This window comes from Pseudomonas sp. OVF7, assembly GCF_030644265.1.
Lineage (GTDB): Bacteria > Pseudomonadota > Gammaproteobacteria > Pseudomonadales > Pseudomonadaceae > Aquipseudomonas > Aquipseudomonas gorinensis.
Genome location: NZ_CP128996.1, coordinates 4,120,570 through 4,177,939, shown reverse-complemented (window position 1 = coordinate 4,177,939; position 57,370 = coordinate 4,120,570). Strand labels below are relative to the sequence as shown.

Here is a 57,370-nt window from a genome sequence, read left to right as displayed (position 1 = left end):
AGCAGGCCCGACGATGCCGGCCGCGGTGGTGACCTTTGGCAGTATGCGAGACAGATGCACCGACCCCAGTTGCACGGCGTAGTACCCCGACAATGCCGATTGGCTGGACAACGCGTCCATCGACTGGGCCCGCGTGGTCCGCGGCAGCCGCTCCATGGCAAAACACGTGATTTGGCGCTCCAGCAAGCGTTGCACCAGGGCCGGGTTGTTCTGCGCATACACAAAACACAGGAGCAGCGAGCCCGGCTTCATTTTGCCGACCACCTCCTGCGAAGGTGCCTGCACGGCGAGGACCACATCGGCCTCATGCAGCCACTGCCCGTTGCCGGAGACGAACACCACGTCCGTATAAGCCGCGTCGGGCAGGAAGCTCGCGTCCCCTGCCCCCGTTTGCATATGCAGCTTGGCGCCCAATGCACATAACTTCGCACACAGGCTCGGTACCAGGGCCACCCGCCGTTCGTGCGGGTGGGTTTCTTTCATCACAGCCACATTGACGTACATCGCGCGCTCCATGGGGGGCGCCCGCCTGTTTGCGGGCGCCCGGGATAGGGACGGGATAAGGCTTCAGACCGGTGCCTGGGCCGACACGTAACGCACGAGTTTCTTATTGACGAACTGTTGGATGCCCATGTCGCCCAGTTCGCGGCCATAGCCCGAATCCTTGATACCGCCAAAGGGCAGTTCGGCATCGCTCCAACTGATGTTGTTGATAAACATCATGCCGGTCTCGATCCGGCTTGCCACCCGACGTCCCCGCTCCACATCACGGGTGAACACCGACCCGCCGAGGCCAAAGTCGGAATCGTTTGCCAGGGCGATCGCGGCTTCTTCGTCCTTGACGCGGAAAAACAGCGCCACGGGGCCGAAGAACTCGTCGCGGAATGCCGGATTGTCGGGGGCGATATCGGTAAGGATGGTCGGGGTCATGAATGAACCGGCGCGATCGATACGCCCGCCCCCCAGCAGCACCCGTGCCCCGTGGGCCGTCGCCGTGTGCACCTGGCCAAGTAACTGCAACAAGGCTGCTTCCGAAGACAGCGGGCCCAGGGTGGTGCTTTCCTCCATGGGGTCACCGGGTTTCAAGGCCGCAAGCCCGGCCTTGAAGCCTTCCAGGAAGGCATCGGCCATGGATTCGACGACAATGAAGCGTTTTGCCGCGCAGCAGGTCTGCCCGCAGTTATACATCCGCCCCCAGATCGCCCATTTGATCGCCAGGTCCAGGTCAGCGTCCTCAAGCACAATGAACGCATCGCTGCCCCCCAGCTCCATGGAGGACGGCTTCAGGTTCTGTCCCGCCCACGACGCCAGGCTGCGGCCAGCGGCGACACTCCCGGTCAATGCCACCCCACGCACACGCGGGTCGTCCACCACCTGCCTGGACTGCTCGTGGGATATCAGCAGGTTGGTATAGAGCCCCGCCGGTGCGCCGGCTTCGAGCAGGACCTGCTCAAAGGCAATCGCACATTGCGGCACACAACCGGCATGCTTGATCACCAGCACGTTACCGGCCATCAAGTGCGGGCCCGCCACGCGCGCCAACTGATAGAAGGGAAAGTTCCACGGTTCGACGCCGAAGACCACGCCGATGGGGCTGCTCTCCATATGCGCCTCGCCCGCACTCGGCTCCAGCGCCTGCGGCGCCAGGAAGCGCTCGGCGTTCTTGGCGTAGTACGCCATGATATCGGCGCTGAACTTGACTTCGCCGCGGGCCTCGTTGATTCGCTTGCCCATCTCCAATGTGATCTTACGGGCCAGGGTGTCGAAGCGCTGATGCATCAATTCAGCCGCTTTGGCGATGACCGAAGCACGCTGGGCATACGTCTTGGTTTTCCACGCCGCGTAGCACTGCGCCGCGACGGCCAGTTTGCGCTCCAGTTGCTCAGCCGTCAGCGTATCGAATTGTGCGAGCAACTCGCCGTTGTATGGATTGATCGTCGTGTAAGCCATAACGGTTGCCTTCCCCTCAAATTGAGTCATTCAACGCAGAGCGCACGGCCTGCATCCGCCCTGCCCATAAGCCAGGATTACGATGGTCGCTATGGGGGCAGGTGACTAGCGTCGGAATCTACCCATAAGCCTTTATCAAGGGCTGCTGGCGGGTGATTGCCGAGCACCTTAACGGTGCCGGGGGCGCACTTCGGTGGTGCGCAGACGAGCGAGTTGACGTCTCGCACAGGTTGGTGTCGCGCTTCGTCTTTACGCGCTGTCGATTGGCGCCAGGCAGAAGGCCCTGGTAGAGGTGGGAGCTCGGAAAATACTTACATAGATCAATTAAAGCGTCGGACAAACCGCATAGGATTGCGCGGCAGGCAACGCACCATCGGGTCTTGTCAGGAGGGTTAGTCATGCACGTCAACCAATCCATGTCGGAGGACGCCTTACCGCACACGGTATCTGGGAGTGCACCGCCTGCGGCTCAACAACCCTTGGCCCTCAAGACCACGCCCAGCGTCGAACGCCTGCGCGGTATCGACCAGACACTTCGCCAGACAGCACAGTTGGTCTCACTGATCACGGGGCAGCTCGAGGCGAATGAGCTGAATCCGGCGACACCTGCCCAAGGGCTGCTTGAACAATTGGATGCCACGGTGGAGCACTTGTTGAGCCGGTTCAACACCCCGCTCGACCTGCCCTCCTCCCTCACCGAGAGAGATCGGCACGATGCCGTGGACTTCCCCGTGCAAACCCTGTTCAAGGCACTGGCCCAAGACTGTTTACCGTTGGCCGTCGCCCGGCGCATCAAACTGCGGATCGTGCCGTGCTCGGCATGGGTCAGGAGCCTTCCCGAGGGCCTCAGGCAAGTACTGAGCAGCCTGATGTACAACCTCATGCACGCGAACCGCAACAGTCGCCTGACGCTGGGCGCCCGGCGCCATCTGCAATGGCTGAGCCTGGAACTGTGGTGTTCGGGCTGTGAAAGCCGCGAGGCCGCCTTGCGCATCGTGTCGATGCCTGTGCATGCGCCCTTCCTGCCGGATGCCTATGGCCGCGCGGGCGCGCTTTCAACCTATGAGTTGAGCGCAATGCTGGGGGCGCAGTTGCAGGTCCGGTACTCGCCCGGAAAAGCCACGCTCATTTCCATCAGCGTGCCGTCAGCGCGGTCGTCGGTACGCCCAAAAACCGCGATCAAACCGCCGATCACGGCGTCCCATCGCCTGTTGCTGGTTGTCGAGCCACAGGCCCTGCTCCGCGAGATGCTGTGCTGCGGCTTAGGTTCGTTGGGCTATCAAACGGCTGCGGTCAGTGATGGTGCCGCCGCGTTGGCGTGGCTGGCACGCTCAGGTCTCCAGCCCGACCTGGTCTTGACCGAACATGCGCTGGCCCCCGCCATGGACGGTGTGCAGTTGGTGCAGCGACTGCGCGATCAATTCAACCGAACCACGCCGGCTATCGTACTGACCGCCGACACCCAGCGGCAGGTTGCCCACGCGGTCCTCGCCGCCGATTGCATGCTGCTGCGCAAACCCGTGAGCTTGAATACGCTGCGCGCAACCCTTGGTACCGCACTGAGCGCGGCAGCCACAGGCCATGCGCCAGGTGCCCTGCCGGCGTCTTCGGGCGCGGTGATCTACGTCGTGGACGAGGACGAGGCGTTGCGCAACAACTTGCGCAGGGTATTGGAGGCCCAAGGTTACCCCGTGCGTGACGCTGCTGGCGCCGAGCAGTTTTTCGAGCGCTATCCCGGCGATCAGCGGGGCTGCCTGGTGATTGAAGCACGCCCCTCCGGCATCAGCGGGCTGGAGGTGGTTGGGCGTCTGAGGGCACGGGGGGACGAGTTGCCCATCATCATGATCAGTGGCAACAGCCGCGTCGCGGATGTCGTGGATGCGATGAAGGCCGGCGTGTGCGACTTCATCGAAAAGCCGTTCCGTTACCAGCAGCTATTGACCAGCCTGACAAACGCCTTGGCCAACCAAGCGGATACCCAGGGCTTCAAGGCGCTTCGCCAGGCCGCCATTGACCATATCAGTCACCTGACTCCCCGCCAGCGCCAAATCATGGAGATGGTCCTGGACGGCCACCCCAGCAAGAACATTGCGTTCGAGCTGGGTATCAGCCAAAGGACGGTTGAGAAGCATCGCGCGTCGATCATGAGCCGGACCGAAGCCAAATCGATTCCCGAACTGGCTCGCATCGCCCTCGCGGCCGGTGAAAAAGCCCTTTCAGCCGCGGGTCATGGTAAGGGGCTCACCCCGTGAGCATGATTTTCAGGCCCTGACAAATTCCCCTGTGGCGAGCGGGCTTACTGTGGTAATGGGATGGACGCCCCCTTCCTAACGGCATCTATGTGCCAAAGTTAAAGTGTTACCCACACTTAACGGAAGGGAGCGTCCTCATGAAGCTTACGACTGTTTCGGTTGACTTGGCAAAAGCCCTGTTTCAACTTCACGCGATCGACGAACAAGGAAAAACGGCGCTAAGGAAGCAGCTTAAACGTGAACAAGTTGTACCGTTTTTTGCCACGTTAGAGCCGTGCCTGGTGGGCATGGAGGCATGTGGCGGAGCCCACTACTGGGCAAGAAAACTGCAGGCACTTGGTCATACGGTCAAGTTAATGGCACCGAAATTTGTGAAGCCCTATGTGAAGTCGAACAAAAGCGATGTAGCTGACGCAGAAGCAATCTGTGAAGCCGTTACTCGGCCCAACATGCGCTTTGTGCCGATCAAGACGGTAGAGCAACAAGCTATTCTGGCCGTGCATCGCGCACGGCAGGGATTCGTAAAGGCCAGAACGGCACAAGCTAATTCGATTCGTGGACTTCTTGGAGAGTTTGGCGTGGTCTTGCCGCAGGGCATTCGGCATATTACCGAGCGTTTGCCGGGCATTTTGGAAGATCGTGACAACGCTCTTCCTCGATCTTTGCGCCAACTGATGCAGCGTTTGAGTGAGCATTTCAAAGAGCTGGATCGACAGGTCGTCGAGTTGGAACGGGAGATTCAACAATGGCATCGCAGCAATGAAGACAGTTGCCGCCTGGCAGAAATACCAGGAGTCGGCCCGCTCACTGCAACCGCGCTAGTGGCGTCAGTGGGTGATGCGAAGAATTTCACTAATGGTCGGCAAATGGCAGCATGGCTGGGGTTGGTGCCACGACAACATTCCAGCGGAGGAAAGCCCACGTTGTTGGGGATCAGTAAACGGGGCGATGGTTATTTACGCACTTTGCTGGTTCACGGCGCTCGGTCGGTGGTTCGAGTGGTGGAGAGTAAAACAGATCCTTCGGCGGATTGGCTGAAGGGGTTATTGGCTCGTCGGCACACCAACGTTGCAGTTGTTGCTCAGGCTAATAAAACTGTCCGGATAGCCTGGGCACTATTGGCCCATGGCAGCAAGTTCCGAGCCGACTACACCCCTGATGTAACAGGGGCGTAGCCGGCTCGGTGGAATCAAAAAGTGGTGCGTTAGAGGGAGTATTTCCAAGGTTGCTCAGGCGATCATGACGTGATGGCAAGACAGGTAGGACCGGGATCGGGTAACTCTGCTCCGCTCACAGCGCTTCGAGCGCGTTGTGGTGATAAGAGCCCGATCAGCGAATTCCATCAGGGACAGAGGCATAGCCTCACTTAAAGTCCGGATGTATGGCTGCAACCTTATCCCGTCTGTGTTTTCACGAATTGAGCGCTTGGCATACTGGGGGCGTCCATGTATGAGCGGGCTTGTTGTGGCGAGCGGGCTTGCCCCGCGTTGGGCTGCGCAGCAGCCCCAAAGCCAGGCACTGCGGTGCGTCAGTTAAAAACCCATCGCCGGTAATGGGGCCGCTTCGCGCCCCAACGCGGGGCAAGCCCGCTCGCCACAGACAAGCCCGCTCGCCACGGAGGGAGATCCGCTGCCCCGTGAGTCAAGCCGCGCCACCTGGGCCATTCGTTTGTTGGGCGATGGGCGCGACCACCAGGTTGTCGACAACCTTCTGCACCCCGGCCGTGCTCGAGGCCGTCAAACGCGCCATGTCGCGTTCGGGAAGCGACCCGACAACACCCGAAAGCGTGACGTCCCCGCCGTCCACGCGCACATCGATACCGTGGGCGTCGATAATCGCTCTGCGGCGAAACGCTGATTCGATATCGGTCTTGATGGTTTGCGCAGAGGCATGGGTCTTGACCACGATATCGTTGCTGATCCCCTTGATCCCCGGCAGATAGCGCACTGCATATCCTGCCGCCTGGCGCTGATGCTCCGAATCGACTTCACCGCTGAGCACCAGCCAGCCATCCGTCACACTGATGTTGACGCGGTGTTCCGCCAGCGAGGTGTTCCCTTGCAACGCTGAAGCGACCGCGGCGACCAGATCGCTGTCGGTACGCACATGGCTGGAAGGCAGAACCACGTCGATGCGGTTGATCAGGTCCACGACGCCAGCCACATGCGCCACAGCCTGTTCGGCGTGCCAGCGCTCGGCATGACTGGTGACATTGCCAGAGAGCGTGACGATACCATCGGACACCTGGACCAGAATCTGATCGGCTTTCAGCGCCAGGTCCCAGTTCAGTTCGTCGATCACCTGCTGCCTCAGCTTTTCATCGCTATTCATAAAAAAGCTCCGGAATGTTTGCAAACGTCTCAAGCCGCCCAAGCGTAGCGCGTTGCCACCCGCCCGAGCAGGTCGGAAAGTACCTATTCCAAGCACTACCCCGACGCCGCACGTACGTGCGCTAAGCGCTCAATTGCCGCTCCACGGCGGGCAGTTCCACACAGTCCCGATACTCAGGTACCGACACCGACCAGCCCAGCTCCTGGCTGATGCGCCGGCGCAGCACATCCGAGGCGTTGGGTTCACCGTGGACGACATAGGTATGTTTCGGCGCGCGCTTGAAGCCGCGCAGCCATTGCATGATTTCATCGGCATCGGCGTGGGCAGAGAGGGTTTGCATGGGCACGACCTCTGCGCGGATCGGCACGTCCTGGCCATGGATACGAACCGACGGCGCGCCGGCGACAATCTGTGCGCCGCGTGTGCCACCGGCCTGGAAACCGGGAACCAACAGGGTGTTGAGCGGGTTGGGCGCCAGCGCCTTGAGGTGGTGCAGCACACGCCCACCGGTGGCCATGCCACTGGCGGCAATGATGATCGCCGGGGTGCGTTGCTGGTCCAGGTCAATCGACTGTTGCACGGAACACACGAAGTGCGTGCCATCGCACATGCCCTGGCACTCTTCCAGCGACAACCGATGCTCCGACCGAAAGCGCTGGTACAAACGCGTGACGTCCGTTGCCATCGGGCTATTGAGGTAGATCGGCAGGTCCGGGATCGCATGCCGTTGTTTCAAGCGATACAAGTGATACATCAGCAGTTGCGCGCGCCCGACGGCAAACGACGGTACCAGGGTGATACCGTGGCGCAGCGCGGTGCGGGTGATCACTTGCGCCAATTGTTCCTCGGGCGGCTCCACGGGGTGTTGACGATCGCCATAGGTCGATTCCACCAGCAGATAGTCGGTTTGCTCGATGGTTTGCGGGGCGAACATCAAGGGATCGTTCGGGCGCCCCAGGTCACCGGAACACACCAGCGTGACGCCATCGGCAACGATTTCGATCGTCGCCGCACCAAGAATATGCCCGGCATCACGCAGCAGGATGCTCAAGCCTGGGGCAATCGCGACGCGGTGCTGCAGTTCGATCGGCCGCAGCAGTTTCAATGCCCGCTCGGCGTCCTGTTCGGTGTAGAGCGGCAAGGCCGGAGTGTGCTTGGAGAACCCGTGGCGGTTGGCGAACTCGGCCTCTTCTTCCTGCAAGCGGCCACTGTCGCGCAGCAGGATTTTGGCCAGTTCACAGGTGGCGGGCGTGGCGTATACGGGACCGCGATAGCCATTGCGTACCAGCAGCGGCAGGTAGCCGCTGTGGTCCAGGTGGGCATGTGTCAGCACGATAGCGTGCAGGTCGCGCGCCGGCAGCTGGAACGCATCCCAGTTGTGCAGGCGCAGTTGCTTGTAGCCCTGGAACAGGCCGCAATCGACCAGGATGTGCAGGTCTCGATGCTCCAGCAGGTATTTGCTGCCGGTGACCGTGCCAGCGGCCCCCAGAAATGTCATGCGCATGCTTGTCTCCTTGATCGTTTAAAAAATGGGCCGTTTCAATCAGACCGGGGCAGCGGCTTGACGATCATCAAACTGCAGGACGTGCGGTTCAGCACGCTTTCGGCGGTGCTGCCCAGCATCCGATCGAGCCGGTCGCGATAGACCGTGCCGAGCACGACCACATCGAAGGCATGCTGGCGGGCGAACTGGCTGATCACTTTGTGGGGCATGCCGCTGAGCACATGTTGGCGTTTTTTTTCGATGCCATGGCGTTCGGCAAGCTCATCAAAGGCTTCCGCCTGGGCGTCGTTGACGGCTTCGCTCAAACTGCTTTCCAGGCTGTGGGTAGGCACGCTCAGGGCCGTATCGCCCACCACCGCCCAGTTGCTGACATTCAACAGATGCAGTTGCGCTTCGCAGGCCCGCGCCCAGGTGGACGCCATTTCGACGACGCGCTCGTTCAGCCCGAAGGTCAGCTCTTCCAGGTGTGACAGATCAACGGCGGCGAGCACTTTCAACGGCTTTGGGCGCTTGGCGTTGGTCACCAGGTGCAGGCAGGCCGGGCAGTCGCGCAGCAACAGCCAATCCAGGGGGCGGTGGAAGGTGCGCTCGAGCGCCGAAACATGTTCCACATCCTTGACCACCAGGTCCGGGTGGAAGTCGTTCACGTAGTCCAGCACCTGCGACAGGCTTGGCTTGGCCCATACCACCTCACTGGTCATCTGCAACCCGGTGCGCCGCAGGAAACGTATCTGCTGTTCCAGCCAGTGACGGTGGACCTGCAGGTAGCCTTCCCTGGCCTGGGCCATCGCGTCATGGTCAAACACGCCAGCCAGCGCCAGCGGCGTGACATAGTCGAACGCCACAATATGCAGCAATGCCCCGCTGGCAGTGGCCAGTGCCTGAGCCCGATCAAAGGCAGGGGTGCGCGTCATCTCGGAGGGTGCGATCAATAAGATACGTTTGAGTTTGAGCATCACATACCTCAATCCGGGCCGGCGTTACCGCCTGACTGCCACTCAACTGCCTGTCGAGCCCCATGCCCCCTTCATCCAGATTGAAAAAGTAGTGGTTGAAGTATCAGACCCGGAAAGGTACGCACTCTGATTTTTGTCAAATAATGGCTGGCTTTCACGTAAACCGTGGATCGACCTGCGGCTCACTCACCCCTTGTTGATATAGCTCAATGATTTCCCGCGGCGCGGGCGTAGAAACCAGTGACTGGCCACTGACGGCCCGTCATGAGCCACTAACTGGACGGAGGACACCATCATGAGCGACTTGAGTTTGCGCAAAGCCATTTTGGAAGAGCTGGAGTTCCAACCACAGATCGATGCAGCCAACATCGGTGTTGCCGTGGAAAAAGGCGTAGTCACGCTGACCGGACATGTCAGCAGTTATGATCAAAAAGTCCGCGCCGAACGCGCGGTCAAAGCCGTCAAAGGCGTGCGCGCCGTCGCCGAGGAGATCCAGGTCCGGCTGAACAAAGGCGCCGGCACTGCGGACGACACCATCGCCGCCCGCGCCCTGAGCATCATCAGTTGGAGCGCCGACGTGCCTCCCAATGCCGTTAAAGTCATCGTTCAACACGGCTGGATCACCCTTGAAGGGGAAGTTGACTGGCAATACCAGAAGGAAACCGTAGAAAAAGCGGTGCGCAAGCTATCCGGCGTACTCGGCGTAGACAATCGGCTGACCCTGAGCCCCCGAGTGGACATCGTCGATATCCGCAAACGCATCGAAGAAGCGCTCAAGCGCAATGCCGAAGTGGACGCCAAGGATATTCACGTCAGGGTCGACGGTGATGTGGTCAGGCTCGACGGCAAGGTGCACCTGTGGCGTGAGCGCAAGCTCGTGGAGCGGGCGGCCTGGTCGGTGCCTGGCGTCAGGCGGGTGGAAGATCACTTGCTGCTTGCATGAGGTGAGGAATGCCCCAGGGTATCAACCGGGGCATTCAACGGTTGTGTCTGCTTTGCGTGCCTTTTTTTGAGTCAAGGTCATGAAAAAGAACCATCAATGGAACCTGTCTTACTTTCTGACCGCGTTTGTCGTGTTCACCGTTGCGCAGTTTCTGTGGATGGAACATCGGGTGGTGCAAAGCATCCCCTACAGTCAGTTTCTGCAATTGTTGAACGAGCAGAAAGTCAGCGACCTGCTGGTCGAGAAAGACCAGATCAGCGGCAAATTGCAAGTACCGATCGACGGCCACAACCTGTTCTCCACCGTGCGGGTCGACCCCGCGCTGGCCGCGAACCTGGCGCAATCGGGGGCGAGCTTTACCGGGGTCAATGACAATACCTTTTTGAACGGCCTGCTGGGCTGGCTGCTGCCTTTTGTCCTGATCATGGTGGTCTGGCACTTCCTGTTTCGTGGCGTCGCGGAAAAACAGGGCCTTGGCGGGCTGATGAACATCGGCAAGTCGAGGGCCAAGGTGTTTGTCCAACGGGACACCGGGGTCACCTTCGCGGATGTCGCCGGCATCGACGAGGCCAAGGCCGAACTGGTGGAAATCGTCTCGTTCCTCAAGGACAAGGACAAGTACGCACGGTTGGGGGCGCATATTCCCAAAGGCACGCTGCTGGTCGGCCCGCCAGGCACCGGCAAGACCCTGGTGGCCAAGGCCATTGCGGGCGAGGCCGGGGTGCCGTTTTTCTCGATCTCGGGTTCGGAGTTCGTCGAAATGTTCGTGGGCGTCGGTGCCGCGCGGGTCCATGACCTGTTCGAACAGGCGCGGGGGGCCGCCCCCTGCATCATTTTCATCGATGAGCTGGATGCCTTGGGCAAGATGCGCGGCGTCGGGGTCCTGGGCGGCAATGACGAAAAAGAGCAGACCCTTAACCAGCTGTTGGCCGAACTGGACGGCTTCGACCCCCGTGAAGGCGTGGTGCTGCTGGCCGCGACCAATCGCCCGGAAGTGCTCGACCCGGCGCTGTTGCGCGCCGGCCGGATCGACCGCCAGGTCCTGATCGATCGACCCGACCGCAAAGGTCGACAGGCGATCCTCAAGGTCCACTTGCAAAAAATCACCGTGGACCCCGCGCTCGACAGCGAACAGATTGCCGACATCACCACCGGTTTCACCGGCGCCGACCTGGCCAACCTGGTCAACGAGGCGGCGATTGTGGCCACCCGCCGTGGCGCCAACACGGTCGGCCTGGAGGATTTCACCGCGGCCGTGGAACGTCTGGTCGCCGGCCTCGAACGCAAGAGCAGCGTGTTACGCCCGGAAGAACGCCAGGTCGTGGCCTACCACGAGATGGGCCATGCCCTGGCGGCGAGTCACCTGCCGGACATGGACCCGGTGCACAAGGTCTCCATCGTGCCGCGGGCCATTGGCTCCCTGGGCTACACCTTGCAACGCCCGACCGAAGACCACTTCCTGATCAGTTGCCAGATGCTCAAGGACCGCATGGTCGTGCTGATGGCCGGGCGTGCCGCCGAGTTTCTGATTTACGGTCAGATCTCCACCGGGGCCGCCGATGACCTGGCCCACGCGACGGATATCGCCCGGCAGTTGGCGACCCGCTTCGGCATGAGTGCCGAACTGGGTCAAGCAGTGCTGGAGCGCCAGAATATGACGTACCTGGGTGAGCGCATGCAGGGCAGCGGCGAGAAGGATTATTCGGAGCAGACCGCCAGGGAAGTCGACCTGTGTATTCGTGCCCTGCTCGATGAAGCCTATGGGCGCGCCAAGGTCCTGCTCCAAGCGCACCGCGCCGACCTGGATGCCGGTGCGCACTTGTTGATGCAAAAGGAAAGCCTGACCCCGGAGGACTTCGCGCCGCTCATGCCGCAGCAGCAACGGGCACCGCTGAGCATCGGTTCCGACGCCCCCCACTGAGGCTTGCCATGCTGGCTGTCACCCTGATCAACATGCTGGTGGTCATCCTGGCCGTGGTCATTCACTACGAATGCCTGTTGCGGCTGAACGACTGGCTGCCGCGGCTCAGGGTCTGGAGCCGCTTCAGGATGGTAATCGGGGTCTTTGGTGCCCTGCTGGCGCACGCGATCGAAGTGTGGTGCTTTGCGCTGGCTTATTACCTGATGACGCGCTATGGCGAATGGGGCCGCCTGTCGGGGCGCTTCGACGGCTCGTTCATGGACTGTGTGTACTTTTCCTTTACCACCTACACCACGATCGGTTTCGGTGACATCACCCCCGTGGGCCATCTCAAGTACTTGACCGGCCTGCAAGCGCTGACCGGTCTGGTGCTGATCACCTGGACAGCTTCGTTTCTGTTTCTCGAAATGCAGAAGTACTGGAAACGCAAGTAGCGGCCCCTCCACTAGGTGGCCGGCGTCCATTGCCAGTTGAGGACTTCGGGCAGGTCTTCGCCATGCTCGATCAGGTGCAACTTGTGTTTCTCCATCATCGACCAATAGCGCGATTGTGCGGCGTGGCGTTGTTCCTGCAGGCGAGGTACACGCTCGACGACGTCCAGCGCCAATCGATAGCGATCCAGGTCGTTGATCACCGCCATGTCGAACGGCGTGGTGGTGGCGCCCTCCTCCTTGAAGCCACGCACATGGAAGTTGTCATGATTGGTGCGTTTGTACAGCAACCGGTGTACCAGCGCCGGGTAGCCGTGGAAGGCAAAGATCACCGGTTTGTCGGGGGTGAACAACTCATCGAACGCGGTATCCGACAGGCCATGGGGGTGCTGGGACGGCGATTGCAATACCATCAGGTCCACCACATTGACGACCCGTACCCGCAGGTCCGGGACGTACTCGCGCAACAAGGTCACGGCGGCCAGGGTTTCCAGGGTCGGCACGTCTCCGGCACAGGCCATGACCACATCCGGGTCCTGATCGTCACGGCAGGCCCAGCCCCAGCGACCGATCCCCGCCAGGCAATGACGCACGGCCGCGTCGATATCCAGCCACTGCCACTCCGGTTGCTTGCCCACCACAATGACATTGATGTAATTGCGGCTGCGCAGGCAGTGATCGGCCACCGACAACAGGCAGTTGGCGTCGGGAGGCAGGTAGATACGCGCCACGTCGGACTTCTTGTTGGCGACCAGGTCGATAAACCCGGGGTCCTGGTGGGAGAAGCCGTTATGGTCCTGGCGCCACACATGGGAGGTCAGCAACAGGTTGAGCGAGGCCACCGGCTTGCGCCAGGGCACGCCGGCGGCGGTTTTCAGCCATTTGGCATGCTGGTTGACCATGGAATCGACGATATGGATAAACGCCTCATAGCACGACAGCAAGCCATGGCGCCCGGTCAGCAGATAGCCCTCAAGCCAGCCTTCACAGACGTGCTCGCTGAGGATCTCCATGACCCGGCCCGAAATCGCCAGGTTCTGGTCGTCGGCCTCCAATGGGTCCATCCACGCCTTGGCGGTGACCTCGTAGACCGCGTCCAGGCGATTGGAGGCGGTTTCATCCGGGCCAAACAAGCGGAAGTTGCCGGCACCCTGGGCGTTTTTCATCACGTCGCGTAGAAAAAATCCCAGGACCCGAGTGGCCTCGGCGCGCCGGCAACCGGGCACTGGCAGTTCGACGGCGTAATCGGCAAAACGTGGCAAGTCGAGCGGGCGCAATAACAGCCCGCCGTTGGCGTGGGGGTTGGCGCTCATGCGGCGGTGTCCGGTGGGCGCCAGGGCCGCGATTTCCGGCAGCAAGGCCCCATCGGCATCAAACAGTTCGTTGGGGCGATAGCTGTTCAGCCACTCCTCCAGTTGCTGCACATGGCCCGGCACCTGGAAGTTGGCCAAGGGGACCTGGTGGGCGCGCCATGTGCCTTCGACCCGGCAGCCATCGACAAATGCCGGCCCGGTCCAGCCTTTGGGCGTGCGTAATACCAACATGGGCCACAGCTGGCGCTCCGGCGCCGCGTTGCGCCGTGGCTGGCGAGCCGCGTGCTGGATCTCGCGGATCTTCAGCAGCAGGGTGTGCAAGGTGCGGGCCAGTGCTTGATGGACCTGCGCCGGTTCATCGCCTTCTACGAAGTAGGCATCGTAGCCATACCCATACAGCAGGGCTGACAGCTCTTCTTCGCTGATCCTGGACAGGACGGTGGGGTTGGCAATCTTGTAGCCGTTGAGGTGCAGGATCGGCAGCACCGCGCCATCACGCGCCGGGTTGATGAATTTATTGGCGTGCCAACTGGCGGCCAGCGGGCCGGTTTCGGCCTCGCCGTCACCGATCACGCAAGCGACGATCAGGTCCGGGTTATCAAACACCGCGCCATAGGCGTGGGCCAGGCAGTAACCCAGTTCACCGCCTTCATGGATCGAGCCTGGGATCTGTGCCGAGACATGGCTGGAAATGCCATAGGGCCAGGAAAACTGTCGAAACAGGCGCAGCAACCCGTTGGTATTGCGCTCCACGGACGGATAGCACTCGGTGTAGGTGCCCTCCAGGTAGGTCTGCGCGACGACCGCCGGCCCGCCATGGCCGGGCCCGGCGACGAACAGCAGGTTGACATCGTACTGGGTGATCAGGCGGTTGAGGTGCGTGTAGAGCAGATTGAGCCCCGGCGTCGTGCCCCAATGCCCCAGCAAGCGCGGCTTGATGTGCGCCTGGGTCAAGGGAACCTGGAGCAAGGGGTTGCTCTTCAGGTAGATCTGCCCCACCGCCAGGTAATTGGACGCGCGCCAATACGCGTCCAGCCCTTCCAGTTCCTCGGCACTCAAGAAATCGCTCATAACCCCCCCTCCGCCCAGGCTCGAAACATGGATTGTCATTCGTCGATTCTGTGGGCCTCGAATGCGCGAGACTTGATGTACGTCAAGTCTTGAAGCCGGGGCTCAAGCTCAATGAACGTGGGAAGCGGGCAGACCGAACAAAGGGTGCAGAAAGTGCCACTTCCTTTCGTCCCTACACTCAGGCTCAGGCCTGGACGGAGTGCATGTATGACAGTCCATCATTTGTTTGTGGTCGACAATCCGACGGCCTTACGTTCCATGCCTCAAGTGCGCCCGCAGCCACTTCGCCCCCTCAAGACGAAGTGCTCCGACTGCGCCCTGTCGGCGCTGTGCCTGCCGATCGGCCTTGGGGGGCACGAGGTGGCGCAACTGGACACGCTGGTCGCGCAACGCTTCAAGGTAAAAAAAGGCGCAGCCCTGTTCCGTACAGGCGATCCGCTGCGCTCGCTGTACGCGGTGCGTATCGGTTCATTCAAGACCGGCATGGTCTCGGTCGACGGCCGTGAACAGGTCACCGGCTTTCACATTGCCGGCGACATGCTCGGCCTGGACGCGATCAGTGCCGACGCGCATGCCTGCACAGCGGTAGCCCTGGAGGACAGTGAGGTCTGCCCCATCCACTATACCCACCTGGAAAACCTCGCCCGCCAGTTGCCTTCGCTGCAGCACAACCTCACCCGGCTGTTGAGCCGTGAAATCGTGCAGGATCACACCCTGCTGATGCTGATTGGCAAGATGAACTCCGATGAGCGCCTGGCGGCGTTCCTGCTGAGCCTGTCGCAACGCTTGAGTGCTCGCGGGTATTCCGCCCGGCACTTCGTGTTGAAGATGCGCCGCGAAGAAATCGGCTCCTACCTGGGCCTGCGCCTGGAAACCATCTGCCGAGGCATTGCGCACCTGCGCGATCAGGGCTTGGCCCATGTCGAGGGGCGAAATGTCACGATCCAGGACCCGGAGGGCCTCAAGCACCTGGTGGCAGGCTGTCATCGCCCCCTCTAACGCTGGAGATGCGTCATGCGTGCCATGGTTCTGCACACCCCCGGCCAGCCGTTGCAACTTGAGCAACGGCCGATCCCGACGCCTGCCGCCGGGCAACTGTTGATCAAGGTGCTGGCCTGTGGCGTGTGCCGTACCGACCTGCACCTGGTGGACGGTGAGTTGCCCCAAGCGCAACTGCCACGGGTGCCAGGCCATGAAATTGTCGGAGAAGTGACCGCCGTGGGCGCTGCTGTTGACGTGGGTTGGATCGGCCGGCGCGTGGGGGTGCCCTGGCTAGGCTGGACGTGTGGCACCTGTGACTTCTGTCGCAGCGGCCGCGAAAACCTTTGCGATCGGGCGCAGTTCACCGGTTGCCAGCTGGACGGCGGTTACGCCGAATACACGCTGGCTGACCCACGCTTTTGCCTGCCGATTCCCGCCGACCTTTCCGATGTTCAAGCCGCGCCGTTGTTGTGTGCCGGGCTGATTGGCTTTCGCGCCTTGCAGATGGCTGCCGACGCCCGCCACCTGGGGCTTTACGGCTTCGGTGCGGCGGCGCACCTGGCGATTCAGGTCGCCCTGGGCCGTGGGCAAACCGTGTACGCGTTCACCCGCCCGGATGACAGCGCCGGCCAGGCGTATGCCCGCTCCCTGGGCGCGGTGTGGGCCGGCCCTTCGGACCAGGCCCCTCCTCACCTGCTGGATGCCAGCCTGATTTTCGCCCCCGTCGGCGCCTTGGTCCCGCTGGCGTTGGCGGCCACCGTGAAAGGCGGCTGTGTGATTTGCGCCGGGATCCACATGAGCGATATTCCGGCCTTTCCCTATCGGTTGCTGTGGGGCGAGCGCAGCGTTCGTTCGGTGGCCAACCTGACGCGGCACGACGGTGCGGCATTTTTCGAAACCTTGCAGCACACGCCCGTGCATTGCGACATCACCCGCTTTGCCCTGGAGGAGGCCAATCAAGCCTTGGCGCATTTGCGTTCGGGGCAGTTCAACGGCGCGATCGTGCTGACGCCATGAACGGCGGCGCGCCGGCCGCCGAACACAGGCCGCGCCGGCTATTTCTTGGTGGCGGTCGTCAGCATGCGGATCGCCCGTTCATTGGCTTCGTCCGCGGTGCGCTGGGCCTGGTTGGCCAACGCCGCCGCCTGATCGGCCTTGAGGTAGGCTTCATCCGCGCGCAGGCGCGCCGTGGCGGCCGTGTTTTCCGCGGCTTCCAGGCGCGCATCCAACGTTTTGGCGGCTTGATGACTGCAGCCGGCGGAGGTTGCCAGCAATACTGCCAGCAGTGAAATGGACAGGTATTTGTTCACGGTGCATCCCTCGTTTCAGGTCATTGATCGATCAGCGGCATTCGTTTCCAGTATCTGGCGCTGGGCCTGTGTCCCTCTGATCTTCGTCAACAAGTGGACAGTCGCCCTACCCGTCGATGCTCGCTGGCGGCTGCCTGATCGCCAGAATGCTGCCCGGTACCGAATACAAAGCGCGTTCGGTGTTGCTGCCCACCAGTCGGTCGAACCCGACCCGGTGAACGGTGCCCATGACCACCACATCCGCCAGGTACTGCTCGACAAACTCCTGGATCACTGGCACCGGTTGGCCCATGACAAAGTGCCGCCGCTCCGGTGGCACCCCATAGCGGTCAGCCAACGACACGAACGCCTGATGCAGGGACTGGCGCAACTCTTCGACGAAGTCCACGCTCCAGCCGCCCATCACCAGCGGCGCGTCACCATTGAACGCGGGCGACAGGTCGTAGGCGTACAACAGGTGCAACGGCGCATCGCATTGCAGGGCCAGGGCGTAGGCGCACTGAATGATGGTGTCATTCAAGCCGCTGATCTGCGTGTCGGGATCGAACGGATCAACCGCTGCCACTACGCGGTGGGGCAAGCCATAGCGGGCCTCGCTCACCAGGTGCAGCGGCGTTGCGCACTCACGCAGCAGTTGGCAGTCAAGGGGGGTGATGAACACGCGTTTGAGCAGGGGTTCGAGCTTCACATCCTTGATCACCAGGTCCGGGTTCAAGTCAGCGACGGTGCGCAGGATGTCGAGCAAGGGGTGGGTGGTGAATACCAGTTCCACCGAGACCTTCAGCGCTGTGCCGCCCAGGCGCTGGATTTCTTCGACCAACCAGTGGCGATAGCGGCTCAGGTAGTCCTGATACACCGACTCGTCCACGCGCGCCTCCCACAAGTGGATAATCGGCGCGGGTTCGATGAACGCCCGCACATCGAGGGTCGCGTTACACGCCTTGGCCAGTGACACCGCCCGGAGCAGCGCCGGGGAGTGATACAGCGTGCGATCAGTGATCAGCAGCAGACGTTGGTACTGGCTCATTTCACACCTCTTCGGGCGCCGGCCACGTTGGCGGCGGGTTCAATGGCTCAACCCCGTGCGGGTTTAATCGCCCACACACTGCAGGGCGCGCGTTGCAGCAGGCTCTCGGCGGTGGTGCCGAGCAGTTTGTCCAACCCCCAGTGCTGCACGGTCCCCATCACGATAATGTCGCTCTGATGCGTGTGGGCGAAGTCGCAGATGTTGAACAGCGGTACGCCTTCGATAAAGTGGCGCCGTTCAACCGGAATGCCCTGGCGCTCGGCCAGGGACGAGAAGGCTTCATGCTGCGCTTCGTTGAGCGCCTCATAGAGCCCGGCCGCCAGGGGAACCGCGCCGAAACCCATGTCCTTGGCGTACACCGCGGCCCAGTCATACACATGCAGCAATTCCAACTGCGCCTCACACTGGGCCGCCAGCTTGACCGCGGCTTCAACGATCTGGTCGTTAAACACCTGGTCCTGTTCCTCACTGCGCAACACGTCGACAATCGCCAGCACCTTGCGTGGCAGCGGATGGCGTGAATCGGTGACCAGGTGCACGGGCACCGGGCAGTCGCGCAGCAGTTGCCAGTCCAGCGGGGTAAAGAACACCCGTTTCAACGCCGGCACTTGCTCGGCATCCTTGATGATCAGGGCCAGCGACATTTCGTTGACGAAGTGCAGGATTTCCTCATAGGGATGCTGCACCCACACCACCTCGCTGGTGACCACCACCCCGTGCTTGCTCATCTGCCCGGCTTGCTCGGCCAGCCAGTGACGGTGTGCGTCCAGGTAGCCTTCGCGGGCCTTGCTGATCTGTTCGGGGGCGAACAGGCCCGCGACCGCCAGGGCCTGCAAATAGTCGAATGCCACGATGTGCAACGGCAGGTGCATCGCGCGCGCCAGTGCGGCGGCACGATCGAACGCCGGTGTGTGCGTCATGGCGGAAGGGGCAATCAACAGTAAACGTTGGGGCTGCAACATGGGGCACCTCGGCGCGCGGTCATTTCACGACGTGACTAGACCTACAGAGTGAGCGTTTCGAGGCGCCATCGATTGATCTTTGTCAGTTTCACGCCGGCTTTTTCGCTGGGCAGGGGCCGATAAAAGTTGATGTTGATCAACCGCAGCCCGGTGCTTTGCCCCTAGCCTGAATCAGGGCCTACGGCATCATTGGCGGTATCGGAGGGGGCAATGAACCACGAAGATCAGCAAGTATTGGTCAGGGCATTGGACGCTGCGACGAACCCGGTATTGATCACCGAGCGCACAGGTTGCATCGTCTGGATCAATAAGGCGTTCTGCCTGCTCAGCGGCTACTCCAAGCCGGAACTGGTGGGGAAAACCCCTCACCTGCTGACCTCCGGCCGGCACACCACCACGTTCTATCGAGAACTGTGGATGACCATCCTCGCCGGCGTGACCTGGCAAGGCGAGATGGTCGAGCGCCGCAAGGATGGCGGCAGTTGTACGGTCAACCAGGTCATTACCCCGGTCCTCGATCCCCACGGGGTGGTGACGCATTTCATCGCCATCCTGCACAACTTCAACGTCATGGACGAAGAGCGTGCCTACATGCAACACCTGGCGTTCCACGACGCCCTCACCGGCCTGCCTAACCGCAACCTGTTCACGAACCTGCTCGATCAAGCGATCAAGCATGCGGCAAAGCAGCGTCGGGCCCTGGCGTTGATGTTCATCGATGTGGACCATTTCAAATCGGTCAATGACACGTTGGGCCATGTCTGCGGCGACAAACTGTTGATTGCCGTGGCCGAACGCCTCGGCCAGACCGTACGCCGGTCTGATGTGGTGTGCCGGCTGAGTGGCGACGAGTTCGCGGTGCTGATCAATGGCATGGACCAGGCCGAACAGGTCGAAGGGTTGGCCGGCAAGCTGATCGCCGCGATCGACCAGCCGTTCATGATCGACAGCCATCGGGTGAGCACCCACATCAGCGTGGGCATCAGCCGCTACCCGGCGGATGGCGCGTGTGTCGAACAGCTGCTGGCGCGGGCGGACGACGCGATGTATCAGGCCAAGAAAGGTGGGGGTAATGCCTGTCGCTTGAGTTGGCTGCAAGGGCCTGTTGAATAGGCGACCGGCTCAGGGCGTGGTGTCGGCGGCACGCTGACTGCGCCCGTCGTACTCGAACCAGAAACTGGCGCCGCCGCTTTCGCAGCGACCCCGCATCAATTCCGTGAGCAGTTGGTCATTGAAATGCTTGTGGTAGGCGCTGCCGAACAGCAGCTTGGTCCGCGGGTTATCGATCAGCAGCGCAAGCAGCAGATACTGTTCGGTCCAATAGATCTGATGATCGATCGCCCAGTGCTGCGGCAGGCCGAACGGCAGGAAGACGTCATGGACATGCACCGTGATTTTGCGCGTGATCCGCGGCAATAAGCGCAGGTAGATGTGCGCACAATCGCTGCCGGTCTTGACCGTATGCGTGGAGTCGATGAACAGGATATCGCCGTCTTCGAGCATCGCATTCAGGGTGTCGGCGGTCACGTCTTGAGCGCGTTGTGTGTGCAGGTCCAGCGCGCCCTCCTGGCCGAGTGCAGTGATGAAGGGACGCGGAAACGGTTCGATACAGCGCAAGCGGCCCATGCCGTTATGACCCAAGGCTTCCAAGGCAATCAGCGAGGAAAAGCCACTGCCGATCTCGACAATGTTCTTCGGGCGTATACGCCGGATATACGCGTAGTAAGACATGGCATCGCTGTACATGAACTGGCCGTTTTCCCAGAAGTACGAACGACAGGTGTGCATATTCCCGGCATGGGCCGGCGTGAAGTCCTGTGAGTAAGGCAACAGTTCGAGCAGTTCAGCCCGCAGGTTTTCCGGCTCGAATATCCCACAGTTCAAATAAGGCGGTGTTGACTCCGTGTACTCGTAGGCGCTCAGCGTCTCGGCGATAGAGGGCGTATTCGAATAGAAATTAACCGGAATCAGGTTAATCCCGAGCGCTTGCAGTCGTTCTCGGTCTTGCTGGTGTCCCCACAGCAGTTTCTGCATCACCGGTAGAGCGGCATTGAATTCCCTATCGGTTACGCGCGTCATCTTGTGTATTTCCTTTTATGAACTACTTTTAGTCGATTACCGCCCTCTCTCCAGGCCATACCTTTGATGACCCCGAACAACGCACGCCATATTAGGGACACGACTTGCCAGCTATGATCAAGGCGTCAGGCGGTTTTTTTTCCAGCCCATGGAGGTACCGTGAGCTGCTGATATCGATGATCAGGCGCGATGTGCTCGGCCGTTACCGGGGCTCGGTACTGGGAGTGCTGTGGTCTTTCCTCAACCCCCTGCTGATGCTGCTGGTGTACACCCTGGTTTTCAGTGTGATGTTCAAGCAGCAGTGGCAAGGCGGCAGCGGATCGCGTACGGAGTTCGCACTGCTGGTGTTTGCAGGGTTGCTGGTCTTCAACATCTTCGCGGAATGCGTGCAGCGCGCGCCCAGTTTGATCCTGCATAACACCAACTACGTCAAGAAAGTGATATTCCCCCTGGAGATACTGCCTTGGATGTCCCTCGGCTCGGTCCTGTTGCACGCGACGGCGAGCCTGCTCATCTGGTTGTTGTTCCATTTCCTGTTGATCGGCACTCCGCCCGTGACCGCGTTGTTGCTGCCGCTGGTGTTGTTGCCGTTGATACTGTTTTCCATGGGTATTTCATGGCTGCTGGCCGGCCTCGGGGTGTACCTGCGAGACGTCGGTCAAGTGGTGAGTGCCTTCACCACCGCCCTGTTGTTCGTGTCGGCGGTGTTCTACCCGGTCAACGTATTGCCTGAAGCGTACCGCTCGCTGTTGTTGCTCAATCCGCTGGCGATGCTCATCGAGCAGGCGCGCGACGTGCTGTTCTGGGGTGTGCCCATTGAACCGCAGTCCTGGGCGATCAGCCTGGTGACATCGTGTGCGGTGGCGTGGGTGGGCTTCCAGTGTTTCCAGTGGATGAGAAATGGATTTGCCGATGTCCTCTGAGGTTGCCGTACAGATAACAGGTTTGGGTAAGTGCTTCCGGATATACGACAAACCCCGAGACCGGCTGAAGCAATTGCTGTTGCCCGGCGGTAAACCGCTTTATCGCCCGTTATGGGCTGTCAAAGACGTCGACCTGACCATCCTCAAGGGGGAGACGATCGGCATCATTGGCCGCAATGGCAGCGGTAAATCCACCCTGTTGCAACTGATCTGCGGGACGCTCGGCGCGACCACCGGATCCGTGGTGTGCCACGGCCGTATTGCTGCGCTGCTTGAGCTGGGCTCCGGGTTCAATCCCGATTTCACGGGGCGTGAGAACGTCTTTCTTAACGGGGCGATATTGGGGCTCAGCCGCGCCGAGGTCGAAAAACGTTTCGACGAAATCACCCACTTCGCCGCCATTGGCGACTTTATCGACCAGCCGACCCGGACGTACTCCAGCGGGATGCTCATGCGCCTGGCGTTCGCGGTCTCCGTATGGGTGGACCCCGATATCCTGATCGTCGACGAAGCCCTCGCCGTTGGCGACGCTTCCTTTCAGTTCAAGTGCTTGCAGCGCCTTGAAGTGCTGGCCGAGCGCGGCACGACATTACTGTTCGTTTCCCACGACATGAGCATGGTCAAGCGCTTCTGCAAGCGGGCGCTCTACCTTCGTGGCGGCGAAGTCCGCGCCAGCGGGCGGCCCGAGGACGTTGCCGAGCGCTACCTGCTGGATATGCGTGATGAGCAGCGCCGCGGCGCCAGCGAGAATACCGTGGCCGTCGTGCCCAAGGTGCATTTGAGCAAGGCGGACGGCATCGCATTCGGCACCGACGAAGGCGGCATTCTGAGCGCCTGCTTCACCAACACCGGCAGCCTGCACTCCACCTTTGTGCATGATGAAGTGATTGAGTTGAGGGTCGAGGCTCGGGTGCGGGAGTCGATCACGCTGCCCAGCCTGAGTATCACCATCCAGGAACCGCGCTTGCTGGTGATTGGCGGTGCCAACCTGGCCCTTGTGCTCGAGCAACCCTGTGACGGTTGGTGCAAGGCCCACCTCACGGCCAGGTTCCGCTCGCGCTTTGCCGCCGGCAAGTACCACATCACGTTGAAACTCATGAATGGCCATACCGAGGAAAGCGCTCACTTGATCGAGAAACAGGTCGCGCTCCTGACCTTCGACACCCTGACGCTCGACAGCGATTTTCTCGGCATCGTCGACCTCGGTATCGAGGCGATAGCCCCTACAGAGCCCACAGCCCAGTGAACAAGGACACCACTCGCGTGCATAACGATAAAGACAACGTCTGGCAGATAGCGATTCACGGCACATTTGACGTGGAGAACTACGGCGACCTGTTGTTCCCGATCATTGCCGAGGCGGAGCTGGCCCGGCGCCTGGGCGCGGTGAATATGCACCGGTTTTCCTATCACCGGAAGTCCGCACGCAAATGGCCCTATGCCGTGACCTCGTTGACCGAACTGCCTGCGCTTGCCCACCAGATGGATGCGACGCTGATCGGCGGTGGCTTTATCATCCGATTCGACAAGTGTGTCGCCGACGGTTACCTGCCGCCCGATCCGTCTATCCATCACCCCACCGGGTATTGGCTGGTACCCGCGCTGATGGCGTTGCAAAACGGCGTGCCACTGATCTGGAATGCCCCCGGCATGCACTGCAATGAAATCCCCGAATGGGGCCGGCCGCTGTTGGCGCTTGCTGTCGAGCACAGCCCCCATGTCAGGGTACGGGATGCTTTGACACAAAAGGCCCTGCAAACATTGAGCGCGCATGCCGATATCAAGGTACTGCCCGACACGGCCTTCGGTCTGGCCCAGGTACTGGATGTACACACCCCGTCGGCTGAATTGCGCGATATTTTCAGGCGCTACGACCTGGCAGGCCCCTACGTGGTCGTACACGCCACCCAAGGCTTGCAGAGCTTTCTCGCGCTTTGGCGCAGCAACAGTGATGTGCTGGCCGGGGTGAAATTACTGGTCCTGCCCATTGGACCGGTCCTGGGCGATCACCCGTCAGCCCTCGGGGCACCGCTGGACCGCGCAGTCACCCTACCGTTCTGGCCGTCGCCGTTGCTGCTGGCCGAACTGATTGCGCACTCGGCAGGCGTGGTGGGCCACAGTTACCACCTGGCAATCAGCGCAATCGCTTTCGGCCTGCCGGTCTTCTGCTCAGCGGACCTGGAAGTCGGCAAATTCACGGCCTTGCCTGCCTACGGGCGGGTCTTCCAGCTGCGTCATGACCAGACGTTGGACCCGCAGTGGCTGGTCGATCAACTTGGCAGGCGGCCCCTCTCCGCTGCCACTTGCCAAGCCGTCGAGCAGTTGCGTGAACACTGGGACCAGGTGGCGCGGCTCATCGTTTCCCGACGGGCGGCCGCCCCGGAAGTCATCAACCGCCTCTGGCAATTCCTGCCAGCACTGCTCGAAAACATGCAAGGGCCACAGCAGGCGGCGGTGGAAACCCCGCGCCCGTTGGCGCAGGCCACGCAGCCCGATTGGCGCAGCGCCTACCACCGCTTTAAACGACTGATTTCAAGGAGCACGTCATGATCAACCTGGAGAAGATCGCCCGTCATCACCTGCAACACCAACCGTTCCGTTGGGCCCAGGTCGACGGTTTATACAGCCCGCAGGACGCCGCGGCACTGGCCGAGACCTACCCCTGCGATCATTTCAAAGTGGTCAAGGGCTACGGCGGAGAAAAGGACTACGAGTACGAAGCCAGGCAATTGATCGCCATGACCACCGGCCAAGTGGTCAACCCTCAGGCCCTCAGCCCGCATTGGATGGCACTGGCGCAGGATCTGCGCTCACCGGCCTACCGCCAGGCATTGAGCGCATTGACGGGGCTGGACCTCAGTGTCGCGCCCATGGAAGTCAACCTGTTCCATTACGGTCCCGGCGCCAACCTTGGCCCGCATCCGGACCTGGCAGACAAGGTCGTCACCCATATCCTCTATTTCAATGACAGCTGGAACCCGGCGCGCGGCGGTTGCCTGCAAATTCTCGGTTCCAGGGACCCCGACAGCGTCTTCGAGCAGATTCCTCCCGTGGTCGGCAACTCGGCCGTGCTGGTGCGTAGCGACACCTCCTGGCATGCCGTGTCACGGGTGGTCGACGACAGCCCGGTTTCCCGGCGCAGTATTACCGTAACGTTCTATCGCCCGGGCTCGACCAGTTCCATGTGGCCAGAGGGGGACGACACCCCGCTGCATGACTACTCGCCCCATCGCCAAGGCGTTACGCATGGCGGAGCGGGTTGGTATGCGTAAGGTGGCGACAGCGCTGATGATGCGTCTGCTCACGTGGTTGCGTGGGTTGCCGTTGCCCCCTTGGCTGCGCAGGCGCCTGAGCGTGATCTACCGTGGCGCCTGGTTCCGGCCGGTGCGTCGGTTAAGCCAGTGGCCGCAGGTGCGCGAAACACCCCCGGTCAAGCAGTTGCAACTGCTCGCCGACACCCAGTACCCGGACTACATCATCTGGGGGGTGATCGACTGGAGCTTCCGCCATCAGCGGCCGCAACAACTCGCCCAGGTACTGAGTGCCAGTGGGCGGCGGGTGTTTTATGTCTCCAGCACGCTCAAGGCCTCGAATCAGCCGGGTTTCTCCATCTATCCGCTCAATGAGAGGGGGAACCTGTTCGAAGTCCAATTGCACCTGAGCGACCCGCCTTCCATTTACTCCACGGTCCCCTCATCGATCCAGGTGGCGCAGCTGCGCTATGGGTTGGGCGAACTCTTGCTGTGTACCCGGCCCCGCGCGGTGGTCGGGATCGTGCACCACCCTTTCTGGCTGGACGTGGCCAAGGCCGCGCCGAATAGCCGCATGGTCTATGACTGCATCGATCATCACCAAGGTTTCAGCAACACCGATGCCGGCATTCTGAAGCTTGAGCAGCAGTTGGTGCTGGAGGCCCAGGCAACCGTGTTCACTTCCGACCGGCTCGCCCAGCAATGGGGGCAGACGCCCTCCGCGCAGCGCACGGTGATTCGAAACGCGGCGGACTTCGGTTTTTTTTCAAGGCGCCCCGTCTCGCTGTTCAACGACCCGCAAGGGCGCAAGATCATCGGCTATTACGGCGCGATTGCCGAATGGTTCGATACCGAACTGGTTTCAGCCATTGCCGATGCCTTTGCGCACCACCTGGTGCTCCTGGTCGGTGAGGACACCACCAACGCCCGGCATAAGCTGCGCCACCATCCCAATGTGCAATTCACCGGCGAGGTCAGCTACAGCACCCTCCCCAGCTACTTGTATGCGATGGACGTGTGCCTCCTGCCGTTCCAGGTCATACCGTTGACCCTGGCGACCAACCCGGTGAAAGTCTACGAATACCTCAGCGCCGGCAAGCCGGTGGTGGCCATCGATTTGCCAGAAACCCACCAGTTTGGCGCGCTGATACGTCGGGCCCAAAACCCGGCTGAATTTATCGACGGTATTGCCCACGCGCTGGCCGAACCACCTGACGAACACCGTGCGGCGCGCCAGGCGTTCGCCGCCGCCCAATCCTGGGAACAGCGCCGTGACGCCTTGCTCAGCGTCACCGAACCCCAGCACGTGCCGCGTGAGATCAGTGTGATTGTGGTGACCTACAACAATCTGGCCCTGACCCAGGCATGCCTGGCCAGCTTGACCGCCAATGCCCAGGCCGCCGCGCTGGAAATCATTGTGGTCGACAACGGCTCCAGTGATGGCACACCGGCGTTTCTCGATCAGTGGGCCAAGGCCAATGGACAGGTCGTCATCCTCAATGCCGACAACCGTGGTTTTGCCGCCGCCAACAATCAGGGGCTGGCAGTGGCTACCGGGGACTACTTCGTACTGCTCAACAACGATACCCAGGTGACCCCAGGCTGGGCAGACACCCTGCGCAGGCATCTGGACCGCAACCCCGGTATCGGCCTGGTCGGCCCCGTCACCAACAATATCGGCAACCAGGCCAAGATCGATCTCACGTACTCACTGGCAGACATGCCTGATCGGGCCTGCGGGTATACCTACAGGCACCTGGGAGAGTGGTTCGTACTGCCGACCCTGGCTTTTTTCTGTGTGATGTTGCGACGCAGCACCTATGCTCAAGTGGGACCGCTGGACGAAGCGTTCGGCTGTGGCTTCTTCGAAGACGACGACTACTGCCGGCGCGTCGAGCAAGCGGGTTTTTTCAATGCCTGTGCTCGGGATGTGTTTATCCACCATCACCTGTCGGCGAGCTTCAACCTTATGGATATTGACCAACGCCAGGCCCTGTTTGATCGGAACAAAGCGATCTACGAGAAAAAATGGGGCACCTGGATACCCCACCGTTATGGATAACGACATGCCCGTAAGCAAGATAGTTGTAGTAGTGGGCACGCGACCGGAAGTCATCAAGATGGCCCCGGTCATCCATGCCCTCAAGCGTTCGCCCCAGTTCGCCTGCCACGTCGTCGCCACCGCGCAACATCGCGAACTGATGGACCAGGCATTGCGCGAGTTCAATATCGAGCCCGATCTGGACCTGGACCTGATGCAGCCCCAACAGTCGCTCAGTGCCCTCACCTGCCGCCTGCTGACGCAGGTCGAGCGACTGCTGCTGGAGTGGCGTCCGGATGCCGTGCTGGCACAGGGCGATACCTCGACGGTATTCGCCACCGCCCTGTCGTGTTTCTACCAGCAGGTTCCTTTTGGCCACGTGGAAGCCGGGTTACGCACTGGCGACCTGGGCAATCCGTTTCCCGAGGAACTGAACCGGACAGTCACCAGCCGCATTGCCAAATGGCACTTCGCACCGACCCCGAGGGCCCGCGGCAATTTGTTGGACGAAGGCATTGCCCCCCAGGCCATCCACCTCACGGGCAATACCGTGATCGACGCGCTGCACCAGAGCCTTCGCCGGGGTGACGAACCGACCGAGGGCGCCCTCGACGGTGAACGCCGCCTGCTGGTGACCTTGCATCGCCGGGAGAGCTTCGGCGCGCCCCTGCTCGACATCTGTACCGCGATTCGCCAACTGGTCGACCGCAATGAAGATTTGCGCGTGATTTTCCCGGTGCATCCGAACCCCAGCGTCAAAGTGCCTGTCGAGGCGGCGCTGGGAGGACATCCACGGATCGAGCTTTGCCCGTCCCTGGGCTACCACCACTTTATTCGCGTCATGAAGAGCGCCTTCCTGGTACTCAGCGATTCGGGCGGCATTCAGGAAGAGGCGCCGGCCCTGGGCGTGCCCGTGCTGGTGTTGCGCAACGAGACCGAACGCCAGGAAGCCATAGAGCATGGCATGGTGAAGCTGGTGGGTACCCGAACTGCCGATATCGTCCAGGCAGTGCAGCATCTGCTCGACGACGAGGGGCTCTACTCGAGCATGATCAAGGATCAATCCCCCTATGGGGATGGCATGGCCGCAGAGCGGATCGTGCAGGTATTGACGGCGCATTTCTCCACATGCGCCTGATCTATCTCTCACCGATGCGCTGGCATAGCTTCAGCCAGCGACCCCATGAACTGGTGCGCTGCTTCCATGAAAAAACCGGCGCCCCCGTCCTTTGGATAGACCCCTACCCCACGCGTTTTCCGACACTCAGCGATTTCAGAAGGCTGCGGCCTGCACCTGCCGTCGCACAGGCGCCCTTGCCGGCATGGTTGACCGTGCTCGAGCCTCGCGCCTTGCCAATCGAGCCGATGCCTGGCTCAGGCTGGATCAACCGCCCGCTCTGGCAATCGCTGATTGTGAAAGCGCGGGAGTTTGCGCAACAGCCCACGGTGCTGGGAATTGGCAAGCCTTCGCACCTGGCGTCGAGACTGCTGCAGGAGCCTGTTTTCGAAGCCAGCTTTTACGATGCCATGGATAATTTTTCCGAGTTCTATACAAGGCTGTCACGCCGGGCCATGGAACGCCGCCAACGCCACACGGCTCAATCGGTGTCCACGGTACTGGCTTCTTCCTCGGCGCTGCTGACGCAAATGCTGGCCTGCTCGGACAACGTCAAGCTGCTCGGCAATGCCTGCGCCATCGAGCGCCTGCCCAGCCGCCAGCATTCGCATGCAGGCCGAGGGAATACACCCGTCCTGGGCTACGTCGGCACCATCGCCAAGTGGTTTGCCTGGGATGTCGTGATTGCCCTAGCCGAGGCGTTTCCGCATGCCGACATACGCCTGGTCGGCCCGCTGCACACCCCTGTGCCTGCTGGTCTGCCCGGCAACATCCACTTGAGTGGCGAGGTATCCCACGAGGACGCCTTGAAAGCCATGGCGGCGTTCGATGTCGGGTTGATTCCCTTCACCAGCGACGCGCTGACACGGTATGTCGACCCGATCAAGTACTACGAATATCGGGCGCTTGGCCTGCCAGTGATCAGTACGGTATTTGGCGAGATGGCCCACCGAGGTACGTGCCCGGGCACTTTTCTCGTGGAGGGGCCCGGGGACATCCGGCAGGCCATGGACAAGGCGCTGAACTTCAATGAATCAGACGCATACACGCGCAGGTTTCGCCACGAAAACTCCTGGACGACTCGATTTTCCGTGGCGATACCTTGAGCGACCGGGCGTGTACGTGAATCGATAACCAGACGGGACGAACAGGGAGTGACACCGTTGGAAGTACAGGAAGTACAGGTTTTCGATACGCAGGCCAACGCGCCGCCAACGCGCGAATGCGATGTGATCATCGTCAATTACAACGCGGGGGCCCTATTGCAGGCATGTGTGAAGTCGGTGCTTGACGCCGGTGCAACCCGAGTCATCGTGGTGGATAACCACTCCCATGATGACAGCCTGGCCAGGTTGCTGAGCACCTGTGCGGTGGGCGATGCCCTGCACATCATTCGTAACGATGCAAACCTGGGCTTCGCCGTTGCCTGTAACCAGGGCGCACGGCTTGCAAGTGCACCCAACCTGCTGTTCCTGAACCCGGACACGGTTATTGCTCCGCAAGCCATCGAGCGTTTGCTGACGGCCTTGCACGGGGCGGCCGATATAGGTGCGGTAGGCGGCCTGCTGTGCAATCTCGATGGTACTGAGCAGGCCGGTGGCCGACGCGTATTTCCCACGCCCAGGCGCGCATTCATGCGGGCGTTCGGGCTGTCGCGTCTGGCCAGGTTCTGGCCAGCGCTGTTTTCCGACTTCCTGCTGCATCAGGAAGCCCTGCCCCCGCAGCCCATTGCTGTCGAAGCCATTTCCGGGGCGTGCATGTTGGTCAAGCGCGAGGCGATCGAACACATTGGTTTATGGGACGAAGACTATTTTCTGCACTGCGAAGACCTGGACTGGTGCATGCGTTTTCACCATGGTGGCTGGAACGTCCTGTTTGTACCGGATGCCCAGGTGACGCATGTGTTCGGAGGCTGCAGTCGGAACCGCCCGTATTTTGTGGAGTGGCACAAGCACCGTGGAATCCTGCGGTTTTACCGCAAATTCTTCCGCCGGCAATATTCAGTGTTCTTGTGGGTGTTCGTGGTGATTGGCGTCTGGTTTCGATTCGGCCTGATGGTCGGGCGTCACGCGTTCACCCGGTGTCTGGCGGCGTTGAACAACCGCCCCAGGGAGCAATGAGGTGCGCATCGGCCTGCTCGGTGGTTCCAGCTTCCTCGGTGAGCATCTGTTGCGGGCCCTGGCGCGGGAAGGCCATCAGGTCGTCGCGTTCAGCCGTCAAGGCGGCAGACCCTGCCAGGAACACGTGACCTGGCTGCCGGCCGAGACCTGGCCGGAGCTATGCCTGGACGCGTTTGTTTCGCTGGCCCCGGCCTGGGTGTTACCTGACTACCTGGAACGTTTGGCCAGCGCTCACGTAAAGTGCGTCGTGGTCCTGTCTTCGACAAGTCGCTTTACCAAGCAAGCCTCGCCTGATCCTCGCGAGCGTGCCCTGGCGCAACGCCTGGTCAATGCCGAGCAACGCTTGCAGCAGTGGGCGGTCGAACACAACACGCAGTGGGCTGTTCTACGCCCGACCCTGATCTACGGGCATGGGAAGGACAAAAGCATTTGCGAGATAGCCCGGTTCATTCAGCGCTACGGTTTCTTCCCGTTGGTCGGTAACAGCGTGGGCCTGCGTCAACCGGTCCACTGTGACGATATTGTCCAGGTATGCGTTGCCGCCCTGGAAACCAGGGGCTGGCCAAGTGGCAGCTACAACCTGTCAGGCGCACAAACCTTGCCCTACCACGCCATGGTCAGGCGAGTGTTCCAGGCCGTAGGGCGGCCGGAACGGACGCTCAACGTTCCGGCCTGGCTATTGCGCCAGGTGATCGCGCTCGCACGCTGCCTGCCGCGTTATCGCCACCTTTCAAGCGCCATGGCGCAGCGCATGAGCCAGGACCTGACCTTTGATCATTCAGCGGCGCGTGAACAATTCGGCTTTGCGCCGAGGGCGTTTGATTTGAGCGCTGAAGACTTGCCCCCCGTCGGCTAAAAAACCTGCGCCTTGAACTTGGCAGCGAGCTGCCCGACATAAAGGCCGCAGAACTTATCGACCAACCAAGCACAGAAAAAATCCGCCGTAGCGACTACGGCGGCAACCAAAGGTTTTTGTCGAAGCAGAGCGGCTAAGACAGCTTCAACGCTACACCCATGACCGATTAAAAAACGTGAAGTTTAATTAATCGAGTTTAATCAAATGCCGGCTGCAGGCCGCGGAAACTGTGCTTAGAATCGGCTTCGACAAACACGTCGAGCACAATAAAAACCAGTCTCTCTTACCTGAAACATCTGCCCAATAAAACTTCATGCGCCCTGTAAAAAGTGCGGTGTTTCTGTGCGCGTCAATCATTTCGGGGAAGTAAATAACATGGTCAAACAGTGGAGCCTGTTAACACTGGCGATATGCGCCAGTATCAGCCAGGTGGCCCTCGCCGAGTCCGTGACGGACCAGGCCGACGCCAAAGGTTTTATCGACGGCAGCAGCGTCACCGGGCTGTTGCGCAATTACTACATGAACCGCAACCGCGAAGGTGGCCGGGCCGACAACCGGGACTGGACTCAAGGCGCCATGCTCAATTACGCCTCGGGCTTCACCCAGGGCACCATTGGTTTTGGCGTGGATGCCTACGCCTTTGGCGGTTTGAAACTGGACGCCACGCACCAGGATGCCGGTACCGGTAACTTGCCGACCGACCGCCACGGCGATCCGGAAGACGCCTATGGTTCCGTGGGGGCTGCGGTGAAGGTGAAAATATCCAAGACCCAACTGAAATTCGGCGACATGCAACCCACCGCGCCCGTCTTCGCCACCGGTGGCACTCGCCTGTTACCGCAGACGGCCACCGGCTTTGACCTGACCAGCAGTGAAATCGCGGGGCTGGACCTGGAGGCCGGGCACTTCACCAGCACCAACAGTGGCATGACCAGCAACCATGACCACGACATCTACGCCACCTACGCCAACGTGCCGGCTTCCAGTGCGAGCTTTGTCGGTGGCAAATACACCTTCAGCCCGTCGCTGAGTGCAACCGTGTATGCCGGTGAACTGGAAGATATCTGGCGCCAGTACTACACCAACCTCAACTATGTGCTGCCGTTGGGGCATGACCAGTCGCTGGCGTTGGATGGCAACCTGTATCGCACCCTCGATACGGGCAGCGCCAAGGCCGGAGCGATCAACAACACCACCTATTCGCTGGCGGCGGCCTATTCGTTCCTGACGGCCCATACCCTGACGCTGTCGTTCCAGAAAGTGCATGGCGACACGCCGTTCGATTACATCGGTACCGGCAACAACGGCGCGGGTGAAGGCGGCGATTCGGTGTACCTGGCCAACTCGGTGCAATGGGGTGACTTCAACGGCCCAGGCGAGCAATCCTGGGGGATTCGCTATGACCTGAACCTGGCCAGCTACGGCGTGCCGGGCTTGAGCTTCATGGCCCGCTACATCAACGGTTCGGACATCGATGGCACCCACACGCCGGCCAACAGCGCCTATGCCGGTGATTACGGTGCCGATGGCGCGCACCACGAAACAGATGTGGAAGCCAAATACGTCGTCCAGAGCGGCCCGGCGAAAAACCTGTCGCTGCGCGTGCGCGATGCCATCGTGGCGTCGAATGCCGACCAAGGTGACGGCAACTTGAACGAACTGCGGCTGATCGTCGACTACCCGTTCACCCTGTTGTAAGCGGCGGCTGCGCGCCGGCCAGCGTCATCGCTGGCCGGCGCACAGCGGCTAACCCACCCAGCCGACCGCTGTTTTCGGAATCACTTCCGACTCATCCATCTTGGACGCAAACATACTCACGGCTTTCACCGCGTCACTGGTGCTGGTGCGGATCTGCAGGATCACCGAACCCGCCTGGTCAGCCAGGCTGACCCCACGCTGCGCGCCTTCCTGGGTGGCATTCATGCTGGTGACTGCATCTCGGGTCTCCGACAGGATCATGCCGATCATCTCGGCGATCTCCGCCGTGGAGCGGCTGGTGCGTCCCGCCAGCTGCCTGACCTCGTCGGCCACCACGGCAAACCCGCGGCCCTGGTCGCCGGCCCGTGCCGCCTCGATGGCGGCGTTGAGCGCCAGCAGGTTGGTCTGGTCGGCGATGCCGCGAATGGTGTTGACGATAGCGGTGATCTGCTCGGAACGATCGCCCAGTTGCCCCACCAGTCGCGCCGAGGCACCAATGTGCTCGGCAATCCGGCGCATTTCCGTGGCCGTGTCGTGGATCACCTGGGTACCGTGCTCGGCGAAGCGTTCGGTTTCGGACGAGATATGGTAGGCACGGGAAGCGCCACGCGAGTCTTCCTCGAACTTCTCCACCCGTTCAGTGATGTCACTGGCAAACTTGACGATCTTGACCAGTGTGCCGTCGCCGTCGTAGACCGGGTTGTAACTGGCCTCCAGCCACGCGACACGGCCATGCTTGCCGAGGCGCTTGAATTGCCCAGTGAAGAATTCACCGTTGTTCAAGCGGCGCCAGAAATCGGTGTACTCGCTGCTGTTGATCAGGCTGGGCTCGCAAAACAGGCGGTGGTGTTTGCCTTTGATTTCGGCCAGCGTATAGCCCATGACGTGCAGAAAGTTCTCGTTGGCGTCCAGTACCTGACCGTTCAAGTCGAACTCGATCACTGCCATTGCCCGGTCCACTGCGGCCAGTTTGCTGCGGGTCGCCGCCTCCTGTTCGACTTTGCTCGTGACATCCAGGGCGTACTTGACCACTTTCAGCACTTGGCCACGCTCATCCAGCACCGGGTTGTAGCTGGCTTCCAGCCAGACGGTCTTGCCGTGGGCATCCACCCGCTTAAAAGTGCCCGACACGAACTTACCGGCCTTGAGCTCACCCCAGAACTGGCTGTAGGCCGGGCTGTTGGTCAGCGCTGGCAAGCAAAAGTCACGGTGGGATTTCCCCGCCAACTGGTCGCGGCTGTAACCCAGGGTTTTCAGAAAGTTGTCGTTGGCACGCAGTACCTTGCCGTTGAGGTCGAATTCGACCACTGCCATGGAGCGTTCCAGGGCGCTGATCAGTCCTTTGAACTCGGTGACTTCGGCCGTCCTGGCCGCCAGTTCGGTTTTGAGCGTTGTGTTGAACATGACGTACCTCAGCCGTGCGGAAAAAACCTATGTCTTCATTCGCTATCGGCTGGGAAATACGCGACTTAACCGCGCAAAAATGATTATTTTCTGACGTCAAGTTTTTTGCGCGAGCCGGCATGATTCAAGGCTTTGCGGCGAGCGAAGCCAACCGCTCACGCATGCCGGTGCTGGCCGCCGGGCCGGCCTGCAACACACAGCGATCCAAGGGCACGATGTGGCCCTCGGCGCTCGCCAGCATAGGCTGTAGCGGTCGCCCGGTGTCCCGCTCGACCAACTCGACACTGGTGCCCTCTTCGGCGTAATGCCGGTTGCCCCACGCCACCAGCGACATCAGCACCATGCGGAAATCCTCACCCTTGGCGGTCGGTACATATTCGTAGCGCGGCGGCCGCTCGCTGTAGGCCCTGCGTTCCAACATCCCCGCCTCCACCAACGCAGTCAGGCGGCGCGTGAGCATGTTGGGAGCGATGCCCAAGCTGCGCGAAAACTCATCGAAGCGGCGCAGCCCCTGCAGCGCGTCGCGCATGATCAAAATGCTCCACCACTCCCCTACCCGGTCGAGGCTGCGGGCGATGGGGCATTCGTCGCGGGTCAGGGACTTGCGTTGCATAAAGGTTCCTAGGGGCCGGTGCAAAGTTGTGTGACGCCATGTTACTTTCATCATGATAGTGACGTCCATAGGGTCTTAACCCTCAATGCAACCGGAGTCGATTGATCATGAGTAAACGTATCGTTGTGACAGGCATGGGTGCGCTGACACCGTTGGGCGCTGACGTGGAGTCAACCTGGAAACGCCTGTTGAACGGGCAGTCGGGCATTCGTCGCCTGCCTGAAGACCTGATCGGCGACCTGGCCATCAGCATCGGCGGCCAAGTGCAGAGTGTGTTGCAGGACCCCGAAGCCGGGTTCGATCCTGATCGCCTGTTGGCTGCAAAAGAGCAGCGCAAGATGGATCGTTTTATCCTGTTCGCACTGGCGGCCGCCGATGAAGCGTTGAAGCAGGCCGGCTGGGCACCGAAGACCGTGCAGGAGCAGGAACGCACCGCAACCATCATCGCCTCGGGCGTCGGCGGCTTTCCGGCCATCGCGGAGGCGGTACGTACCACCGACAGCAAGGGGCCGCGACGCTTGTCGCCGTTCACCATCCCATCGTTCCTGAGCAACATGGCCGCCGGGCATGTGTCGATCAACTATGGCTTGAAAGGCCCGTTGGGCGCACCGGTCACTGCCTGTGCGGCGGGTGTGCAGGCCATTGGCGACGCCGCGCGGATGATCCGTGCGGGCGAAGTGGACGTGGCAGTGTGCGGGGGAGCCGAAGCGGCGATCCACCGGGTCAGCCTGGCCGGCTTTGCGGCGGCACGGGCCTTGTCCAGCGACTTCAACGACGCCCCCGAGCGCGCCTCGCGCCCGTTCGATCAGGCACGCGACGGCTTTGTCATGGGCGAAGGCGCCGGCCTCCTGGTGATCGAAGAGCTGGAACACGCCCTTGCACGCGGTGCCCAGCCGATTGCCGAACTGGTGGGCTACGGCACCAGTGCCGATGCGTACCACATGACGGCTGGCCCGGAAGACGGTGACGGCGCGCGCCGGGCGATGACCCAGGCGTTGCGTCAGGCGGGCATCGAGGCGTCCGAGGTGCAGTACCTGAATGCCCACGCCACCTCGACGCCGGTGGGCGATAAAGGCGAATTGGCAGCCATCAGGACCGTGTTCGGTGACGGTGGCCGCCTGGCAATCAGCTCGACCAAGTCCGCCACCGGCCACCTGCTGGGGGCTGCGGGCGGCATCGAGGCCATCTTCACCGTGCTTGCCCTGCGCGATCAGGTAGCCCCGGTGACCCTCAACCTGGAAAACCCGGATGAACTGGCCGCTGGGTTGGACATGGTGCGCGGAGATGCGCGGCCAATGGCGATTGAATACGCGCTGTCCAACGGCTTCGGCTTTGGTGGCGTGAATGCCAGCGTGCTGTTCCGCCGCTGGGCATAAGCCAGCGGTTTGCCCCTGGGATTATTTTCGGGGACCATGGCGCCTTTCTGTCACTGCCAACAAGAGGCGCCCATGGCTAACCACGACCTGTCCTACACCCCCGATCCGGATGCCGACTCGATTTCCTCAGATGTCGTCGGTTTCAACGGCATCCTGGTCTCCACCCAGATCCCGACCCGCGCCGACGGCAGCCTGGAACTGGGGGATATCACCCTGCAAAGCGAATGCACCCTGCAAGCGTTGAAAGTGGCGCTGGAAAAGGCCGGCAGTTCCATGGACCGGGTCATGCACCTGACCATCTACCTCACGGACATGGCCGATCGCGGTGCATTCAATGAGGTCTACAAGCGCTTTTTCGCCAAGCCATGGCCCGTGCGCGCGGCGGTTGGGGTGGCTGCACTGGCGGTTGAAGGGATGCGCGTGGAAGTCACGGCGATGGCTGCCAAAGCCTGACAGCCCTGTGGTAGATGCCGGTCAGGCGTTTCGCAGCTACAATGCCCGCCTCGACCGTGACAAGCCTGACTAAAAAAACTATGTCCTTGCCCAAGCATCACCTGGAATTGCTCAGCCCTGCCCGCGATGTCGCCATCGCACGCGAGGCCATCCTGCATGGCGCCGACGCCATCTACATCGGCGGGCCCAGCTTCGGCGCCCGCCACAATGCCTGTAACGACGTGAGCGATATCGCTCAATTGGTCGAATTCGCCCGGCGCTACCACGCCCGTGTGTTCACCACCCTCAACACCATCCTGCATGACAACGAACTGGAACCCGCGCGCAAGCTGATCCATCAGCTCTACGACGCCGGCGTCGATGCGTTGATCGTGCAAGACCTGGGCGTGATGGAGCTGGATATTCCGCCCATCGAGCTGCACGCCAGTACCCAGACCGATATCCGTACCCTCGGGCGCGCCAGGTTTCTTGACCAGGCGGGTTTCTCGCAGCTGGTCCTGGCCCGTGAGCTGAACCTGCAGGAAATCCGCGCCATCGCCGATGAAACCGATGCCGCCATCGAGTTCTTTATCCACGGCGCGCTGTGTGTGGCGTTCTCCGGGCAGTGCAATATTTCCCACGCGCAGAATGGCCGCAGTGCCAACCGTGGCGACTGCTCCCAGGCCTGCCGCCTGCCATACACCTTGAAAGACGACCAGGGCCGCGTCGTGGCCTTTGAAAAGCATCTGCTGTCGATGAAAGACAACAACCAGAGCGCCAACCTGCGCGCCTTGGTGGAAGCCGGTGTGCGTTCGTTCAAGATCGAAGGCCGCTACAAGGACATGGGCTACGTGAAGAACATCACGGCCTATTACCGCCAGCGTCTCGACGAGATCCTCGAAGACCGTCCGGACCTGGCCCGCGCGTCCAGCGGCCGTACCGCACACTTCTTCCTGCCCGACCCGGAAAAAACCTTCCACCGTGGCAGCACCGACTACTTTGTCAGCGACCGCAAGATCGACATTGGCGCCTTCGACACCCCGACCTTCACCGGCCTGCCGGTGGGTGTGGTGGAAAAAGCCGGCAAGCGCGACTTGCAAGTGGTCACCCACGAGCCGCTGTCCAACGGCGATGGCCTCAATGTGCTGGTCAAGCGTGAGGTGGTCGGGTTCCGCGCCAATATCGCCGAGCCCAAGGGTGAATTCGAGGAAGACGGCGAGAAGCGCTACCGCTACCGCGTCGAGCCGAATGAAATGCCGGCCGGCCTGCATCAGTTGCGCCCGAACCACCCGTTGAACCGCAACCTGGACCATAACTGGCAGCAGGCGTTGCTCAAGACCTCGGCCGAACGCCGTATCGGCCTGTCATGGGTCGCACGTTTGCGCGAAGAACAGCTGGAAGTCACCGCCACCAGCGAAGAAGCCATCCGTGCCAGCGTCACCCTGCCCGGCCCGTTTGGCGTGGCCAACAAACCGGAACAGGCGCTGGATACCCTGCGCGACCTGCTTGGCCAACTGGGTACCACCGAGTATCACGCCACCCGTATCGAGCTGGATGCACCCCAGGCGTTCTTCATTCCCAACTCGCAGCTCAAGGCATTGCGCCGCGAAGTGATCGAAGCGCTGACCGCCGCCCGTGTTGCCGCACACCCGCGTGGCGGGCGCAAGGCCGAGGCCACGCCGCCGCCGGTGTACCCGGAAGCGCACCTGTCGTTCCTGGCCAACGTGTACAACCAGAAGGCTCGCGACTTCTACCACCGTCACGGCGTGAAGCTGATCGACGCGGCCTTCGAAGCCCATGAAGAGACCGGCGAAGTGCCGGTGATGATCACCAAGCACTGCCTGCGTTTCTCGTTCAACCTGTGCCCTAAACAGGCCAAGGGTGTCACGGGCGTGAAGACCAAGGTTGCGCCGATGCAGTTGATCCATGGCGACGAAGTGCTGACCCTGAAGTTCGACTGCAAACCCTGCGAGATGCACGTGGTGGGCAAAATCAAGGGGCACATCCTTGGGCTGCCGCAACCGGGCAGCGTGGTGGAGCATTTCAACCCGGAAAACCTCATCTATCAGGGCACACACTGACCCTGTGGGAGCGGGGCCACCACCAGCCCCGCTGCAACCCCGCCGCTGCCAGCAGAATGGCCGCTACCCCGAGCCATTGCAGCCAGCCCAGGCGATGCCCGAAGGCAATCCAATCGACGAAGATCGCCGCAATCGGGTAGATAAACGACAGTGCGCCGGTGATGGCGGTGGGCAGTTTCTGGATCGCGCCATACAGCAACACATACATCAACCCGGTGTGCACCACGCCGAGCGTCGCCAGTGCCGCCCAGGCGTTGGTGGTGACCGGCAAGCTATGCCAAGGCACCAGCGGCGCCAGCAGCAGTGCGCCCGTCGTCACCTGGATCAACGCCATCAAATGCGGCGGTACGTCCTTCAAACGCTTGATGATCAGCGCGGCAATCGCGTACAGCAATGCCGCGCCCAGCGCCAAGGCGATGCCTGCCAGGTAATCGTCGCCGGTTGGCTGGTCGCCATGGGCGGTGACAATCGCCAGCATTCCCAGGAACGCCACGCTCAGCCACGCCAGTTTCTGCACGGTGATTTTTTCACCTAGAAACACGGCCGCCAGCATCACCAGCATGAACGGCTGCACGTTGTACACCGCCGTGCTGATGGCGATCGATGCGCGGGAATAGGATTCGAACAACAGCAACCAGTTGCCGACGATGGCCACGCCACTGAGCATCGCCAAGCCCAGCTTGGCCCAACTGAGCAGGTCCAGCCGCAGGTAGCCCAGCAGCGCGCACACCAGCAGCAGCGTCAGCCCGCCGATCAAACAGCGCCAGAACACCACTTCGATGACCGACACGCCCGACACCAGCACAAACCAGCCGATGGTCCCCGAGATCAGCATGGCGGCGACCATTTCCCACGACCCGCGACGGATGGATGTATCCATGATTGAAGCTCCTCAAGTGAGGCTCAATTATGGCAATCTGCTCGTGATCGGCTCCAGCGACTAAAAAAGGCAAAAAACCGAAATTACCTTTTCTTATTAGGCGAACTCCATGATCGACACCATCGACCAGCAACTCATCGCCGCCTTGATGGATGACTCGCGGTTGTCCCTCAAAGCCCTGGCGGGCATCACCGGCCTGTCGTCGCCCAGCGTCGGCGAACGCCTGCGTCGCCTCGAAGAGCGTGGCGTACTGACCCACTACACGGTCGATATCGACCCCAGGCATTTTGGCTACCTGCTGCAAGCCATCGTGCGCATCCGCCCCCTGCCCGGCAAATTGCAGGAGGTGGAGCGCCAGATCCAGGCGATCCCGGAATTCACCGAATGCGATAAGGTCACGGGCGAAGATTGTTTTATTGCCCGCTTGCATGTGCGCACCATGGACCATCTCGACAACCTGCTGGACCGGATCAACGCCTACGCGGAAACCAATACCGCCATCGTCAAGAAAACCCCGGTGAAACGGCGCCTGCCGCCGCTGAGCAACGACTGAACCGTAACAAGCCGATTCCTGCACCTGGGGGGGGCTGTGGCAAGCGGGCCTGTTATGGCGAGCGTGCTTGTTGTGGCAAGTGAGTCTGTTATGGCGAGCGTGCTTCCTGTGGCGAGCGGGCTTGCCCCGCGTTGGGCTGCGAAGCAGCCCCAATAAGGCCACCGCGCTTATCCAGGTACATTAAATCGCCAGGTTTTGGGGCCGCTTCGCGCCCCAACGCGGGGCAAGCCCGCTCGCCACAGGAAGCCCGCTCGCCACAACAGGCCCGGCCGACTCACAACAAGGCCACTTGCCACAGGAGGCCCACTCACAACAGGCCCGCTGCCAGAATAAGTCGTGTCCGCCTGTTGCAATGCAATAAAGGGATACGCAACTCAAGTCAGCTATTTCGCCTCCGCTGCTAGCGTGAAAGCTTCTTATCTACGCGAAGGAGCAACGGATTGCCTCGTCAGCCAAACTCTCACCTATTGCGACGTGGTCGCTATTCAGAAACCGGCCGGGCCTATCTGGTCACCGCTGTCGTGCATCACCGCCACCCATTGTTTCGCGACTTTTACCTGGGGCGGTTATTAGTCGCCGAACTCAAGAGAGTTCATGATTCAGGACAGGTCAATTCCCTGGCGTGGGTGATCATGCCGGACCACTTTCATTGGCTGTTCGACCTCAACGGTACGACGTTGCCTGATGTGATGCGCCAGACCAAGTCGCGCAGCACCTTAAGCATCAACAAAGCCCGTGGCAGTCGGGAGAAATTCTGGCAGCGTGGCTACCACGACCGGGCGGTGCGGGCTGAAGATGATATTCGGAAAATGGCACGCTATATCGTCGCCAACCCCCTGCGCGCAAGGTTGGTGGAGCGGATTGGCGATTATCCGCTTTGGGATGCAACCTGGTTATGACCCCGCTCGTTGTAATAACGGGACTGTTATGGCAAGCGAGCTTCCTGTGGCAATGGGGCTTGTTGTGGCGAGCGGGCTTGCCCCGCGTTGGGCTGCGAAGCAGCCCCAATAAGGCCACCGCGTTTATCCAGGTACATTAAATCGCCAGGTTTTGGGGCCGCTTCGCAGCCCAACGCGGGGCAAGCCCGCTCGCCACAGGAAGCCCGCTCGCCACAGGAAGCCCGCTCGCCACAACAAGCGCCGTATTAGTCGTGAAGGGCTTTTGCCGCGTTCAGCAGCCCCTGGAACTTGCGATAACGGGCTTCCAGCACCGGTTGCTGTGTCAGGTCAGGCGCGTACCGCGTTTTTACCGGCATGCCCGCTTCCAACAGCGCGGCGCCTTGCCCTATCGCCAGGAAGCCCAGCTTCGCCGCGCCCACGCAAGCGCTCAATTCGCTGCCGTGCAAGGTGTAGATTTCACGCCGCAGGATATTGGCCAGCAACTGCGCCCAATACTCACTGCGCGCACCACCGCCCACCAAGGCGCACGAGGTCACGTCGGCGCCGGTCGATTGCACCGCGTGCAACGCGTCCAGCAAGCCGAAACCCACCCCTTCCATCACTGCGTAGCCGAGCATCGCCGGGGTGCAGTCATGGCCCAGGTTCATGAAGCCGCCACGCAGCAGCGGATCGTTATGGGGGGTGCGTTCACCCGCGAGGTACGGCAAAAACAACGGTGTGTCCAAAGGCACCGGCTGCCCGATGGGCAACTGCGCCTGCACCTGGTCCAATAGTGTTTGTTCATCTGAATGCCCCGTCAGTCGCGTCACCCAGCGCAGGCAACTGGCGCCAGCCAGCATCGCGCCCATGGTGTACCAGCGATTGGGCAGCGCATGGCAGAAGCTATGCACGGCGCTGGCCGGGTTGCCGGCCGCATGGTCGGTGATGGCGACAATCGCCGCGCTGGTGCCCAGGGTAATGAAGCCATCACCGGCGTTGATCGCGCCAATGCCGACCGCTGCGACAGGGTTATCGCCACCGCCCCCGGCAATCACCACGTCAGTGGATAAGCCCAGCCCCGTGGCCGTCAACAAAGCGCTCGCCGTGCCCCCCTCCACCAGCCTGGGCAGTTGCTCAGGCGTAAGGCCGGTCGCCCGCACCATCGGGGAAAACCATTCCCGCCGTGCCACATCCAGCCATAACGTACCCGCCGCATCGGACATCTCGCTGATGCGCTCGCCACTCAGGCGCAGGCGCAGGTAATCCTTGGGCGACAGCACGCAATCAATCGCCTGGAACACCTCGGGTTCATGCTGTTGCAGCCACAGCAGTTTCGGCGCGGTCAGCCCGGCCATCGGCAGGCTGCCGGTGACGTCGGCAAAGCCGCTCCCGAGTTGCGCGGCTTCGGCCACGGCGCGGGAGTCGTCCCACAGGATCGCCGGGTACAACACGCGGTTGTCCGCCCCCAGCAACACCGCGCCATGCATCTGCCCCGACAGGCCGATACAGGCCACGCGTGTAAACGCCTCGTGTCCGCGCAGTTGCGCCAACGCCTGCAAACAGGCTTGCCACCAGTCTTCCGGCGCCTGTTCAGACCAGCCGCTGTGCCGCCGCGACACGTTCAAGCGCACGCCGGCATGGGCCAGCACCGCACCACTGGCGTCCATCAGGATGGCTTTGAGTTCCGAGGTGCCCAGGTCGATGCCGAGGGAAACAGGACGGTTCATGCGTGTGTTATTCCAATCAATGACAGCCACAGGAGTTACGTAACTGCAGGGTCGGCGCCAGGCGCACACTCTGGAGGGGTGCGTCAGGCGACGCCATACGTTGCAGCAACAGGTCGACCGCGCGGGCGCCGAGGGCCTTGACCGGCTGCGCGATCAGGCTCAGGCGCGGCACGAAAAAGTCCGCCCAGTCAAAATCATCAAAGCCCACCAGGGCCATTTGCCTCGGCACTTCGAGCTGCGCGTCACGCAAGGCGTGCATCGCGCCGAGGGTCATCAGGTTATTGCCGGCCATGATCGCGGTGGGTGGCGCAGCCAGGCCCAGCAACTGCACGGTGGCCTGGCGCGCCGGCTCGCTGTTGGAACCGCCATTGACCAGCAGCTGCGGATCAAACGCCAGCCCTGCCGCGTGCAAGGCGGCGCGGTAACCGGCGACCCGTTCATCCGTGGTGCTGAACCCCGTACGCCCGGCAATAAACCCAATCCGGCGATGCCCATGGGCGATCAAGTGCTCAATCAGCGCCTGAGTGGGTTGGGTATTCTCGACCCCGACCTGGTCAAAGTGCTCGCTCATCATCCGATCCACCAGCACCGCCGGTATCTCGTTGGCCTTCAGGTACTCCAGGGCCAGCGAGCCGTTCGACGGCGCCAGCACAATGCCGTCGACGCGTCGGTGATGCAGCGCCGTGACCACCCGCAGCTCCTGCTCGGGGTCATCATGGGTGTCGACGAACAGCATCATGTAGCCGTGTTTGGCGCACTCGGTTTCAATCGCGTGCACCGTCTCGCTGAAGTAATGGTTGGACAGCGCCGAGATCGCCACGCCGATCGTGCTGGTGCTCGAGCGTGCCAGCGAGCGTGCCAGGGTGTTGGGGATGTACCCCAACTCCTGGATCGCGCGCTGTACCGCCTGCACCGTGGCCGAGCTGACTTTGCGGGTGCCGTTCAACACATGTGACACGGTCGATGTCGACACCCCCGCCCTGCTTGCGACGTCATCCATGGTGACCACGGCGCCGTTCCTCTCAATGAATCAATGTTTGCTCGACCAGCCGCTGTAGGTGCCGACGTTGTCACGGGTGATCAGTTTGGGCGTGAGCAGGGTCACCGCTTCGGCCGGGGCCTTGTCATTGAGCAGGTCATTGCCGATGTTCACCGCTGTCTGCGCCATGACCCACGGGTCCTGGCTGGCAGATGCCTGGATCTGTGTGTCGGTCTTGAGCGCATGTTCGATATCCGGCGCGCCGTCCACCGACGTAATGATGATGCCGCTGCGCTTGAGCTGCTTGGCCGCCAGGTCGCTGCCGATGGCTTGCGGGTCGTTGATCGCGAACAGGCCGTCGATGCTCGGGAAGCGGGTCAGGTAACCCTGCATGGCGTTCAGGCCGCCTTCGCGCGAGCCCTTGCCGTCCTGGTCGTCGGACAGCACCTTGATGTCGGGTGCCGCGGCCAGGGCGGCCTTGCAACCTTTGACGCGATCGGTCACCGCCGTGACTTGCGGGCCGTTCTGGATAATCACGTTGCCCTTGCCCTTGAGCTTGTCCACCAGGAACTGGCAGGCCAGCTTGCCGGCTTCGACGTTGTCGGTCTGCACGGTGGCATTCACGCCCTTGGCGTCCACGTCCACGGCCACCACGACAATCCCGGCGTCGCGCGCTTTCTTGATCGCCGAGGCCATGGCAGAAGGGTCGACGGCGTTGATCAGGATCAGGTCGACCTTGGACGAGATGAAGTTGTCGATCTGCGAGAACTGCTTGCTCAGGTCATAGTCGGCCGACACCGAGGTCACCTTGACGTCGGGGTTCAGAGCCTTGGCCCTTGCGGTTGCGCCGTCGGCCAGGGTCACGAAATACGGGTTGCCGAGCGAGCCCATGCTGATGCCGAGGGCTTTGAGCTCGCGGGCTTCAACGGCTTGGGACATCAGGGCGGCCAAGGCCATGACGGGGAACAGATGTTTAAGGTTCATGCGGGTCTCTCTTGTGATTGTTGTATGAGTGAATTCAGGTGCGCGCACCGGATTGGCGATAACGATCCAGCGCCACTGCGCCGATGATCACGATGCCCTTGATGATGTACTGCCAGATATCCGACACCCCCAGCAGCACCAGGCCATTGGTGAGTACCGCAATGATCAGGGCGCCGATCAACGTGCCGCCGATGGTGCCGACCCCGCCGGTAAAGCTGGTGCCGCCGAGGATCACGGCGGCAATCGCGTCCAGTTCATAGGATTGCCCCAGTTGCAGGCCGTTGGCGGCGAACAGGCGCGAGGCGCTCATCACCGCACCGAGCCCGGCCAGCGCACCGGACATGGCATAGACAAACAGCAGCACTTTCCACACCTTGATTCCGGAGAGCCGCGCCGCTTCGGGGTTGCCGCCCACCGAATAGATCTGCACGCCCATCACGGTGCGACGCAGGATGAACCACGACAGGGCCACCACCGCCACGGCGATCACCACCAGCCACGGCACGCCGAGGATCGAGTCATTGCCGATAAAGGCAAAAGGCAGGTCGGGGTTGAACACCGTCTTGTCATCGGCGAGTAAGCGCGCCAGGCCGCGCATGGCGGTCAAGGCCCCGAGGGTGACGATAAACGGCGGCAGGCGCATGAAGGCAATCAGCCCGCCGTTGACCAGGCCCAGCAACAGGCCAAAGCCGATACCGGCGGCGATACCGAACATGCCGAACTGCGGCGACATCGACGCCTGCAACGCCACCACGGCCGACGCCGCCAGGATCGCCCCCACCGACAGGTCGATGCCCGCCGTGAGGATCACAAAGGTCATGCCCGCTGCCAGCACCACATTGACCGACGCCTGCTGGGTGATGATCGACAGGTTCTGCATCGTCAGGAAGTTTTCACTGGCCAGGGCAAAGCCCACCAGCAGCAGGATCAGCACCGGCAGCATGCCGACCGTGCGCATCAGCCCTCGGACGCGTTCGGCCTTGCCGACAGCCGGGAGGGTCATCGTGTTGTGTGAATCAGCCATGGGCAACCACCTGATCGCCACCAGTGGCGAGGTCAATAATACGTTCCTGGGAAATGACGTGGCCGGAAGCCCCGCCGACTTCGGCCACCAACTGGCCTTCGCGCATGATCAGCACACGGTCGCAGGTGCCGATGATTTCCGGCAATTCGCTGGAGATCACCACGATGCCGACGCCCGCCTGGGCCAGTTGGTTGATGATGCGGTAGATCTCGGACTTGGAGCCGATGTCCACGCCCCGCGTCGGTTCGTCGAGGATCAGCACATGCGGCTTGACCTCCAGCAGCCGCGCCAGCAAGACCTTTTGCTGGTTGCCACCGGACAACGCCCCCACATTGACCTTGCCCGAGGCCACGCGGATCGACAGTGACTTGATCGCGTCATTCGAGCGTTGCGCGGCATGCCGACGATCGAGTACGCCACCGGCATGAGCGTCGGGCACACAGGCACAGACATTGATGTTGTCGGCCACGCTCATGTCGAGGAACAGGCCCTGGGCCTTGCGGTCTTCGGTGAGGTAGACCACGCCGGCCCGAATCGCATCGGCCGGGTTGCGCAGTTGGGTCACGCGCTCGCCCACCACTTCCAGGGTGCCGGAGGTGCGCGGGTCGGCGGCGAAAATCAGTCGCGCCAGTTCGGTGCGCCCTGCCCCGACCAAACCGGCAATGCCCAGCACTTCACCGGCATGCAGGTCGAAACTGCAATTGCGCACGCGCTTGCCATCGGCCATGTCACGCACGCGCATCACCACGTTGCCGGGGTTATAGGCGGCGTGTTCCTTTTTGTAGAAACCGGAGAGGTCGCGGCCCACCATCATTTTCACCAACACCTCGGCCGACAGCGCGTCGCGGGTCAATTCGCCGATGTATTGGCCGTCGCGCAGCACCGAGACGCGGTCCGACAGCTCGTAGATCTCGGCCATACGGTGGCTGATATAGATGATCGCCAGGCCCTGGCTGCGCAGTTGCTTGATCAGCGCGAACAGGCGGTCGGTCTCGCGGGACGACAGCGGCGTGGTCGGCTCGTCCATCACCAGCAACTTGGCGTGGGCATGCAAGGCGCGGGCGATTTCCACCAATTGGCGCTCGGCGATCGACAGGCTGCTGACCTGGGTTGCCGGGGTGAACTCGGCGCCCAGGCGTTGCAGCACCTCGACGCAACCGGCCTGCATGCCCTGGCGGTCGATGGTCCAGCCACGACGCAGTTCCCGGCCCAGGTAGATATTCTCGGCCACGCTCAGGTTCGGGCACAGGCTCAGTTCCTGATAGATCACGGCGATGCCGAGGGCTTTGGCGGTGGCGGGCGTGAAGGTGGCGACACGCTGGCCGGCGATGCGGATTTCGCCGCCGGGATCGGCCTGGTAGGCGCCGGAGAGGATTTTCATCAGGGTCGATTTGCCGGCGCCGTTCTCCCCCATCAAGGCGTGGATTTCGCCGGGGTAGACCTTCAGGCCGACATTCTTGAGCACACGCAAACCGTTGAAGGTTTTGCTGATGCCCTGCATCTCAAGCAAGGGTTCAAGGCTCATGACTGAGCTCCTGGTTTTATTATTTTTGTCTATCGACCCCTTGGATCAGAGCCGATTGCCACCGACTCTAATCAGATACATTTACTTACGCAAGCGCTTGCGTGCGCCGTTTGTCGCTAGAAGAAACGTTTCACCAAGCGCTTTAATCGCAATTTCAGCCTTTGTAGCGTTTCGGCAGCATGCGCACCAGGGTGTTATCGCGCACCCAGTAATGGTGGAACAACCCCGCCGCCGCGTGCAGGCCGATCAACCAATAGCCGGCGCTGCCCAGCCACTCATGCCAGTGCTTGAACTGCCGGGCCAGGTCCGGGTCCGGTGCGACCAGCGTTGGTAAGCCGAACTCGAAATACGGCACCGGCTTGCCTGCGGCATTGAGCATCAGCCAGGCCAGCAGTGGCGTGATGATCATCAGGCCGTACAACGCCAGGTGCATCAGGTGCGATGCAGCCGTTTGCCAGGCGGGCGGTCGCGGCACAATCGCCGGGCGTGGCGCCAGGCGTCCCAGCAGACGCAGCCAGACCAGCACGAATATGCCAATCCCGAACAGCGCATGGCCACCGAGGAACACGCCCTTGAGCGCATGCCCGCGGGGCAGCAGGCCTTTGATTTCGATACAGGCGTACACGCCAACGAACAGCGCGAGCATCAGCCAGTGCAGGCTCATCGACAGCCTTGCGTAGCGCGTTGTCATCTGGTTTTCGGTCATGGGAAAGGAGCCTTATGCAGGAAGGGTGGCCGGTTTCGGCCTCGAAGCGTCGGCGTCACCCTGCCTGCGAAGTCTTAAGGCAGTCTGAAGATCGGCCGATCGATCATTTTCACCACCTTCAGACTTCGTTAAGAAATGCCTCCGATACTCCACCCAACTTCACTTGGGAGACGTATCGCCAATGCCCGACATCGATTGGAGCGTTCGCTTGCCGCTGCTGTTTGGCCAGGCCGACAGTACGCCGCTATGCCTCGCCCGTGCCCTGCCCCAAGACCCTCAGCGCGCGGAATTCGAGGCGTTTATCCAACAGCGTTTTCGCATTGCCCACGGCGCCGATATCCGCCACTTCATGCCGCAGTTGTTTGGCGTGAGCCAGGCCAACGGTGAACTGTGTGCCGTCGCCGGGGTGCGCCTGGCGAACGCAGAACCGTTGTTCCTGGAACGTTACCTGGACCATCCGATCGAGCCACTGATCAGTGCCGCCGCCGACCAACCGGTGGAGCGCGGGGCCATTGCCGAAGTCGGCAACCTGGCCGCCAGCGATACCGGCAGCGCCCGCCTGAGCATCATCGCCATCACCTGGCTGCTGGCCATGGGTGGCCTGGAGTGGGTGGCGTTCACCGGCAATATCGGCCTGGTCAACAGCTTCCACCGCCTCGGCTTGAAGCCGGTCACCCTGTGCGCCGCCGACCCGCAGCGCCTGGGCGATGACCGCCATCACTGGGGCAGTTACTACGAAAGCCAACCTTGGGTGCATGTCGGCAATATCCGCGCCGGCTTTATCCATTTGCGCAACATGGGCCTGTTCTCACGCCTGGGGTTGCCTACCACGATTGAGGACGCCAGCCATGTCGCCTGAAACCCGCCGCTTCCACGCCGTGCTTCGCGGTTACGCCGAGCGCAATGACGGTGCTATCGCCTTGTGGGGCGACACCTTGAAGATGGATTACACCTCACTGTTCGCCGAAGTCGAGTACCGCCGCGAACGCCTGCGCGACGAAGGCGTGAAAGTGGTCGCCCTGGCCTTGGACAATGGCGTCGAGGCCATGCTGTGGGACCTGGCGGTGCTGTTCGAGGGGCTGACCTGCCTGACCCTGCCGCCGTTCTTCAGCCCGGCACAGCGCGCCCACTGCCTGCAACAAAGCCACGCTGAGCGGGTGCTCGCCGAGCCCCACCTGGAGGCTGAACTGCTCGCCAGTGGCTACCGTCAATCCGGCGAATTCTGGTGCCGTACGTTTGAAGGCCGCCCTTCGATGCCATCGGCTACCGCCAAGCTGACCTTCACCTCCGGCACCACTGGGGCGCCCAAGGGCGTGTGCCTGAGCGCCGACAGCCTGTTGCGGGTGGCCCGTGAGTTGTACCAGGCCAGCCACGTCACCGACCCACGCCATCACCTGGCCTTGTTGCCCATTGCGATTTTGCTGGAGAACCTCGGTTGCTACGCCGCGTTGTATGCCGGCGCCACCTTGAGCCTGCCCAGCCAGAAGAGCCTGGGTATCCAGGGCGCCAGCGCGGTGGACGCAGCGCAATTGCTCGGTTGCCTGGCGGCACGCCAGCCCCACAGCCTGATCCTGGTGCCGCAGTTACTGTTGATGTTGGTCATCGCCGCCGAGCAAAAGGCATTCAGCCCCCTGGGGCTGCGCTTCGCCGCGGTCGGCGGTGCGCGCGTCTCCAAGGCCTTGTTGCAACGGGCGCACCACTTGGGCATGCCGGTGTACGAAGGCTACGGGCTCTCGGAATGCGCTTCGGTGGTGTGCCTGAACCGCCCTGAGGCCAACCGGCCGGGAAGTGTCGGCCGGCCCCTGCCCCACGTGGAAATCCGCCTGGCCGAAGACGGTGAAGTGCTGATCAAGGGATCGACCCTGCTCGGCTACCTGGGCCAGCCCGGCCAGCCCGAACAATGGTGGCCCAGCGGCGACCTGGGCGCCTTCGACGAAGACGGTTTTCTCTACCTCAAGGGCCGCAAGAAACATCAGTTCGTCACCAGTTACGGGCGCAACGTCAACCCGGACTGGGTCGAGGCCGAACTGACCCAGGGCGGGGTCATCGCCCAGGCGTTCGTGTACGGCGAAGCACTGCCGCAGAACCATGCCCTGCTGTGGCCCCATCGCGCCGACTGCAGCGACGCCCAACTGGCCGCCGCCGTGGCCGAGGCCAATAGCAGCCTGCCGGACTACGCCCAGGTGCATCGCTGGACGCGCCTGGCAGAACCCTTCACCGCCGCCAATGGCTTGCTCACCGCCAATGGCCGGCCACGGCGCGACGCCATCGTCGCCCGTTATCAAACCCAGCTTGCCCCTGCACTCAACGAGGAAACCTCATCGTGAATTTTTTCGACTCGCTGCAAGAAGCCACCCAACAGGAACGCAACGCACTGTTCAACCTGCCGATCATCCGCGATGCCATGGAAGGCAAGGTCAGCCTGGAAAGCTATCGCGCATTCCTGGCCCAGGCCTACTACCACGTACGGCATACCGTGCCGTTGATGATGGCTTGCGGCGCGCGCTTGCCCTCGCGCCTGGAATGGCTGCGCAAGGCCGTTTGCGACTACATCGAAGATGAATATGGCCATGAGCAATGGGTGCTGGATGACATCGCCGCCTGTGGCGGCGACAAGGCGGCGGTACGCGATGGGCGCCCTGGGTTGCCCATCGAATTGATGGTCAGCTACCTCTATGACCTGATCGCCCGTGACAACCCGGTTGGCCTGTTCGGCATGGTCAATGTGCTGGAAGGCACCAGTATCGCCCTGGCCACCCATGCCGCCGATAGCATCCGCGATCGCTTGCAACTGCCGGCCACCGCGTTCAGCTACCTGAGCTCCCACGGTTCCCTGGACATCGGCCACATGGAAACCTACCGCCGCTTGATGAACAGCCTGGATGATCCTGAAGACCAGGCCGCCGTGATCCGCGCATCCAAGGTGGTGTACGCGCTCTACACCGATATGTTCCGCAGCCTGCCGCGCCTTGGGGAGGCTTCCCATGCGCCTGTCTGACGCCCGCGTGGTGCTGACCGGCGCCAGCGGTGGGATTGGCCTGGCGATTGTGTCCGCCCTCTGCGCCAGTGGCGCGCGGGTGCTGGCCGTGGCCCGTCATCGTGGGCCGTTGGAAGGTTTGCTTGAACGCTATCCGCAGCAATTGTGCTGGGTAAGCGCCGACCTGACCTTTCTCGCCGACCGGCGCAAAGTGCTGGCCGCCGCCGAAGCCATCGGCGGCGTGAACCTGCTGATCAACGCCGCCGGGATCAATCACTTCGCGATGCTGGAGCAACTGGACGACAACGAAATCAACGGGATGCTGGCGCTGAACATCACGGCGCCCATCTGCCTGACCAAGCTGCTGTTACCCATGCTCAAGCAGGCGCCAAGCGCCATGGTGGTGAACGTCGGCTCTACCTACGGCTCCATCGGCTACCCCGGCTATGCCACCTACTGCGCCACCAAGTTCGCCTTGCGCGGCTTTTCTGAAGCGCTGCGCCGGGAACTGGCCGATACCCGCGTCGGGGTGCTGTACGTCGCCCCGCGCGCCACCCATACCAAGATGAACAGCCCCGCCGCGCAAGCCTTGAACGATGCGCTCAAGTCCAACGTCGACGACCCGCACACCGTGGCTTCAGCCGTGATCCAGGCGATTGCCAACGAGCGTCGCGATCTGTACCTGGGCTGGCCGGAGCGTTTCTTTGTGCGCCTTAACAGCCTGCTGCCCAACCTGGTCGACCGAGGCTTGCGCAAACAACTGCCGTTGGTACGCCGCTTGAGCGACAAACCCGAGAATGAGGACCTGAAACCATGAAACGACTTTTCGTTGCGCTGCTGCTCACCGCCCTGAGCCCCTTGACCTGGGCGCTGGAGGCCGCTGACCAGCAACGCCTGAACGACATCCAGACGCGCTGGGCCCATATCCAATACAACCTGCCTGAAGAGCAGCGAACCCAGGCGTTCGAACAATTGGCCACCCAGGCAACGGCCTTCACCCAGGCCCGCCCCCAGGCTGCCGAGGCGTGGATCTGGTCGGGGATTGTCACCAGCAGTTGGGCCGGTGCCCAGGGCGGGCTGGGCGCGTTGAGCAAGGTCAAGGCGGCCAAGGTCGACCTGGAAAAAGCGCTGGCCCTGGACCCCAAGGCCCTGCAAGGCTCGGCCTATACCAGCCTGGCGGCCCTGTATGATCGCGTCCCCGGTTGGCCCATTGGCTTCGGCGATGCCGACAAGGCCGAACAGTTGCTCAAACAGGCCTTGCAACTGAACCCGGCGGGCATTGATAGTCTGTACTTCTGGGGTGACCACCTGTACCGGCAAAAACGCTATGGCGAAGCCCGTGATGCCCTGCAAAAAGCCCTGCTGGCCGCCCCCCGGCCGGGTCGGGAAACCGCCGATGCCGGGCGGCGCAAAGAGATCGAAAGCGTGCTGGCCGACATCAACAAAAAACTCAACTGACAGGAGTCTGCGTGCGCCTATTACTGATCGAGGATGACGTGGCATTGGGTGAAGGTATTCACCAGGCGCTGGTGCGTGAGGGCTACACCGTCGATTGGCTGCAAGACGGCAGCAGTGCCTTGCATGCCTTGCTCAGCGAAACCTTTGACGTGGTGGTGCTCGATCTCGGCCTGCCGCGCATGGATGGCTTGGAGGTGCTGCGACGCCTGCGCGACAGCGGCTCGAACCTGCCGGTGCTGATCCTCACGGCGCGGGACGCCACCGAAGACCGCATCGCCGGGTTGGATGCCGGCGCCGACGATTACCTGGTCAAGCCCTTCGACCTGGCCGAACTCAAGGCGCGCCTGCGTGCCCTGCTACGGCGCAGCGCCGGACGTGCGCGGGTGATGATCGAACACGCGGGCATTTGCCTGGATCCGAGCACACAGCAAGTCAGCTACCACGGCGAACCGGTGCTGCTCACGCCCAAGGAATATCAACTGCTGCACGAACTGCTGTCGCCGCCAGGCCGCGTGATGACCCGTGACCAGCTGATGCAACTGCTCTACGGCTGGAACGAAGAAGCCGAAAGCAACACCCTGGAGGTGCACATCCATCACCTGCGCAAGAAGTTCTCCAGCGAACTGATCCGTACCGTTCGCGGCGTCGGCTACCTGGTGGAGGAGCGCGGATGACCTCGATTCGGCGGCGCACCCTGACCCTGATCATCGGCCTGATGCTCGCCGGATTGCTGGTGATCAGTGTGCTGAACCTGCACGACAGCAATCACGAAATCGCCGAAGTCTACGATGCGCAACTGGCGCAGAACGCACGCCTGGTCCAGGGCGTCATGAGCATGCCACTGGCGAGCAAAGACCAGACCGAGCTGTATCGCGCCTTCAACAAAGCCTTGGGCGAAGCCATGCCCAAGGTGGATGGGCACCCTTACGAAAGCAAGATTGCCTTCCAGGTGTGGAACCCCCAGGGCGAACTGCTGGTGTTTACCGCCAGTTCACCGTCATTCGCCACGCCCCCGGAACAACCGGGCTATAGCAATATCGACGACCTCAATGGCCGGCAATGGCGCGGCTTCGTGCTCAAGGACAAGGACAATGGCCTGCGCATTTGGGTGGGCGAGCGCGACGATGTGCGCTCCGACCTGGTCCAGCGCATCGTGCGGCATACCTTGTGGCCGAATGTGCTGGGCAGCCTGATCCTTGCCGCCATGGTCTGGCTGGCGATTGGCTGGGGGCTCAAGCCCTTGGCCGACATGGCGGCCACCTTGCGTGCACGGCATTCCGGTTCCCTGGAACCGATGCAACTGACGCCCTTGCCCATGGAGCTGGAACCGATGCAGGCGGCGTTGAACCGTATGCTCGCGCAAATCCAGGACATGCTGGGCCGCGAGCGACGCTTTATTGCCGACGCCGCCCACGAAATGCGCACGCCCCTGGCGGTATTGCGGGTGCATGCGCAAAACCTGCTGGAAGCCGGCACCGAAACCGAGCGGCGCGAGTCCCTGGCCTTCCTGATCGCCGGTGTCGACCGCACCAGCCGCCTGGTCAACCAGTTGCTGACCATGGCACGCCTGGAACCGAGCGCCGGGCAGCCAGCGGTACAGGCGATCGACCTGGCGACAACGGTGCGTGAAACCCTGATCCAGTTGACCCCCTGGTTGCTGAGCAAGGACTTGGAACTGGTGCTCGAGGTCGACGATGCGCCGTACCAGGTGACGACCGACGCCGGCGCGATCGATATCGCCTTGACCAACCTGGTGACCAACGCGGCGAATTTCTCCCCGGAACATGGGGTGATCACCGTGGGTTTGTGCAAAAACGCCGAGTATTTCGCCCTGACCATCGACGACCAGGGCCCCGGCATCGATGAGGCCCAGCGCGACCGGCTCTTCGAGCGGTTTTACAGCCGCGGCAATGCCAAGGGGGCGGGCCTGGGCCTGACGATCGTACAAACCATCGCCCAGCGCCTGGGGGGGCGGGTGCGCCTTGAAAACCGGGAAACCGGTGGCCTGCGAGCGACCCTGGAGATCCCGATGCGCGCGCACGTTACCTGAGCAGTGTGCCCAGCCACATTGCGCCGGTCAGCAGCACTTGCCCGGCGATCACGTAGGCGGCGAATGTGCGGCCGCCGCTGACCCAGGCCACCAGGCACTTGCTCAGCGCGTTGCAACTGACCACCAGCAATATCGGAATGGACGCAGCCTCCAGGGACAACTGGCCGCTGGTGGCCAGGGCGGCAATCGAGGCGATGGACGCGTGGGCGTCGGCGAAACCACTCAAGGTCGCGGTTAACATCACCCCCACCTGGCCGAAGTGATGGAGCATCACTGACGACAGGAAGGTAATGCCGGTCAGGGTCAAGACCATGATCAGCGCCAGCTTGAGGTCGAATGCACCGCCGACCTTGATGATTTGGCTGGCCGCTGTCGTCGGCGCGCGCAGCATCAGGGCTGCCCCATACAACGCGGTAGTGGCAAACCCGGCGAGCAGCGGCCAGGCCATCTGCGAAAGCAGCCTCGGCTCCACGGCGCCGAGGATCAGCGCCATTTGGGTCACGGTGGCAATATTCGAAAAAATCGCCGCTGCCGCGAGGGTGCGCAGGTGCTGCGGCTCCTTGCCGACGATCTGGCCCATGGCGGCCACGGTCACCGTGCTGGAAGCGAACCCCGAAGCAATGGCGCCCACGACGTAGCCATACCGCGGCCCAAGCGCGCGCACCGCCACATGGCCCACCGCCCCTACCGCCATCAACAACACCGTCAAGGTACAGATAGTGCGCGGGTTAAGCGCACCATAGGGGCCGATAAAGCGATCCGGCGCCAGCGGCAACACCACCAGCGCCACGATCAGCAGCAACAGCCCGTCACGCATTTCGATGTCGGTCAATTGGATGCGGGCAAAGTTATGCAGTTTGTCGCGGTAGGCCAGCAAACCGGCGACGACGACGCCGATGGCGATAGCCCGTTCGGGGGCGTCCCCACACCCTGCGCCCAATACCAGCACCATGAGCAAGGTGACTTCGCTGGTGATGCCCGGGTCTTTATCCTGGCTCTTCCAGTACGCCGTGCTGGCGATCACCGCCAGGCAGCCGGCGATCAGCCCCAACAACAGGCCGCCACCGACTTGCTGCGTCACATAGCCTAATAACGCGGTGATGGAATAAGTGCGCAAACCGGCAAAAGCGCGCAGTTCGCCCTGCCCCTTGCGACGTTCGCGCTCAAGCCCGATCAGCATGCCGATACCCAGCGCCGCAGCGGCACCGGCCAGGTCGAGGGTGTGCGTCATCCATACCCGCCGGTGCGAATCAAAGCCGGTGCAGAACCTGTGGTGCCCCTTGGCGCGGCGACGCTTGGCCAGGGATGAGGTGCGTCCAGCCGTGCCCGCAGGCGGTGCACGAAGTCTTCGGCTGCGGCCAGGCTGGTGAAATGCACGAACCAGGCGTCCATATGTACTGTCCAGCGCAGCGGCGCCTGTTGTTGTGTGATGGTGATCAGCATCCTTGGCCTCGGCTGGCGCCCCCAGGCGCCTTCAGGGAGTAATCGCGACCTTCATGACGCCATCGCGTTGATGGGCAAACAGCTCATAGGCCGCCTCGATATCGTCGAGCTTGAAGCGGTGGGTCACCAGGGGCGACAGGTCCACCCCGCCGCTGGCAACCACGGCCATCAAGCGGCGCATGCGCTCCTTGCCGCCGGGGCACAGGGTCGACACGATGCTGTAATCCCCCAGCCCCGCACTGAAGGCGTCATAGGGAATGTGCAGGTCACTGGAATACACCCCCAGGCTGGACAGGCGCCCACCGGGGCGCAGCACGCGCAAGGCCGACTCGAAGGTGCCCTGGGTGCCCAGGGCTTCGATCGCCACGTCGACCCCACGGCCGTCCGTGAGCGCCATGATTTGCTCGACCACATTGCCTTTCTTGAAATCGACGATATGGGTAGCGCCGAGGCTGCGGGCGACGTTCATGCGTTCACTGACCCCGTCGACCCCGATAATCATCGAGGCGCCTTTAAGGCGTGCCCCCGCCACCGCGCACAAGCCGATCGGCCCCAGGGCGAATACCACCACCGTGTCGCCAATGCTCACCTCGCCGCGCTCGGCCCCGGAAAACCCGGTGGACATGATGTCCGGGCACATCAGCACCTGTTCGTCACTTAAACCGTCGGGGATCGGGCACAGGTTGGCCAGCGCATCGGGGACCAGCACGTATTCGGCCTGGCAGCCGTCGAGGGTATTGCCGAATTTCCAGCCCCCCGCAGCGCGAAAGCCATGCCGTGTATCGGGGCCGTCCTGGGAGCCACACCCGCACAGGCAGGCGTAGCTTTGCCCGCTGGGGGTGATGGCGCCGGCGATCACCCGCTGGCCTTCGACAAACCCGCGAACCTGGGACCCCAGCCGCTCAATCACGCCCACCGGTTCATGGCCCACGGTCAGGCCTTTGGCGACCGGGTACTCGCCGCGCAGGATATGCACGTCGGTACCGCAGATGGTGGTGGTGGTAATGCGCACCAAGGCGTCCAACGGACCGACTTCGGGAATGGGTTTGTCGTCCAGGACGATGCGGTTTTTTTCAACGAAGACAGCTGCTCTCATGGTTGCCATGCTGTGACCTCCTGGGCCGGAAAAGCCTGATTGGCGACCAGACTGCGCCGCGAACGCACGGCACAAGTTGATCATGATCAACAATCCCCGGATTGATCATGGCCCCTGACCGCGCATCGTTGACCTGGCTCCCGCTCA

Annotated in this window: 51 protein-coding genes and 2 pseudogenes (1 of these 53 cut by a window edge); 30 read left to right on the top strand and 23 right to left on the bottom strand. The window is 62.0% G+C overall.

All coding sequences use genetic code 11. The features are described from left to right. On the bottom strand, window positions 1–504 hold the 5' portion of the coding sequence (locus QU606_RS18920) for an NAD(P) transhydrogenase subunit alpha (protein WP_024075506.1). It extends 633 nt beyond the left edge of the window; only the first 504 of its 1,137 coding nucleotides appear in the window; the start codon lies at window positions 502–504; its stop codon lies beyond the left edge, outside the window. Window positions 505–567: 63 nt separating this feature from the next. Then, complete coding sequence (locus QU606_RS18915) at window positions 568–1,950, bottom strand: NAD-dependent succinate-semialdehyde dehydrogenase (RefSeq protein ID WP_102623339.1); 1,383 nt, start codon at window positions 1,948–1,950, stop codon at window positions 568–570. Between the two features lie 398 nt (window positions 1,951–2,348). Between QU606_RS18915 and QU606_RS18910 the strand changes: the two genes are divergently transcribed. Together QU606_RS18910 and QU606_RS18905 are read left to right on the top strand one after the other, a co-directional pair. Then, the gene (locus QU606_RS18910) at window positions 2,349–4,202 is read left to right on the top strand and encodes a response regulator (RefSeq protein ID WP_304997329.1); all 1,854 of its coding nucleotides are present in this window, start codon (window positions 2,349–2,351) and stop codon (window positions 4,200–4,202) included. Window positions 4,203–4,339: 137 nt separating this feature from the next. Next, a complete protein-coding gene (locus QU606_RS18905) occupies window positions 4,340–5,377 on the top strand; it encodes an IS110 family transposase (RefSeq protein ID WP_168233670.1) in 1,038 nt (345 codons plus the stop codon). A 466-nt stretch (window positions 5,378–5,843) separates the two neighbouring features. Here QU606_RS18905 and QU606_RS18900 read toward each other — a convergent pair whose 3' ends face one another. The 3 genes from QU606_RS18900 to QU606_RS18890 all read right to left on the bottom strand — a co-directional run bounded on the left by QU606_RS18900 (window position 5,844) and on the right by QU606_RS18890 (window position 8,993). Continuing rightward, on the bottom strand, window positions 5,844–6,533 hold the full coding sequence (locus QU606_RS18900; protein ID WP_150055759.1) for a BON domain-containing protein: 690 nt from the start codon (window positions 6,531–6,533) through the stop codon (window positions 5,844–5,846). Window positions 6,534–6,654: 121 nt separating this feature from the next. Next, window positions 6,655–8,037, bottom strand: a complete 1,383-nt coding sequence (locus tag QU606_RS18895) for an MBL fold metallo-hydrolase RNA specificity domain-containing protein (protein ID WP_069076084.1) — start codon at window positions 8,035–8,037, stop codon at window positions 6,655–6,657. Window positions 8,038–8,072: 35 nt separating this feature from the next. After that, window positions 8,073–8,993, bottom strand: coding sequence for a universal stress protein (locus QU606_RS18890; protein ID WP_024075511.1), 921 nt, complete (start codon window positions 8,991–8,993; stop codon window positions 8,073–8,075). A gap of 295 nt (window positions 8,994–9,288) precedes the next feature. Here QU606_RS18890 and QU606_RS18885 point away from each other — a divergent pair, with 295 nt between their 5' ends. The 3 genes from QU606_RS18885 (at window position 9,289) to QU606_RS18875 (ending at window position 12,291) form a co-directional block, all read left to right on the top strand. Then, window positions 9,289–9,936 (top strand): BON domain-containing protein, encoded by a 648-nt coding sequence (locus QU606_RS18885; protein WP_024075512.1) that lies wholly within the window; start codon window positions 9,289–9,291, stop codon window positions 9,934–9,936. A 79-nt stretch (window positions 9,937–10,015) separates the two neighbouring features. Then, the gene (gene ftsH / locus QU606_RS18880) at window positions 10,016–11,857 is read left to right on the top strand and encodes an ATP-dependent zinc metalloprotease FtsH (protein WP_193689314.1); all 1,842 of its coding nucleotides are present in this window, start codon (window positions 10,016–10,018) and stop codon (window positions 11,855–11,857) included. An 8-nt stretch (window positions 11,858–11,865) separates the two neighbouring features. Beyond that, entirely contained in the window at window positions 11,866–12,291 is a 426-nt protein-coding gene (locus QU606_RS18875) for a potassium channel family protein (protein ID WP_024075514.1), read from the top strand. Window positions 12,292–12,302: 11 nt separating this feature from the next. Here the strand turns inward: QU606_RS18875 and QU606_RS18870 are convergent, their stop codons facing one another. Continuing rightward, complete coding sequence (locus QU606_RS18870; RefSeq protein WP_069076081.1) at window positions 12,303–14,672, bottom strand: phosphoketolase; 2,370 nt, start codon at window positions 14,670–14,672, stop codon at window positions 12,303–12,305. 258 nt (window positions 14,673–14,930) lie between these two features. Between QU606_RS18870 and fnr the strand changes: the two genes are divergently transcribed. Together fnr and QU606_RS18860 are read left to right on the top strand one after the other, a co-directional pair. Continuing rightward, window positions 14,931–15,671, top strand: coding sequence for a fumarate/nitrate reduction transcriptional regulator Fnr (gene fnr / locus QU606_RS18865; RefSeq protein WP_041161215.1), 741 nt, complete (start codon window positions 14,931–14,933; stop codon window positions 15,669–15,671). Between the two features lie 15 nt (window positions 15,672–15,686). Beyond that, window positions 15,687–16,670, top strand: coding sequence for a zinc-dependent alcohol dehydrogenase family protein (locus tag QU606_RS18860; RefSeq protein ID WP_069076080.1), 984 nt, complete (start codon window positions 15,687–15,689; stop codon window positions 16,668–16,670). A 38-nt stretch (window positions 16,671–16,708) separates the two neighbouring features. Here the strand turns inward: QU606_RS18860 and QU606_RS18855 are convergent, their stop codons facing one another. The 3 genes from QU606_RS18855 to QU606_RS18845 form a co-directional block, all read right to left on the bottom strand. Next, complete coding sequence (locus QU606_RS18855; RefSeq protein ID WP_304997328.1) at window positions 16,709–16,963, bottom strand: Lpp/OprI family alanine-zipper lipoprotein; 255 nt, start codon at window positions 16,961–16,963, stop codon at window positions 16,709–16,711. Between the two features lie 106 nt (window positions 16,964–17,069). After that, the gene (locus QU606_RS18850) at window positions 17,070–17,990 is read right to left on the bottom strand and encodes a universal stress protein (RefSeq protein ID WP_304997327.1); all 921 of its coding nucleotides are present in this window, start codon (window positions 17,988–17,990) and stop codon (window positions 17,070–17,072) included. 47 nt (window positions 17,991–18,037) lie between these two features. Continuing rightward, a complete protein-coding gene (locus QU606_RS18845) occupies window positions 18,038–18,952 on the bottom strand; it encodes a universal stress protein (protein ID WP_024075520.1) in 915 nt (304 codons plus the stop codon). Window positions 18,953–19,162: 210 nt separating this feature from the next. Between QU606_RS18845 and QU606_RS18840 the strand changes: the two genes are divergently transcribed. Then, window positions 19,163–20,065 carry a GGDEF domain-containing protein gene (locus QU606_RS18840; protein ID WP_024075521.1) on the top strand — a complete coding sequence of 301 codons (903 nt, stop codon included), beginning with the start codon at window positions 19,163–19,165 and terminating at the stop codon, window positions 20,063–20,065. Between the two features lie 9 nt (window positions 20,066–20,074). On the opposite strand, the gene QU606_RS18835 is transcribed toward QU606_RS18840, so the two are convergent. Continuing rightward, the gene (locus tag QU606_RS18835; RefSeq protein WP_024075522.1) at window positions 20,075–21,031 is read right to left on the bottom strand and encodes a class I SAM-dependent methyltransferase; all 957 of its coding nucleotides are present in this window, start codon (window positions 21,029–21,031) and stop codon (window positions 20,075–20,077) included. A 176-nt stretch (window positions 21,032–21,207) separates the two neighbouring features. Between QU606_RS18835 and QU606_RS18830 the strand changes: the two genes are divergently transcribed. The 10 genes from QU606_RS18830 to QU606_RS18785 all read left to right on the top strand — a co-directional run bounded on the left by QU606_RS18830 (window position 21,208) and on the right by QU606_RS18785 (window position 33,037). Next, entirely contained in the window at window positions 21,208–21,954 is a 747-nt protein-coding gene (locus QU606_RS18830) for an ABC transporter permease (RefSeq protein WP_102623331.1), read from the top strand. Then, entirely contained in the window at window positions 21,944–23,200 is a 1,257-nt protein-coding gene (locus tag QU606_RS18825) for an ABC transporter ATP-binding protein (RefSeq protein WP_069076075.1), read from the top strand. Before QU606_RS18830 ends, QU606_RS18825 begins: the two co-directional genes overlap by 11 nt. A gap of 17 nt (window positions 23,201–23,217) precedes the next feature. After that, window positions 23,218–24,504, top strand: coding sequence for a polysaccharide pyruvyl transferase family protein (locus QU606_RS18820; RefSeq protein WP_081329283.1), 1,287 nt, complete (start codon window positions 23,218–23,220; stop codon window positions 24,502–24,504). Next, window positions 24,501–25,226 (top strand): 2OG-Fe(II) oxygenase, encoded by a 726-nt coding sequence (locus QU606_RS18815; RefSeq protein ID WP_304997326.1) that lies wholly within the window; start codon window positions 24,501–24,503, stop codon window positions 25,224–25,226. Before QU606_RS18820 ends, QU606_RS18815 begins: the two co-directional genes overlap by 4 nt. Beyond that, window positions 25,168–27,267, top strand: coding sequence for a glycosyltransferase (locus tag QU606_RS18810; protein ID WP_304997325.1), 2,100 nt, complete (start codon window positions 25,168–25,170; stop codon window positions 27,265–27,267). The genes QU606_RS18815 and QU606_RS18810 overlap by 59 nt, the downstream gene beginning before the upstream one ends. Before the next feature lie 4 nt (window positions 27,268–27,271). Then, a complete protein-coding gene (gene wecB, locus QU606_RS18805) occupies window positions 27,272–28,384 on the top strand; it encodes a non-hydrolyzing UDP-N-acetylglucosamine 2-epimerase (RefSeq protein WP_193689309.1) in 1,113 nt (370 codons plus the stop codon). Continuing rightward, the gene (locus QU606_RS18800) at window positions 28,375–29,469 is read left to right on the top strand and encodes a glycosyltransferase (RefSeq protein ID WP_304997324.1); all 1,095 of its coding nucleotides are present in this window, start codon (window positions 28,375–28,377) and stop codon (window positions 29,467–29,469) included. Before wecB ends, QU606_RS18800 begins: the two co-directional genes overlap by 10 nt. A gap of 48 nt (window positions 29,470–29,517) precedes the next feature. Then, window positions 29,518–30,483: a glycosyltransferase family 2 protein gene (locus QU606_RS18795; RefSeq protein ID WP_227496798.1), complete on the top strand. Its 966-nt coding sequence runs from the start codon at window positions 29,518–29,520 to the stop codon at window positions 30,481–30,483. Window position 30,484: 1 nt separating this feature from the next. Then, window positions 30,485–31,339 carry an NAD(P)-dependent oxidoreductase gene (locus tag QU606_RS18790; RefSeq protein ID WP_024075531.1) on the top strand — a complete coding sequence of 285 codons (855 nt, stop codon included), beginning with the start codon at window positions 30,485–30,487 and terminating at the stop codon, window positions 31,337–31,339. A 375-nt stretch (window positions 31,340–31,714) separates the two neighbouring features. Beyond that, window positions 31,715–33,037 (top strand): OprD family porin, encoded by a 1,323-nt coding sequence (locus QU606_RS18785; protein ID WP_024075532.1) that lies wholly within the window; start codon window positions 31,715–31,717, stop codon window positions 33,035–33,037. Window positions 33,038–33,085: 48 nt separating this feature from the next. Here QU606_RS18785 and QU606_RS33035 read toward each other — a convergent pair. The 3 genes and pseudogenes from QU606_RS33035 to QU606_RS18775 form a co-directional block, all read right to left on the bottom strand. Further along, window positions 33,086–33,562 (bottom strand): annotated as a pseudogene (locus QU606_RS33035) (methyl-accepting chemotaxis protein); the annotation flags it as partial. A 111-nt stretch (window positions 33,563–33,673) separates the two neighbouring features. Next, window positions 33,674–34,441, bottom strand: a pseudogene (locus QU606_RS33030) (PAS domain-containing protein); the annotation flags it as partial. 124 nt (window positions 34,442–34,565) lie between these two features. Beyond that, entirely contained in the window at window positions 34,566–35,054 is a 489-nt protein-coding gene (locus QU606_RS18775) for a helix-turn-helix domain-containing protein (protein ID WP_024075534.1), read from the bottom strand. Between the two features lie 107 nt (window positions 35,055–35,161). Here QU606_RS18775 and fabF point away from each other — a divergent pair, with 107 nt between their 5' ends. From fabF to QU606_RS18760, 3 genes are all read left to right on the top strand, one after another. After that, complete coding sequence (fabF, locus tag QU606_RS18770; RefSeq protein WP_150056373.1) at window positions 35,162–36,430, top strand: beta-ketoacyl-ACP synthase II; 1,269 nt, start codon at window positions 35,162–35,164, stop codon at window positions 36,428–36,430. A gap of 72 nt (window positions 36,431–36,502) precedes the next feature. Beyond that, window positions 36,503–36,883: a RidA family protein gene (locus QU606_RS18765; protein ID WP_024075536.1), complete on the top strand. Its 381-nt coding sequence runs from the start codon at window positions 36,503–36,505 to the stop codon at window positions 36,881–36,883. Between the two features lie 80 nt (window positions 36,884–36,963). Beyond that, window positions 36,964–38,943, top strand: a complete 1,980-nt coding sequence (locus QU606_RS18760; RefSeq protein ID WP_304997323.1) for a U32 family peptidase — start codon at window positions 36,964–36,966, stop codon at window positions 38,941–38,943. On the opposite strand, the gene QU606_RS18755 is transcribed toward QU606_RS18760, so the two are convergent. Next, window positions 38,921–39,823, bottom strand: coding sequence for a DMT family transporter (locus tag QU606_RS18755; protein ID WP_024075538.1), 903 nt, complete (start codon window positions 39,821–39,823; stop codon window positions 38,921–38,923). The two genes, QU606_RS18760 and QU606_RS18755, sit on opposite strands and share 23 nt — an antisense overlap. 109 nt (window positions 39,824–39,932) lie before the next feature. On the opposite strand from QU606_RS18755, the gene QU606_RS18750 reads away from it, so the two are divergent. Next, a complete protein-coding gene (locus tag QU606_RS18750) occupies window positions 39,933–40,376 on the top strand; it encodes an Lrp/AsnC family transcriptional regulator (protein ID WP_069076117.1) in 444 nt (147 codons plus the stop codon). A 440-nt stretch (window positions 40,377–40,816) separates the two neighbouring features. Then, window positions 40,817–41,275: a transposase gene (locus tag QU606_RS18745; RefSeq protein WP_304997322.1), complete on the top strand. Its 459-nt coding sequence runs from the start codon at window positions 40,817–40,819 to the stop codon at window positions 41,273–41,275. A 245-nt stretch (window positions 41,276–41,520) separates the two neighbouring features. On the opposite strand, the gene xylB is transcribed toward QU606_RS18745, so the two are convergent. The 6 genes from xylB to QU606_RS18715 form a co-directional block, all read right to left on the bottom strand. Then, a complete protein-coding gene (gene xylB / locus QU606_RS18740; protein ID WP_304997321.1) occupies window positions 41,521–42,981 on the bottom strand; it encodes a xylulokinase in 1,461 nt (486 codons plus the stop codon). 16 nt (window positions 42,982–42,997) lie between these two features. Continuing rightward, entirely contained in the window at window positions 42,998–43,990 is a 993-nt protein-coding gene (locus QU606_RS18735; protein ID WP_304997320.1) for a LacI family DNA-binding transcriptional regulator, read from the bottom strand. A gap of 21 nt (window positions 43,991–44,011) precedes the next feature. Continuing rightward, window positions 44,012–44,944 (bottom strand): ABC transporter substrate-binding protein, encoded by a 933-nt coding sequence (locus QU606_RS18730; RefSeq protein WP_304997319.1) that lies wholly within the window; start codon window positions 44,942–44,944, stop codon window positions 44,012–44,014. A 34-nt stretch (window positions 44,945–44,978) separates the two neighbouring features. Continuing rightward, complete coding sequence (locus QU606_RS18725; RefSeq protein ID WP_093235470.1) at window positions 44,979–45,947, bottom strand: hypothetical protein; 969 nt, start codon at window positions 45,945–45,947, stop codon at window positions 44,979–44,981. 13 nt (window positions 45,948–45,960) lie between these two features. Next, window positions 45,961–47,493: a sugar ABC transporter ATP-binding protein gene (locus QU606_RS18720; protein WP_024075545.1), complete on the bottom strand. Its 1,533-nt coding sequence runs from the start codon at window positions 47,491–47,493 to the stop codon at window positions 45,961–45,963. A 154-nt stretch (window positions 47,494–47,647) separates the two neighbouring features. Beyond that, on the bottom strand, window positions 47,648–48,199 hold the full coding sequence (locus tag QU606_RS18715; protein WP_304997318.1) for a cytochrome b: 552 nt from the start codon (window positions 48,197–48,199) through the stop codon (window positions 47,648–47,650). Window positions 48,200–48,380: 181 nt separating this feature from the next. On the opposite strand from QU606_RS18715, the gene QU606_RS18710 reads away from it, so the two are divergent. The 7 genes from QU606_RS18710 to QU606_RS18680 are packed head-to-tail and all read left to right on the top strand — an operon-like array spanning window position 48,381 to window position 54,684. Beyond that, window positions 48,381–49,058 carry a thermostable hemolysin gene (locus QU606_RS18710; RefSeq protein ID WP_304997317.1) on the top strand — a complete coding sequence of 226 codons (678 nt, stop codon included), beginning with the start codon at window positions 48,381–48,383 and terminating at the stop codon, window positions 49,056–49,058. Next, complete coding sequence (locus QU606_RS18705; protein WP_024075548.1) at window positions 49,048–50,526, top strand: AMP-binding protein; 1,479 nt, start codon at window positions 49,048–49,050, stop codon at window positions 50,524–50,526. The genes QU606_RS18710 and QU606_RS18705 overlap by 11 nt, the downstream gene beginning before the upstream one ends. Continuing rightward, window positions 50,523–51,197, top strand: coding sequence for a TenA family transcriptional regulator (locus tag QU606_RS18700; RefSeq protein WP_024075549.1), 675 nt, complete (start codon window positions 50,523–50,525; stop codon window positions 51,195–51,197). The genes QU606_RS18705 and QU606_RS18700 overlap by 4 nt, the downstream gene beginning before the upstream one ends. After that, entirely contained in the window at window positions 51,184–51,993 is an 810-nt protein-coding gene (locus QU606_RS18695; RefSeq protein ID WP_069076123.1) for an SDR family oxidoreductase, read from the top strand. The genes QU606_RS18700 and QU606_RS18695 overlap by 14 nt, the downstream gene beginning before the upstream one ends. Further along, on the top strand, window positions 51,990–52,634 hold the full coding sequence (locus tag QU606_RS18690) for a tetratricopeptide repeat protein (protein ID WP_069076122.1): 645 nt from the start codon (window positions 51,990–51,992) through the stop codon (window positions 52,632–52,634). The genes QU606_RS18695 and QU606_RS18690 overlap by 4 nt, the downstream gene beginning before the upstream one ends. 11 nt (window positions 52,635–52,645) lie before the next feature. Further along, window positions 52,646–53,308, top strand: a complete 663-nt coding sequence (locus QU606_RS18685; RefSeq protein WP_024075552.1) for a response regulator — start codon at window positions 52,646–52,648, stop codon at window positions 53,306–53,308. Continuing rightward, on the top strand, window positions 53,305–54,684 hold the full coding sequence (locus QU606_RS18680; RefSeq protein WP_304997316.1) for an ATP-binding protein: 1,380 nt from the start codon (window positions 53,305–53,307) through the stop codon (window positions 54,682–54,684). Before QU606_RS18685 ends, QU606_RS18680 begins: the two co-directional genes overlap by 4 nt. On the opposite strand, the gene QU606_RS18675 is transcribed toward QU606_RS18680, so the two are convergent. From QU606_RS18675 to QU606_RS18665, 3 genes are read right to left on the bottom strand one after another with little or no spacing between them, the layout of a single operon-like run. Then, window positions 54,677–55,915, bottom strand: coding sequence for an MgtC/SapB family protein (locus QU606_RS18675; protein WP_024075554.1), 1,239 nt, complete (start codon window positions 55,913–55,915; stop codon window positions 54,677–54,679). The two genes, QU606_RS18680 and QU606_RS18675, sit on opposite strands and share 8 nt — an antisense overlap. Next, window positions 55,912–56,127 carry a hypothetical protein gene (locus QU606_RS18670; protein WP_069076120.1) on the bottom strand — a complete coding sequence of 72 codons (216 nt, stop codon included), beginning with the start codon at window positions 56,125–56,127 and terminating at the stop codon, window positions 55,912–55,914. Before QU606_RS18670 ends, QU606_RS18675 begins: the two co-directional genes overlap by 4 nt. A 31-nt stretch (window positions 56,128–56,158) precedes the next feature. Then, on the bottom strand, window positions 56,159–57,232 hold the full coding sequence (locus QU606_RS18665) for an NAD(P)-dependent alcohol dehydrogenase (RefSeq protein WP_024075556.1): 1,074 nt from the start codon (window positions 57,230–57,232) through the stop codon (window positions 56,159–56,161). Between the last annotated feature and the right edge of the window lie 138 nt (window positions 57,233–57,370).

Coding starts and splice junctions, on each gene's coding strand:
- QU606_RS18840 (WP_024075521.1), top strand. CDS start 19,163: ATGAACCACGAAGATCAGCAAGTATTGGTCAGGGCATTGGACGCTGCG.
- QU606_RS18835 (WP_024075522.1), bottom strand. CDS start 21,031: ATGACGCGCGTAACCGATAGGGAATTCAATGCCGCTCTACCGGTGATG.
- fabF (WP_150056373.1), top strand. CDS start 35,162: ATGAGTAAACGTATCGTTGTGACAGGCATGGGTGCGCTGACACCGTTG.
- QU606_RS18760 (WP_304997323.1), top strand. CDS start 36,964: ATGTCCTTGCCCAAGCATCACCTGGAATTGCTCAGCCCTGCCCGCGAT.
- QU606_RS18715 (WP_304997318.1), bottom strand. CDS start 48,199: ATGACCGAAAACCAGATGACAACGCGCTACGCAAGGCTGTCGATGAGC.
- QU606_RS18890 (WP_024075511.1), bottom strand. CDS start 8,993: ATGCTCAAACTCAAACGTATCTTATTGATCGCACCCTCCGAGATGACG.
- QU606_RS18815 (WP_304997326.1), top strand. CDS start 24,501: ATGATCAACCTGGAGAAGATCGCCCGTCATCACCTGCAACACCAACCG.
- QU606_RS18850 (WP_304997327.1), bottom strand. CDS start 17,990: ATGAGCCAGTACCAACGTCTGCTGCTGATCACTGATCGCACGCTGTAT.
- ftsH (WP_193689314.1), top strand. CDS start 10,016: ATGAAAAAGAACCATCAATGGAACCTGTCTTACTTTCTGACCGCGTTT.
- QU606_RS18765 (WP_024075536.1), top strand. CDS start 36,503: ATGGCTAACCACGACCTGTCCTACACCCCCGATCCGGATGCCGACTCG.
- QU606_RS18710 (WP_304997317.1), top strand. CDS start 48,381: ATGCCCGACATCGATTGGAGCGTTCGCTTGCCGCTGCTGTTTGGCCAG.
- QU606_RS18775 (WP_024075534.1), bottom strand. CDS start 35,054: ATGCAACGCAAGTCCCTGACCCGCGACGAATGCCCCATCGCCCGCAGC.
- wecB (WP_193689309.1), top strand. CDS start 27,272: ATGCCCGTAAGCAAGATAGTTGTAGTAGTGGGCACGCGACCGGAAGTC.
- QU606_RS18870 (WP_069076081.1), bottom strand. CDS start 14,672: ATGAGCGATTTCTTGAGTGCCGAGGAACTGGAAGGGCTGGACGCGTAT.
- QU606_RS18750 (WP_069076117.1), top strand. CDS start 39,933: ATGATCGACACCATCGACCAGCAACTCATCGCCGCCTTGATGGATGAC.
- QU606_RS18860 (WP_069076080.1), top strand. CDS start 15,687: ATGCGTGCCATGGTTCTGCACACCCCCGGCCAGCCGTTGCAACTTGAG.
- QU606_RS18695 (WP_069076123.1), top strand. CDS start 51,184: ATGCGCCTGTCTGACGCCCGCGTGGTGCTGACCGGCGCCAGCGGTGGG.
- QU606_RS18830 (WP_102623331.1), top strand. CDS start 21,208: ATGATCAGGCGCGATGTGCTCGGCCGTTACCGGGGCTCGGTACTGGGA.
- QU606_RS18705 (WP_024075548.1), top strand. CDS start 49,048: ATGTCGCCTGAAACCCGCCGCTTCCACGCCGTGCTTCGCGGTTACGCC.
- QU606_RS18915 (WP_102623339.1), bottom strand. CDS start 1,950: ATGGCTTACACGACGATCAATCCATACAACGGCGAGTTGCTCGCACAA.
- QU606_RS18810 (WP_304997325.1), top strand. CDS start 25,168: ATGACTACTCGCCCCATCGCCAAGGCGTTACGCATGGCGGAGCGGGTT.
- QU606_RS18675 (WP_024075554.1), bottom strand. CDS start 55,915: ATGACGCACACCCTCGACCTGGCCGGTGCCGCTGCGGCGCTGGGTATC.
- QU606_RS18690 (WP_069076122.1), top strand. CDS start 51,990: ATGAAACGACTTTTCGTTGCGCTGCTGCTCACCGCCCTGAGCCCCTTG.
- QU606_RS18785 (WP_024075532.1), top strand. CDS start 31,715: ATGGTCAAACAGTGGAGCCTGTTAACACTGGCGATATGCGCCAGTATC.
- QU606_RS18875 (WP_024075514.1), top strand. CDS start 11,866: ATGCTGGCTGTCACCCTGATCAACATGCTGGTGGTCATCCTGGCCGTG.
- QU606_RS18800 (WP_304997324.1), top strand. CDS start 28,375: ATGCGCCTGATCTATCTCTCACCGATGCGCTGGCATAGCTTCAGCCAG.
- QU606_RS18755 (WP_024075538.1), bottom strand. CDS start 39,823: ATGGATACATCCATCCGTCGCGGGTCGTGGGAAATGGTCGCCGCCATG.
- QU606_RS18910 (WP_304997329.1), top strand. CDS start 2,349: ATGCACGTCAACCAATCCATGTCGGAGGACGCCTTACCGCACACGGTA.
- QU606_RS18670 (WP_069076120.1), bottom strand. CDS start 56,127: ATGCTGATCACCATCACACAACAACAGGCGCCGCTGCGCTGGACAGTA.
- QU606_RS18900 (WP_150055759.1), bottom strand. CDS start 6,533: ATGAATAGCGATGAAAAGCTGAGGCAGCAGGTGATCGACGAACTGAAC.
- QU606_RS18905 (WP_168233670.1), top strand. CDS start 4,340: ATGAAGCTTACGACTGTTTCGGTTGACTTGGCAAAAGCCCTGTTTCAA.
- QU606_RS18665 (WP_024075556.1), bottom strand. CDS start 57,232: ATGGCAACCATGAGAGCAGCTGTCTTCGTTGAAAAAAACCGCATCGTC.
- QU606_RS18720 (WP_024075545.1), bottom strand. CDS start 47,493: ATGAGCCTTGAACCCTTGCTTGAGATGCAGGGCATCAGCAAAACCTTC.
- QU606_RS18730 (WP_304997319.1), bottom strand. CDS start 44,944: ATGAACCTTAAACATCTGTTCCCCGTCATGGCCTTGGCCGCCCTGATG.
- QU606_RS18825 (WP_069076075.1), top strand. CDS start 21,944: ATGTCCTCTGAGGTTGCCGTACAGATAACAGGTTTGGGTAAGTGCTTC.
- QU606_RS18680 (WP_304997316.1), top strand. CDS start 53,305: ATGACCTCGATTCGGCGGCGCACCCTGACCCTGATCATCGGCCTGATG.
- QU606_RS18725 (WP_093235470.1), bottom strand. CDS start 45,947: ATGACCCTCCCGGCTGTCGGCAAGGCCGAACGCGTCCGAGGGCTGATG.
- QU606_RS18885 (WP_024075512.1), top strand. CDS start 9,289: ATGAGCGACTTGAGTTTGCGCAAAGCCATTTTGGAAGAGCTGGAGTTC.
- QU606_RS18895 (WP_069076084.1), bottom strand. CDS start 8,037: ATGCGCATGACATTTCTGGGGGCCGCTGGCACGGTCACCGGCAGCAAA.
- QU606_RS18845 (WP_024075520.1), bottom strand. CDS start 18,952: ATGTTGCAGCCCCAACGTTTACTGTTGATTGCCCCTTCCGCCATGACG.
- xylB (WP_304997321.1), bottom strand. CDS start 42,981: ATGAACCGTCCTGTTTCCCTCGGCATCGACCTGGGCACCTCGGAACTC.
- fnr (WP_041161215.1), top strand. CDS start 14,931: ATGCCTCAAGTGCGCCCGCAGCCACTTCGCCCCCTCAAGACGAAGTGC.